Source organism: Alkalisalibacterium limincola (genome assembly GCF_008017755.1).
Lineage (GTDB): Bacteria > Pseudomonadota > Gammaproteobacteria > Xanthomonadales > Xanthomonadaceae > Alkalisalibacterium > Alkalisalibacterium limincola.
In genome coordinates this window covers 1-55626 of record NZ_VRTS01000008.1, presented here as the reverse complement: position 1 = coordinate 55626, position 55626 = coordinate 1, and the positions used below count along the sequence as shown (strand labels likewise).

The 55626-nt window shown below is 69.2% G+C and carries 54 protein-coding genes and 3 pseudogenes (1 of these 57 only partly in view); 23 read left to right on the top strand and 34 right to left on the bottom strand.

The genetic code is table 11. The features are described from left to right. The 6 genes from FU658_RS11295 to FU658_RS11270 all read right to left on the bottom strand — a co-directional run. On the bottom strand, positions 1–612 hold the 5' portion of the coding sequence (locus FU658_RS11295) for a DUF938 domain-containing protein (RefSeq protein ID WP_147892184.1). 18 nt of this gene lie to the left of the window's left edge; 612 of the gene's 630 nt are visible here — the first part of the coding sequence; it begins with the start codon at positions 610–612; its stop codon lies off the left edge, out of view. Next, positions 609–1571, bottom strand: a complete 963-nt coding sequence (egtD, locus tag FU658_RS11290; protein ID WP_255505565.1) for an L-histidine N(alpha)-methyltransferase — start codon at positions 1569–1571, stop codon at positions 609–611. The genes FU658_RS11295 and egtD overlap by 4 nt, the downstream gene beginning before the upstream one ends. Position 1572: 1 nt before the next feature. Further along, positions 1573–2847: an ergothioneine biosynthesis protein EgtB gene (gene egtB, locus FU658_RS11285; RefSeq protein ID WP_147892182.1), complete on the bottom strand. Its 1275-nt coding sequence runs from the start codon at positions 2845–2847 to the stop codon at positions 1573–1575. Between the two features lie 76 nt (positions 2848–2923). Beyond that, a complete protein-coding gene (gene folE / locus FU658_RS11280; RefSeq protein ID WP_147892181.1) occupies positions 2924–3511 on the bottom strand; it encodes a GTP cyclohydrolase I FolE in 588 nt (195 codons plus the stop codon). Between the two features lie 97 nt (positions 3512–3608). Further along, a complete protein-coding gene (locus FU658_RS11275) occupies positions 3609–4805 on the bottom strand; it encodes a class I SAM-dependent rRNA methyltransferase (protein ID WP_147892180.1) in 1197 nt (398 codons plus the stop codon). A gap of 10 nt (positions 4806–4815) precedes the next feature. Next, on the bottom strand, positions 4816–6039 hold the full coding sequence (locus FU658_RS11270) for a GGDEF domain-containing protein (protein ID WP_147892179.1): 1224 nt from the start codon (positions 6037–6039) through the stop codon (positions 4816–4818). A 115-nt stretch (positions 6040–6154) separates the two neighbouring features. On the opposite strand from FU658_RS11270, the pseudogene FU658_RS11265 reads away from it, so the two are divergent. After that, positions 6155–6933 (top strand): annotated as a pseudogene (locus FU658_RS11265) (rhomboid family intramembrane serine protease). Here FU658_RS11265 and FU658_RS11260 read toward each other — a convergent pair. Continuing rightward, positions 6870–7580, bottom strand: a complete 711-nt coding sequence (locus FU658_RS11260; protein WP_147892178.1) for a hypothetical protein — start codon at positions 7578–7580, stop codon at positions 6870–6872. The pseudogene FU658_RS11265 and the gene FU658_RS11260 overlap by 64 nt on opposite strands. Before the next feature lie 144 nt (positions 7581–7724). Between FU658_RS11260 and FU658_RS15420 the strand changes: the two genes are divergently transcribed. After that, a complete protein-coding gene (locus tag FU658_RS15420; RefSeq protein WP_147892177.1) occupies positions 7725–8867 on the top strand; it encodes a sensor histidine kinase in 1143 nt (380 codons plus the stop codon). Continuing rightward, on the top strand, positions 8864–9499 hold the full coding sequence (locus FU658_RS11250) for a response regulator (RefSeq protein WP_255505564.1): 636 nt from the start codon (positions 8864–8866) through the stop codon (positions 9497–9499). Before FU658_RS15420 ends, FU658_RS11250 begins: the two co-directional genes overlap by 4 nt. On the opposite strand, the gene FU658_RS11245 is transcribed toward FU658_RS11250, so the two are convergent. Genes FU658_RS11245 through FU658_RS11235 form a run of 3 tightly spaced genes read right to left on the bottom strand, consistent with a single transcriptional unit; the run spans position 9492 to position 12948 of the window. Beyond that, the gene (locus FU658_RS11245) at positions 9492–9902 is read right to left on the bottom strand and encodes a GtrA family protein (RefSeq protein ID WP_187266075.1); all 411 of its coding nucleotides are present in this window, start codon (positions 9900–9902) and stop codon (positions 9492–9494) included. The two genes, FU658_RS11250 and FU658_RS11245, sit on opposite strands and share 8 nt — an antisense overlap. Before the next feature lie 29 nt (positions 9903–9931). Further along, positions 9932–10966, bottom strand: a complete 1035-nt coding sequence (locus tag FU658_RS11240; protein WP_321167742.1) for a glycosyltransferase family 2 protein — start codon at positions 10964–10966, stop codon at positions 9932–9934. Next, complete coding sequence (locus tag FU658_RS11235) at positions 10963–12948, bottom strand: DUF2142 domain-containing protein (protein WP_187266074.1); 1986 nt, start codon at positions 12946–12948, stop codon at positions 10963–10965. Before FU658_RS11235 ends, FU658_RS11240 begins: the two co-directional genes overlap by 4 nt. A 110-nt stretch (positions 12949–13058) precedes the next feature. On the opposite strand from FU658_RS11235, the gene FU658_RS11230 reads away from it, so the two are divergent. From FU658_RS11230 to FU658_RS11220, 3 genes are all read left to right on the top strand, one after another. After that, the gene (locus tag FU658_RS11230) at positions 13059–14486 is read left to right on the top strand and encodes an NfeD family protein (RefSeq protein WP_255505563.1); all 1428 of its coding nucleotides are present in this window, start codon (positions 13059–13061) and stop codon (positions 14484–14486) included. Positions 14487–14519: 33 nt separating this feature from the next. After that, positions 14520–15284: a slipin family protein gene (locus FU658_RS11225; RefSeq protein WP_147892173.1), complete on the top strand. Its 765-nt coding sequence runs from the start codon at positions 14520–14522 to the stop codon at positions 15282–15284. A 148-nt stretch (positions 15285–15432) separates the two neighbouring features. Further along, entirely contained in the window at positions 15433–16926 is a 1494-nt protein-coding gene (locus tag FU658_RS11220; RefSeq protein ID WP_187266073.1) for a M28 family metallopeptidase, read from the top strand. A gap of 125 nt (positions 16927–17051) precedes the next feature. On the opposite strand, the gene FU658_RS11215 is transcribed toward FU658_RS11220, so the two are convergent. After that, complete coding sequence (locus FU658_RS11215) at positions 17052–17519, bottom strand: Lrp/AsnC family transcriptional regulator (protein ID WP_147892171.1); 468 nt, start codon at positions 17517–17519, stop codon at positions 17052–17054. 124 nt (positions 17520–17643) lie between these two features. Between FU658_RS11215 and phhA the strand changes: the two genes are divergently transcribed. Continuing rightward, positions 17644–18531, top strand: a complete 888-nt coding sequence (phhA, locus tag FU658_RS11210) for a phenylalanine 4-monooxygenase (RefSeq protein ID WP_147892170.1) — start codon at positions 17644–17646, stop codon at positions 18529–18531. Positions 18532–18581: 50 nt separating this feature from the next. Here the strand turns inward: phhA and FU658_RS11205 are convergent, their stop codons facing one another. Next, positions 18582–19037, bottom strand: a complete 456-nt coding sequence (locus FU658_RS11205) for a hypothetical protein (RefSeq protein ID WP_147892169.1) — start codon at positions 19035–19037, stop codon at positions 18582–18584. 119 nt (positions 19038–19156) lie between these two features. On the opposite strand from FU658_RS11205, the gene FU658_RS11200 reads away from it, so the two are divergent. Then, positions 19157–20176 (top strand): class 1 fructose-bisphosphatase, encoded by a 1020-nt coding sequence (locus FU658_RS11200; protein ID WP_147892168.1) that lies wholly within the window; start codon positions 19157–19159, stop codon positions 20174–20176. Further along, complete coding sequence (locus FU658_RS11195; protein WP_147892167.1) at positions 20176–20877, top strand: 2OG-Fe(II) oxygenase; 702 nt, start codon at positions 20176–20178, stop codon at positions 20875–20877. The genes FU658_RS11200 and FU658_RS11195 overlap by 1 nt, the downstream gene beginning before the upstream one ends. Before the next feature lie 10 nt (positions 20878–20887). On the opposite strand, the gene FU658_RS11190 is transcribed toward FU658_RS11195, so the two are convergent. After that, positions 20888–21067: a SoxR reducing system RseC family protein gene (locus FU658_RS11190; protein WP_147892166.1), complete on the bottom strand. Its 180-nt coding sequence runs from the start codon at positions 21065–21067 to the stop codon at positions 20888–20890. Positions 21068–21172: 105 nt separating this feature from the next. Between FU658_RS11190 and cls the strand changes: the two genes are divergently transcribed. The 3 genes from cls to FU658_RS11175 are packed head-to-tail and all read left to right on the top strand — an operon-like array spanning position 21173 to position 23731. Beyond that, positions 21173–22594 (top strand): cardiolipin synthase, encoded by a 1422-nt coding sequence (gene cls / locus FU658_RS11185; protein ID WP_147892165.1) that lies wholly within the window; start codon positions 21173–21175, stop codon positions 22592–22594. 59 nt (positions 22595–22653) lie between these two features. After that, a complete protein-coding gene (locus FU658_RS11180; protein WP_147892164.1) occupies positions 22654–22917 on the top strand; it encodes a hypothetical protein in 264 nt (87 codons plus the stop codon). Between the two features lie 49 nt (positions 22918–22966). Continuing rightward, on the top strand, positions 22967–23731 hold the full coding sequence (locus FU658_RS11175) for a pyridoxine 5'-phosphate synthase (protein ID WP_147892163.1): 765 nt from the start codon (positions 22967–22969) through the stop codon (positions 23729–23731). A gap of 92 nt (positions 23732–23823) precedes the next feature. On the opposite strand, the gene FU658_RS11170 is transcribed toward FU658_RS11175, so the two are convergent. The 12 genes and pseudogenes from FU658_RS11170 to dnaA form a co-directional block, all read right to left on the bottom strand. Continuing rightward, on the bottom strand, positions 23824–24237 hold the full coding sequence (locus FU658_RS11170) for an ExbD/TolR family protein (RefSeq protein ID WP_147892162.1): 414 nt from the start codon (positions 24235–24237) through the stop codon (positions 23824–23826). 18 nt (positions 24238–24255) lie between these two features. After that, the gene (locus FU658_RS11165) at positions 24256–24669 is read right to left on the bottom strand and encodes an ExbD/TolR family protein (protein WP_147892161.1); all 414 of its coding nucleotides are present in this window, start codon (positions 24667–24669) and stop codon (positions 24256–24258) included. A 12-nt stretch (positions 24670–24681) separates the two neighbouring features. After that, on the bottom strand, positions 24682–25395 hold the full coding sequence (locus FU658_RS11160; protein WP_425477612.1) for a MotA/TolQ/ExbB proton channel family protein: 714 nt from the start codon (positions 25393–25395) through the stop codon (positions 24682–24684). Between the two features lie 154 nt (positions 25396–25549). Beyond that, positions 25550–26209, bottom strand: a complete 660-nt coding sequence (locus FU658_RS11155; RefSeq protein ID WP_147892159.1) for an energy transducer TonB — start codon at positions 26207–26209, stop codon at positions 25550–25552. A 152-nt stretch (positions 26210–26361) separates the two neighbouring features. Beyond that, on the bottom strand, positions 26362–27582 hold the full coding sequence (locus FU658_RS11150) for a tetratricopeptide repeat protein (RefSeq protein WP_187266072.1): 1221 nt from the start codon (positions 27580–27582) through the stop codon (positions 26362–26364). A 127-nt stretch (positions 27583–27709) separates the two neighbouring features. Beyond that, complete coding sequence (locus FU658_RS15415) at positions 27710–28525, bottom strand: M48 family metallopeptidase (RefSeq protein WP_147892157.1); 816 nt, start codon at positions 28523–28525, stop codon at positions 27710–27712. Between the two features lie 264 nt (positions 28526–28789). Then, a pseudogene (locus FU658_RS15410) lies at positions 28790–29602 on the bottom strand (alpha-L-glutamate ligase-like protein); the annotation flags it as partial. Positions 29603–29613: 11 nt separating this feature from the next. Further along, positions 29614–31218, bottom strand: a complete 1605-nt coding sequence (locus tag FU658_RS11135; protein WP_147892156.1) for an inactive transglutaminase family protein — start codon at positions 31216–31218, stop codon at positions 29614–29616. 103 nt (positions 31219–31321) lie between these two features. After that, positions 31322–33745 (bottom strand): DNA topoisomerase (ATP-hydrolyzing) subunit B, encoded by a 2424-nt coding sequence (gene gyrB / locus FU658_RS11130; protein ID WP_147892155.1) that lies wholly within the window; start codon positions 33743–33745, stop codon positions 31322–31324. A 188-nt stretch (positions 33746–33933) separates the two neighbouring features. Then, positions 33934–35016 (bottom strand): DNA replication/repair protein RecF, encoded by a 1083-nt coding sequence (gene recF / locus FU658_RS11125; RefSeq protein ID WP_147892154.1) that lies wholly within the window; start codon positions 35014–35016, stop codon positions 33934–33936. Positions 35017–35092: 76 nt separating this feature from the next. Further along, positions 35093–36193: a DNA polymerase III subunit beta gene (gene dnaN, locus FU658_RS11120; protein WP_147892153.1), complete on the bottom strand. Its 1101-nt coding sequence runs from the start codon at positions 36191–36193 to the stop codon at positions 35093–35095. Between the two features lie 223 nt (positions 36194–36416). After that, positions 36417–37763 carry a chromosomal replication initiator protein DnaA gene (dnaA, locus tag FU658_RS11115; protein WP_147892152.1) on the bottom strand — a complete coding sequence of 449 codons (1347 nt, stop codon included), beginning with the start codon at positions 37761–37763 and terminating at the stop codon, positions 36417–36419. Between the two features lie 177 nt (positions 37764–37940). Between dnaA and rpmH the strand changes: the two genes are divergently transcribed. The 6 genes from rpmH (at position 37941) to mnmE (ending at position 41941) form a co-directional block, all read left to right on the top strand. Beyond that, positions 37941–38081, top strand: coding sequence for a 50S ribosomal protein L34 (rpmH, locus tag FU658_RS11110; protein ID WP_147892151.1), 141 nt, complete (start codon positions 37941–37943; stop codon positions 38079–38081). 145 nt (positions 38082–38226) lie between these two features. Then, positions 38227–38688, top strand: a complete 462-nt coding sequence (gene rnpA, locus FU658_RS11105) for a ribonuclease P protein component (protein WP_187266071.1) — start codon at positions 38227–38229, stop codon at positions 38686–38688. A 42-nt stretch (positions 38689–38730) separates the two neighbouring features. After that, complete coding sequence (gene yidC / locus FU658_RS15405; RefSeq protein WP_255505561.1) at positions 38731–39768, top strand: membrane protein insertase YidC; 1038 nt, start codon at positions 38731–38733, stop codon at positions 39766–39768. Further along, positions 39701–40177 (top strand): membrane protein insertase YidC, encoded by a 477-nt coding sequence (gene yidC / locus FU658_RS15400; protein WP_255505560.1) that lies wholly within the window; start codon positions 39701–39703, stop codon positions 40175–40177. Before yidC (FU658_RS15405) ends, yidC (FU658_RS15400) begins: the two co-directional genes overlap by 68 nt. Beyond that, entirely contained in the window at positions 40174–40458 is a 285-nt protein-coding gene (locus FU658_RS15395) for a YidC/Oxa1 family membrane protein insertase (RefSeq protein WP_255505559.1), read from the top strand. Before yidC (FU658_RS15400) ends, FU658_RS15395 begins: the two co-directional genes overlap by 4 nt. 109 nt (positions 40459–40567) lie before the next feature. Beyond that, positions 40568–41941 carry a tRNA uridine-5-carboxymethylaminomethyl(34) synthesis GTPase MnmE gene (mnmE, locus tag FU658_RS11095; protein ID WP_147892149.1) on the top strand — a complete coding sequence of 458 codons (1374 nt, stop codon included), beginning with the start codon at positions 40568–40570 and terminating at the stop codon, positions 41939–41941. Positions 41942–42005: 64 nt separating this feature from the next. Here mnmE and FU658_RS11090 read toward each other — a convergent pair whose 3' ends face one another. The 5 genes from FU658_RS11090 to FU658_RS11070 all read right to left on the bottom strand — a co-directional run bounded on the left by FU658_RS11090 (position 42006) and on the right by FU658_RS11070 (position 46229). Then, positions 42006–43175 (bottom strand): ABC transporter permease, encoded by a 1170-nt coding sequence (locus FU658_RS11090; RefSeq protein ID WP_147892148.1) that lies wholly within the window; start codon positions 43173–43175, stop codon positions 42006–42008. Further along, positions 43172–43918 carry an ABC transporter ATP-binding protein gene (locus FU658_RS11085; RefSeq protein ID WP_147892147.1) on the bottom strand — a complete coding sequence of 249 codons (747 nt, stop codon included), beginning with the start codon at positions 43916–43918 and terminating at the stop codon, positions 43172–43174. The genes FU658_RS11090 and FU658_RS11085 overlap by 4 nt, the downstream gene beginning before the upstream one ends. Before the next feature lies 1 nt (position 43919). Further along, complete coding sequence (locus FU658_RS11080) at positions 43920–44606, bottom strand: alpha/beta hydrolase (protein ID WP_147892146.1); 687 nt, start codon at positions 44604–44606, stop codon at positions 43920–43922. Then, positions 44510–45379 (bottom strand): alpha/beta fold hydrolase, encoded by an 870-nt coding sequence (locus FU658_RS11075; RefSeq protein ID WP_147892145.1) that lies wholly within the window; start codon positions 45377–45379, stop codon positions 44510–44512. The genes FU658_RS11080 and FU658_RS11075 overlap by 97 nt, the downstream gene beginning before the upstream one ends. Positions 45380–45479: 100 nt before the next feature. Next, the gene (locus FU658_RS11070) at positions 45480–46229 is read right to left on the bottom strand and encodes a ferredoxin--NADP reductase (RefSeq protein WP_147892144.1); all 750 of its coding nucleotides are present in this window, start codon (positions 46227–46229) and stop codon (positions 45480–45482) included. A gap of 163 nt (positions 46230–46392) precedes the next feature. Here FU658_RS11070 and FU658_RS11065 point away from each other — a divergent pair, with 163 nt between their 5' ends. The 3 genes from FU658_RS11065 (at position 46393) to FU658_RS11055 (ending at position 49372) form a co-directional block, all read left to right on the top strand. Further along, positions 46393–47346: an ABC transporter ATP-binding protein gene (locus FU658_RS11065; protein ID WP_255505558.1), complete on the top strand. Its 954-nt coding sequence runs from the start codon at positions 46393–46395 to the stop codon at positions 47344–47346. Next, on the top strand, positions 47343–48122 hold the full coding sequence (locus FU658_RS11060; RefSeq protein WP_147892142.1) for an ABC transporter permease: 780 nt from the start codon (positions 47343–47345) through the stop codon (positions 48120–48122). Before FU658_RS11065 ends, FU658_RS11060 begins: the two co-directional genes overlap by 4 nt. 185 nt (positions 48123–48307) lie before the next feature. Continuing rightward, the gene (locus tag FU658_RS11055) at positions 48308–49372 is read left to right on the top strand and encodes an OmpA family protein (protein ID WP_147892141.1); all 1065 of its coding nucleotides are present in this window, start codon (positions 48308–48310) and stop codon (positions 49370–49372) included. Here FU658_RS11055 and FU658_RS11050 read toward each other — a convergent pair. After that, positions 49362–50174 (bottom strand): TatD family hydrolase, encoded by an 813-nt coding sequence (locus FU658_RS11050; RefSeq protein ID WP_147892140.1) that lies wholly within the window; start codon positions 50172–50174, stop codon positions 49362–49364. The genes FU658_RS11055 and FU658_RS11050 overlap by 11 nt on opposite strands. Positions 50175–50266: 92 nt before the next feature. Between FU658_RS11050 and hrpB the strand changes: the two genes are divergently transcribed. Together hrpB and FU658_RS14495 are read left to right on the top strand one after the other, a co-directional pair. Then, on the top strand, positions 50267–52768 hold the full coding sequence (hrpB, locus tag FU658_RS11045) for an ATP-dependent helicase HrpB (RefSeq protein ID WP_147892139.1): 2502 nt from the start codon (positions 50267–50269) through the stop codon (positions 52766–52768). Between the two features lie 125 nt (positions 52769–52893). Next, positions 52894–53382: a hypothetical protein gene (locus FU658_RS14495; RefSeq protein WP_187266070.1), complete on the top strand. Its 489-nt coding sequence runs from the start codon at positions 52894–52896 to the stop codon at positions 53380–53382. A gap of 65 nt (positions 53383–53447) precedes the next feature. On the opposite strand, the gene FU658_RS11035 is transcribed toward FU658_RS14495, so the two are convergent. The 3 genes and pseudogenes from FU658_RS11035 to FU658_RS11025 all read right to left on the bottom strand — a co-directional run. Beyond that, positions 53448–54203 (bottom strand): class I SAM-dependent methyltransferase, encoded by a 756-nt coding sequence (locus FU658_RS11035; protein WP_222708431.1) that lies wholly within the window; start codon positions 54201–54203, stop codon positions 53448–53450. Continuing rightward, positions 54200–54759: pseudogene (locus FU658_RS11030) on the bottom strand (pseudouridine synthase). The gene FU658_RS11035 and the pseudogene FU658_RS11030 overlap by 4 nt, the downstream one beginning before the upstream one ends. An 84-nt stretch (positions 54760–54843) precedes the next feature. Beyond that, a partial coding sequence (locus FU658_RS11025; RefSeq protein WP_147892137.1) for a class I SAM-dependent methyltransferase occupies positions 54844–55626 on the bottom strand: 783 nt, incomplete at its 5' end.

Here is a 55626-nt window from a genome sequence, read left to right as displayed (position 1 = left end):
CTGTTTCCGGTGCCGGTGCCACACCACGCACAGGTTGTTGGCCGGCATGTCCACGACCGCATGCAGGTGCAGCCCGATCCCGGCCGCCAGGCCATCGACGTCTTCCAGCGCGCGCACGCCCATGCGCGGATCGCGCTCGCGCAGCGATGCATCGAAGGCCTCGTTCGAGGCCGCCGTGTGGGCCCCGTTGCGCATGAACGGCCCGTACACGACCAGCGTCGCGCCGGCATCGAGCACGTCGTCGAGGCCGGCGAACATCGCCTCCACCTCGTCCCACCCCATGATGTGCAGCGTGTTGGCGCTGAAGGCGGCATCGAAGCGGCGCCTCGGCCACGGGCTGCGTGCGACGTCGAGCTCGATCGGCTCCGGCGTGTTGGCCAGGCCGGCGTCGGCCAGCCAGGCCCGCACCCCGGGCAGGTATTCGCCGCGGTCGGAGCACTGCCAGACCAGGTGCGGCAGGCCCGCGGCGAAATGCACGGCGTGCTGGCCGGTACCGCTGCCGATCTCGAGCACCGTCGCGCGGTCGGCGAAATGCACCTGCAGCACCGCGAGGATCGGATCGCGATTGCGCTCGCAGGCCGGAGCATGCGGCTTGGGTTCGTGCGAGGTCACGCGTGGGCCAGCAGCTGCACGCTGAACCAGTCGGACGGATCGGTCCACGTGCGCTCGACGACCAGGCCGGCGCTCGCGGCCATGCGTTCCACGTCGGCCTGGTCGTACTTGCAGCTGTACTCGACCAGCATCGCCTCGCCTTCGCCGAACTCGACCCGCTGCCCGCCCACGCTCACCGACTGGGCGCAGCTGCTGGTGATGTGGGTCTCGATGCGGCCCTTCACGGCGTCGTAGCGAGCCTGGTGGCGGAACCTGGACAGGTCGAAGTCGGCATCGAGCTCCCGGTTCAGGCGCGCCAGCAGGTTCAGCGTGAACTCCGCGGTCACCCCCGCGGCATCGTTGTAGGCCGCCTCGATCATCGCCGGATCCTTCTTGCGGTCCAGGCCCACCAGCACCGCCCCGCCCGACCCGACGAGCGCGCGCATCTGCGCCAGCAGCTTCACCGCGACCGCGTTCTCGAAGTTGCCCAACGTCGACCCGGGGAAATAGACCACCGTGCGCCGTGGCGGACGCCCGGGCTCGGGCAGCGCCACGCGCTGGGTGAAGTCCGCGCACACCGGCAGCATCTCGATGCCCGGGAACTCCTCGGCCAGGCGGCCGACGCTGGCCAGCAATGCGCTGCGGGAGATCTCGACCGGCACGTAGGCCACCGGCGCCTGCAGGACCTTGAGCAGCTGGCGCGTCTTGAGCCCGGCGCCGGACCCGTACTCGACCAGGCGCACGCCCGGGCCGAGCGCCTGCGCCATGTCCTCGGCGTGGTCGCGCATGATCTCAAGCTCGGTGCGCGTGAGGTAGTACTCGGGTTGTTCGCAGATGCGCTCGAACAGCCGCGAGCCGACCGCATCGTAGAAATACTTCGACGGCAGGCGCTTGGGCGTCGCGGCCAATCCGGCGAGCACGTCGCCCAGCAGGTCGTCCTCGGCCGGCTCGAGGTCGAGGAGTTTGATCGAAGCATTCATCTCAGGCATCCCTGGCCAGGCGGATCCCGGTGAACTGCCAGCGGTCACCCGGATAGAAGAAATTGCGGTAGGTCGGGCGCAGGTGCCCGCGGGGGCTGGCGCACGAGCCGCCACGAAGGACGTACTGCCCGCACATGAACTTTCCGTTGTACTCGCCGAGCGCACCGGGCAGCGTGCGGAAGCCGGGGTAGTTCACGTAGGGGCTGCCGGTCCATTCCCAGACATCGCCGAACAACTGCAGGAGGGGCGCCCCGTCCTCGGACGCCGCCTGCGGGTGCAGCGGGCCATCGGCGTCCTGGAAGTTGCCCGCATGCGGATCCGAATCGACCGCGGCGGACTCCCATTCGGCTTCGGTCGGCAGCCGCAGGCCGGTCCAGCGCGCGTAGGCGTCGGCTTCGAAGAAGCTCACGTGGGTGACGGGCGCATCGGGATCGATCTCGCGTCGACCGCCCAGCGTGAACTCGGTCTCGCCGGCCTCGTCCCAGTACAGGGGCCCGCACCAGCCCTTGGTGTTGAGCGTCGACCAGCCCTCGCTCATCCACAGCGTGGAGGTGCGGTAACCGCCGTCGGCGATGAATTCCCGGAATTCGGCGTTGGTCACCGGCCGCCGCGCCACCGCGTGTGGCTGCAACAACTGGCGGTGGCGTGGCGTCTCGCAGTCGAAACCGAAGCCGTCGGCCGGTTCGTGTCCGATCGCGACGATGCCCTCGCGCCCGGCCACGAAACGCTGCGCCGCCGCGGGGCGGCGGGCGACGGCCAGGTCGCCGCGGTAGGCCGGCTGCAACGGGTTGCGCGACAGCACGTGCTTGATGTCGGTGAGCAGCAGTTCCTGGTGCTGCTGCTCGTGGTTCAGGCCCAGGGTCAGGACCGTGGCGAGGGAATCATCGATGCCGCGGTCGAGCCGCTCGCACACGCGCTCGTCGACCGCGCGCCGGTACTCCAGGACTTCATCCAGCGTGGGACGCGAGAGCAGCCCACGTTCGAGCCGGGCATGCATCGGCCCGACCGACTCGTAGTAGGAATTGAACAGGTAGAGCCATTCCTCGCGCCAGGGCCGGTAGCCGGGATCGGAGCCCAGCAGGAACTGCTCGAAGAACCAGGTGGTGTGCGCCAGGTGCCACTTGGTCGGGCTGACATCGGGCATCGACTGCACGACCGTGTCTTCCGGGGCCAGCGGTCCGACCAGTGCGACGCTGCGCCCGCGCACGCTGGAGAAGGCTTCGGCGAGCCGTGCGTGCGAAGCACCTGGAACCGGCGTCGGCGCGGTCTGGGGCATCCCCTGAACCTACCAGATCACCGCGTCGCCTGCCGACCGCAGCCGGCAGGAAAGGTCGGCCTGCCGCGGCGAGCGCTCAGCCACGCGACCCGATGAAGCGCAGGAACTCCGCCCGCGTGGACGGGTCTTCGCGGAAGCTGCCCAGCATCTGGCTGGTCACCATGCTCACGCCGGTCTTGTGCACGCCGCGGGTGGTCATGCACTGGTGGCTGGCCTCGATGACCACGCCCACGCCCCTCGGCTGCAACACCTCCTGGATGCAGCCGGCGACCTGGGCGGTCATCTTCTCCTGCACCTGGAAGCGCCGCGCATAGGCCTCGACCACGCGCGCGAGCTTGCTGATGCCCACCACCTTGTTGGTCGGCAGGTAGCCCACGTGGGCCACGCCGATGATCGGCGCCATGTGGTGCTCGCAATGGCTTTCGAAGCCGATGTCGCGAAGCACGACCATCTCGTCGTAGCCGGCCACTTCCTCGAAGGTGCGGCGCAGGTACTCCGAGGGATCGACCTGGTAGCCGCAAAACCAGTCGCTGTAGGCATCGACCACGCGTCGCGGCGTGTCCAGCAGGCCCTCACGGGCCGGATCGTCGCCCGACCAGCGCAGCAGCGTGCGCACGGCTTCTTCGGCGGCTTCGCGGGTTACGGCGGAGTCTGGTTTGCTCATGTGTGTTCACCAACGGGGCAGCGCACAGTGTAGTGGCGCGGGATATGCAGATGCAGTGACGACGCGTGGCGACCCACCCGCGTCGGGATGCCGGGTCTCACAGCACCCGGCAGAACACGGCCTTGAGGTAGCGGCTCTCCGGCGCATGGCCCATGAACGGATGGTCGCCACCGGCCCCGGCCACGCGCACCAGCTGGATCTGGCGGCCGGCGTAGAACGCGGCGCGCCGCAGCATGTCCAGGAACTGGTCCTCGCTGACCAGGCCGGTGCACGAGAACGTCGCGAACACGCCGCCGGGTGCGACCACCGACAGGGCCAGCTTGTTCATGTCGAGGTACTTCTTCAGCGCCGGGATCACCTGGTCGCGGTCGCGGGTCATCTTCGCCGGATCCAGCACCACCACGTCCCAGCTCTCCCCGCGGTCGGCGGCCTGGCGCAGCCAGGGGAAGACGTCGGCCTGGGTGAAGTCCACCTGCACCTGGTTGAGTCGCGCGTTCTGCGCGGCGATCTCCAGGATCTCCTCGTCGAGGTCGATGCCGGTGACGTGCGCGGCCTCGCCACGCGCGGCGGCGTAGATCGCGAAGCCACCGGAGTTGCAGCACAGGTCGAGCACGCGCGCGCCACGGGTGAAGCGCGAGAGGAACTCGCGGTTGTCGCGCTGGTCGGCGAAGAAGCCGGTCTTGTGGCCACTGCCGGGGCTGGCGCGGAACTTCACGCCATGCTCGGAAATCAGCGCCGGCTCCGGCGGCTCCGGTGCGCGGAAGTCGAAGCTCTCCTGCTTCTGCACGTGGCTCTCGGCGAAGCTGTAGAAGCGGCAGCCGGGAAACTCGTTCTCCAGCGCGGCGTAGATCCACTCGCGATGGCGGAACGCACCGGCGGAGAAGAATTCCACCACCAGCAGGTCGTCGTAGCGGTCCACGACCAGGCCGGAGATGCCGTCGCCCTCGGCGTGGAACACGCGCCAGCCGTTGGACACCTCGTCCAGGCGCAGCAGTTCGCGCCGCAGCTTCACCGCCTCGCTGATGCGCCGCTGGAAGAAGGCCTGGTCGATCGCCTCGTCGGGATCGCTGGTCAGGATCCGGACCGCGATGCGCGAATGCCCGTTGTAGAACCCGCGCCCGAACCAGGCGCCATCGCGGTCGACCAGGTCGACGACCTGGCCCGGACGCGGCTTGGGGTTGGGCCGCTCCACCATCTTCTGGAAGATCCACGGGTGCGCCGACCCGGGGCTCTCGCGGCGGCGGTCGCCCTTCAGGCGGACCGTGGGAACGGGGGGGGTTGGCGACGTCTGCATGGGGGGGTGTTCATCCGCCCATTGTAGCGTCGGCGGCATCCGCACCGCCGGATCGGCTGCCCTCGGTCGGACCCGGGGCGACCTGGACGCGATCACGCCCGGCGCGCTTGGCCGCGTACATCGCCGCGTCCGCCCGCTGCAGCAGCACCTCGATGTCGGCCTCGCCCTGCGCGCGACCGGCCACGCCGATCGAGACGCTGCTCGGGATCTCCTCGCCCGCGTACAGGCAATGGCGCCGGCCCACCGCCTCGCGGATGCGCTCGGCCACGGCGCGCGCCTCGGCGATGTCGGTGTCGGGCAGGATCGCGACGAACTCCTCGCCGCCGATGCGGCCGATCGCGTCCTCGGTGCGCAGCTGTTCGGCCATGTGCCGGGCCAGGCTGCGCAGCACGGCGTCGCCGGCGCGTGGGCCGTAGCTGTCGTTGACCACGCGGAAATGATCGATGTCGACCAGCAGCACGCTCAGGGGCCTGCGGTGGCGTCGCGCCTCGGCCATCGCACGGTTGCCGAACTCGGTGGCGGCACGACGGTTGAGGGTGCCGGTCAGCGCGTCGGTGCCGGCCAGCCGCACCAGTTCCTCGCTCGCGCGGCGCGCATGCATGAGCAGGAAGCCGATCGTTATGAACACCGGCATCAGCGGCACGTAGAGCAGTGTCAGCAGCTGGGTCGGACGCTGCTGCAGCGGACCCACGTGGGCATCGGGCATGAAGGGCAGTTCGACCACGCGCAGCATCATCACCAGCGCACCGCCCAGGAACACCGCGGCGGTGATCCGCTCGGCCATCTCGCCGGGCTGACGGAACGCACCCAGCAGCGGGGTGGCGGCCATGACCATCAGCAGCGAGAGGCTGGTGCCGATCACGGCGACGCGTCCGGCATAACTGGGTTCGGCAACGCCGAACCAGAGGTTTCCGGCCAGCGCCAACAGCACGATCGCACCAAGCCACACGTGGCGGGCGGGGGCGCGCTTGAAGCGCTGCACCGCCAGCGCGAACACGGCGAAGGAAAGCGTCAGCATCATGTTCGGCGGCACCAGCCCGAACAGCGGCGGCATCTGCCGCCCGTACCAGAACAGCGGCCAGTACAGGCCCTGCAGGGCGATCGCCAGCGTCCACAGCCCGAGGCTGCTGCGCAGCCCGGCCCGGTTGGTCCCCAGGGCCGGCAGCATGACCACGGCCAGCGCGATGGTCAGCACGCCGGCGACGAGCGTCAGGGTAAACGTATCGATCTGCATCGGGGCCCCTGTTCACGCCACGCCGACGGCATGGGCGCGATGCAAGGGTATCCGATCCACAGCGGCCGGCGCAGCGTGCCTTGCGTGCCGCCCCTTCACCCCCATCATTGACGACATGTCCTCACAGCGCACCCTCGAACGCCGGCGTCTGGTCCGTGCGGTACTGGCATCCGCGGCCCTCGTGGCGGTGCTGGCCTGGATCCACATGCTGCAGGCCTGGATGGGGCCGCTGCCGGCACTGGTCCTGCGTCCCGGCGAAGTCTCGGGCCTGCTGGGCGTGCTTACCGCGCCGCTGCTGCACGGTTCGCTGCAGCACCTGAGTGCGAACGCCGGCGCACTGCTGCTGCTCGGCACGCTGGCACTGTCGGTCTACCCCAGGGCCTCGTTGCGCGCGGTTCCCACGATCTGGCTGCTGTCGGGCCTGGGCGTGTGGTTCATCGGCGGGCCGCCCGGCCATATCGGCGCCAGCGGCATCACCCACGGCCTCATGTTCTTCGTCTTCTTCCTCGGCCTGATCAGCGCGACAAGGCGGCCATCGCCGCGGGCATGATCGCGTTCTTCCTCTATGGCGGCATGGTGATGACGGTGCTGCCCCGCGAGCCGGGCGTGAGCTGGGAGTACCACCTGTGCGGTGCGCTGGCCGGGGTGCTGTCGGCCGTGCTGTGGCGGCGCCTGGACCCGACCCCGCCGCGCAAGCGCTACAGCTGGGAGATCGAGGAGGAGGCGCTGGCCAACGCGCCGCCCGACGAGGCCAGCCAGTTCGAGCCGCCGCGGCCTGCCGATGTTCCGGTGCTGTGGAACCGTCCCGAACCGACGCCGCCGCGGCGTGGTCAGGTGGTCGAGTTCCGGCGGCCCGGCAACGGCGGCGATGACGCAGAAGACGGCCGGCCGTAGCGGCGGTCCAGCCACACGCCGGCCATCACCGCCACCGCCACCGGCAACAACCACGCCAGCAGCTGCTGGACCATCGGATCGATGCCGGGCAACGCCCCGCGCAGCCCGATGCCGAGGAAGGCGATGTGCGTGGCGACGCCGTTGCCGATCATCGCGCCGTAGTGCTCGCGCAGCCACCAGCGTGCGTCGCTGGGACCGCGCCAGGCCAGTCGCAGCGAGCCGATGCCGCCGACGACGCCCACCAGCCCGAACACGACGAAGATGACGCCGGCCCCGGTCATGCCGATCCACACCACCAGGCCACCGGCCAGCGCCACCGCCATGGCCTGTGCCCGGTACGCCGGACCGGCGTAGCGCACGAAATCGTGCTTGAGCCGCACCGCCTGGCGTGCGCTCCACATCGCGCTCGACACCAGCAGCAGCAGATAGGCGAGGAAGGTGGCGGTGCGCGGATGCCCGCCCTGCCACAGCGACCAGGCGAGCGGCGCCCCGGTGCCGACCACCACCAGCATCGCCAGCAGGAACCCCTGCCCCGCCGCGCGATGCCAGGGGCTGCCCTTGCGGGCCAGCGCAGCGGCCCAGTAGCACAGCAGGGCCAGTGCGCCTGCGGTGACGTGGAGGAACACGACGATCTGCTGGCTGCTCATGGGTGGGCTCCGTGACGGTTGCACACAGCCTCGCGCCGCACGCCCGGCGGATCAGGTGCGCGAGGTCACGGCCGCGGGGTGCTGGAAGTCACTTTCTGCGTCCAGGCGCTTGCCGCCGCGCCAGCGCTGCGCCAGCCTGCGTGCATGCCTGCCCTGCGACGCGCCTCCGATCTGGTTTCGCCCCTGGCCCTGGCCGCGTACGCCGGCTGGGGCGCGGTCTTCGTGCAGGCGGGCAACCACCTTGCATCGAGGGACCCGACGCTGGGCTGGGCCGCGCGCGGCGCGATGCTGGCCTACCTTGCCGGCTTCATGCACGCACTGCTGTTCGACGATGTCCCCGGCGTGCGCGGCGGCTGGGGCCTGGGGCTGATGCTCGCGTCGGCGCTGCTGGTGCTGGCGCTGGGCCCTGCCGCCACCTCACCGATCCTCATGGTGATCCTCGCCGCCGGCCTTGGTGCCCGGCTCGGCGACCGCGCGCTTGCGTTCGCGGTTGCCGGACTGGTCGCCGCCACGGGCGCGATGCTGCACCTGCGTTGGGGCATGGGCGGAAGCAACCTGTGGGTCCAGCTCGCCTCGTTTGCCAGCTTCATGGCCTTCGCCGCGGTCGTGCTGCGCCAGTACGCCCGTGCCGACGCGCTGGCGGCGCAGTTGCGAGAGACCAATGCCGGACTGCTGTCGACACGCTCGCTGCTGGGCGAGGCGGCGCGCGACTCCGAGCGCCTGCGCCTGTCGCGCGAGCTGCACGACGTCGCCGGGCACAAGCTCACCGCGCTCAAGCTCAACCTGGCCGTGCTGGCGCGGGAGCCGCAGCTGCGCGACCGACCGGAGATCGATGCCGCGCTGTTGCTGTCGGACGAGCTGCTGCAGGACCTCCGGGCGCTGGTCCAGCAATTGCGCCGCCACGATGGTATCGACCTGCACGCCGCGTTCGCGCGGCTGGCCGAGACCCTGCCGCAGCCGAAGGTGCACGTCGACGTCGCCGACGACGCGCGCGTGCCCGGCCCACGCCAGGCGGAGGCGCTTCTGCGCGTCGCCCAGGAAGGGCTGACCAACAGCGCCCGGCACGGCGGAGCGCGCCAGGCCTGGCTGTCGCTGCAGCTGGTCGGGGGTGTGCTGGCACTGTGCCTGGACGACGACGGCCACGCGCAATGGCCCCTGCGCGAGGGCAATGGGCTGACCGGCATGCGCGAGCGGGTCGAGGCCTTCCACGGTGCGCTGGACGTGTCGCGCTCCCCACGCGGTGGCGTGCGCCTGTGCGCGAACATGCCGCTGGAGCCACGGCCGTGAGCACGCCACTGCGCATCGCCCTGGTCGACGACCAGGCCCTGGTGCGGCACGGCCTGTCCGCCCTGCTGGGCGGGCTTGGCCTGGACATCGCGCTGGAGTGCGCCGACGGCCAGGCCCTGCTCGACGCGCTCGATGCCACGCCGGTGGACGTCGTCGTCTCCGACGTGCGCATGCCCGGCATGGACGGGATCACGATGACCCGTGCACTGCGCGATCGCGGTTCGCACACGCCGGTCATCCTGCTCACCACCTTCGACGACGCCGACACGCCGCTGCGCGCGGCGCAGGCCGGCGCCCAGGGATTCCTGCTCAAGGATGCCTCGCCCGAGGACCTGCGCGACGCGATCGAGCAGGCCGCCGCAGGGGCGGGCTGGCTGCAGCCGGTCAGCACCGACCCGGTGCGCGAGCGCTTCGCCTACCGCGACCAGGCCCCACCGCAGGAAACCTTCGGCGAACGCGAGATCGCGGTGCTGCGCCTGATGGCCGGCGGCTATTCCAACCGCGAGATCGCCGCGAGCCTGTTCCTCGCCGAGGGCACGGTGAAGAACTACGTCTCGGAGATCCTCGCCAAGCTCGACACCCGCGACCGCACCCGCGCGGTGCTCAAGGCGATCACGCTGCGCATCATCTGAAGCGGCGGGCGAACACGAAGTACTTCAGCGACATGAAGCCGAGCACGGCGAGGAAGGCCTCGACCATCGGCTTGGCCAGCCAGGTGGCGGTCAGGCCGAACACCTGGTCGACCTGCACCAGCAACAACCCGCCCAGGGTGGTCAGCACCGCCCAGGTGATGACGAAGCGCAGCAGGGCCCCCGGGTCCAGGCCGTGGCCATCGGCCGAGGCGAAGGTCACACGGCCATTGACCAGGAAGCCGAGGCAGGCACCGGCGAGTCGGCTGGCGACGTTCGCGGCGAACACCGGCACGCCCAGCGCACCCAGCGCGATGAACACCAGGGTGTCGAGCACGACCTGCAGGCCACCGACCAGGAGGAAGGCGACGATCTCGAAGCGCAGGCGGCCGCGATGACGCCCCACGCCTTCGCAAAGCCGTTGCCAGTGCCTCCTCATTCCAGCGAAAGGTGCTGCTTGCGCAGGCGGAAGCGCTGCAGGGGCCGGCGCGGCACCGCGCGCATGTCCCAGGACAGGAATGCCAGCACCAGCTGCAGGCCCATCAACAGCGAAAGCGCCGTCACCACCACCGTGCCCACCGGGTTCGCAATGCCGGTGCGAAGCCCGTCGATCCAGTGACCCAGGCCGTGCACCAGTCCAAAGGCGAGTAGCGCCAGCCCGAAGAACAGTTCCACCGAGGCGATCGAGAAGTCCCGCAGCACATAGCGGTAGAACAGGCGCTTGGCGAAGTTGCGCGTGTGCCCGGCGAGGAAGGGAACCAGGATCCGGCGGATGTGGAGGTTGCTGGTTTCATCCGCGTAGCGCGCGTGCATCGGCACGTCCTCGACCACCGCGCCGATGGTGCCGAGGCGGAACAGCATGTCGGTTTCGAAGAAATACCGGCGCGAGAGCTTGTCCAGCGGAAGGCGCGCCAGCGCCTCGGCGTGGATCGCGGTGTAGCCGTTGGTCGGGTCGAAGACGTCCCAGTAGCCACTGGACACCTTCGCCATGAACGAAAGCACGGCATTGCCGAACAGCCGGACCCGCGGCATCTGGGCCAGGGCCTCCAGGTCGTGGAAACGGTTCCCCTTGGCATAGTCCGCCTCGCCCGAGAGCAGGGGCGCCACGAACATCGGGATCAACGCCGGATCCATCTGTCCGTCGCCGTCGACCTTCACCACGATATCGAAGCCATCGGCCAGCGCCTGCCGGTAGCCGGTGACCACCGCGCCACCGACCCCCTGGTTGGTTTCGTGGAACAGCACCCGCAGCCTGGGATCGCCCACCGAGGCCTGCAGCGTCTTCCCGGAATGATCCGGACAGGCATCGTCGACCGCATAGATCCGCTCGACGCACTCGGGCATCGCAGCGACCACGTCGGCGGCGTGCCCGCCCACGCGGAAACAGGGAATGACGACCGCGATGCGCTGCGCCGCCGCGGGCACGGGTGCGGAACTGCGGTCGGGGTGCGTCAATGCCGAACTGCTCAATGCCTTCTCCCGGTGATGTAGTAGGCCTCCAGCATCTGGTCCACGGCCACGATGTTGAGTACCACGAGCGCCGCCAGCACGCCCAGGCCCAGCAGCAGCCGGTGCGGCGCGGGCGCACGCAGCGACAGTGCGGCGAGCAGCAGGGCCAGCGTCGGCAGGAAGTAGCGGCCCTGCAGTCCCTCCACGTAGGGGCTCGCCGGTGACGTCCAGTACACGAACAGGGGCAGCGCGATGATCGCCAGGGAACCCAGGACGAGCGCGAGCGACCACGCCCGCGCGATCAGCACCTCGCCCGGCGAGTGCGGCGTGGCCTCGCCGCGCAGCGCCAGCGTCGCCACCAGCATCCAGATGCCCAGCACATAGGCCCACCCGGGCAACGGAATGTCCAGCCAGCCGAGCCGGCCGATGGCCTGCTCGACGAGGACCAGGACGTAGGGCGAGAAGAACGTGTTCCACCACTGTCCGAGGAAGACGCCCGGCTGGCTCAACAGCAATTCAGCGTTGCCCTGGGCGTGGTCGCGGACGATGCTTTCGGCGGTGCCCGTCGCCAGCACGGTCCACGCCACGTGCACGACGAGAGGCAATGCGACCAGGAAGCCAAGCCACTTCCAGCAATTCAGTCCCTGCTCCCGGCACCGGGGCAGGGCCAGCACGGCCAGGCCCAGGACCCACGGTATCCCGGGCTTGGCGAGCGCCAGTGCCAGTGCCAGCGCCAGCAGCCAGGGAAACATCGAGCGCAGGGGACGGGAGCCGGCGGCGGCACCGAGGAGCCCGCCGACGGCGGCCAGGGAAAGGGATATCGTCAGCGCATCGGCGGATACCGACGCGAACTGCGCGATGGTCATCGGCAGGGCCGCGACCACGGCGATCGGCCAGCGCGCCGGGCCGGCCACGCGCACCGCCCAGAACACCAGCAGCGCCGCCAGCAGCAGGTTCAGCGCACGCGCGGCATCGAGGAAGTTGCCAAAGCTCCAGCCCAGGCCACAGCCCAGCGCGTACGTGGCCGCCGTGGGCGCATACACGTGGGGGAAATAGGGCGTCGCACTCGTGGGCAGTTCGATGTCCTCGCGAACGCAGGCCAGCGGTGCATCACGCAAGCGTTCGACCTCGACCGGATCGAGCGCGTCCTTGTGATGCAGCAGGCGGCCCAGGCTGCCGTACATGTCGCGAACCGGCAGCAGCTTCTCGCCTTCGGCATTCGAGAAGGGGTGGCCTGAAACGATGCGCGAGACCTTCGAGAGGTGGGCGACCTCATCCGGCGCGTAATTGGGTGGCGAACGCCATGCATGTTGGCTGCCGGCCACCAGGACCAGCCCGAGCACGATCCACGGCAGCGCCGCCTCCAGGCGCGACAGCCCACCCTCCATGGTCCCGCGCAGCGGCGCCCGGGCGGGCATCGCCACGACCAGGGCTCGCCAGCCGGCAAGCACCAGCAAGCCCATGCCGATGAACTGCAGCCAGCGCATGTTCCTGGCGGCGCTGCGGGACGGCCAGTCCAGGTCCGGCCGGGCTTCCAGGACGACGAACGGATCGGGCGTGCCCGGCTCGGCCTCGACGACGAGGCAACCCGCGTCGTCCCAGCGCGCCGACAGCAGTTGCCGTTCCAGGCGGATGACATAGTCGGCGGAGAACTCCAGCGACTGGCGATCCACGCGCAGCCGGATGGGGCAAAGGCGCGCCGCCGTGCCGCCGGCGGAAAGGTCGAACCTCAGCCACCGCCCCTCCGAGGCGGGGAAGCGCACCAGGACGCGGCGCTGGCCGTCGGGGTCCAGCGCATGCCAACTCGAACGCTGTTCGCGGAACGCGCCGTTGCGATCGTGGAAGACCTGCAGCCACGGGTTGGCGCTGGCCTCCACCTCCAGCTCGAGGCTTGCCAGGCTCGACGTCGAACCCGCATACACGGCCGCCCCGCCCAGAAGCGCGAGCACCACGACGAGCCAGGACCGGGCCAGACGATGCGCCACCCGCAAGCTTCCAATCATCGGTCGTCCACATCGTCCCTGCCCGGAGCGTGGCATTCTAGCAGCGCAGGGCGGTCCACCCGCGTCGCGGAGGGTTGCCGTGCATCGAGCAATTCGCGAGGTAGGACAACGTGATCCGATGGCTTCTTGCAATGGGCTTGCTTGCGCTGATGGCAAGCCTCGCCTGGGCGGCGGTCGACGACGCGCCACCGGCGCGCCACGTCCTCGTCATCGATGTCGACGGGGGGATCGGCCCGGCCACCACCGACTACGTGCGCCGGGGCCTGGAGCGCGCCGATGCGGACCGGGCCTCCGCCCTGATCCTGCGCATCAACACGCCCGGCGGCCTGGACGCGGCCACCCGCGACATCAACCGCGCGATCCTGGCATCTCCCGTCCCGGTGATCGCCTACGTCGCGCCCGAAGGCGCACGCGCGGCCAGCGCCGGGACCTACATCCTCTATGCCAGCCACCTCGCGGCGATGGCCCCGGCCACTGCGCTGGGTGCGGCATCGCCGGTGTCGATCGGTGGCGGCGAGGCCGATGGCCCGGCCCGGCCCGGCCGGCCTTCGCCCTCGCCGGAGCGCGCTCCGGCCGAAGACGGGTCATCCGACGACGGCACGGCGGAAGAATCCGGGGATGCCGGCTCCGGCCGCAGCGGCAACGGTTCGGAGTCGACCTCGGCGAGGAAGGCGATGAACGACGCCGTGGCCTACCTCAAGGGCCTGGCCGAGCGGCATGGCCGCGACCCGGTGTTCGCCGAGGAGGCGGTGCGCGACGCGGCCACGCTGACCTCGCGCGAGGCGCTCGAGCGCGGCGTCATCGAGATCATCGCCACCGACCTCGACGCGCTGCTGGCCCAGGCGCACGGGCGCGAGGTGCGCATGGCGCATGGCAGTGAAACCCTCGAGCTCGAGGGCGCACAGGTCATCGTCGTGGCACCGGACTGGCGCAACCGCATCCTCTCGGTCATCACCGACCCCTCGGTCGCCTACCTGCTGATCCTGGTCGGTCTCTATGGCCTGCTGCTGGAGGGCTACAACCCGGGGGCGATCGTGCCCGGCGTGGTCGGTGCGATCGCGCTGCTCATCGCGCTCTACGCATTGCAGATCCTGCCGGTGAACTACGCCGGCCTGGCGCTGATCGCCCTGGGGGTGGCGCTGATCGCCGCCGAAGCCTTCGTTCCCAGTTTCGGCGCCCTCGGACTGGGCGGGGTGGTCGCGTTGATGTTCGGATCACTGATGCTGTTCGACAGCGAGATCCCCGGCTACGGCATTTCCACCGGCGTCGTGTGGGGCGTCGGCCTGAGCAGCGCGATGGCCGCGGTGGGCCTGGCCATCATGGTCGGGCGCAGCCGGCGTCGCCGGGTCGCCACCGGTGATGCCGCGCTGGTGGGCGAGGTTGGCCGTGCCTTGCGCGCCTTCGACGGCCCCGGTCGCGTGCACGTGCATGGCGAGGACTGGCAAGCGACCAGCACCCGACCGGTCGCTGCCGGACAGGCGATCCGGGTCGTGGGCCGGGAGGGCCTGCGCCTGCAGGTGGAGCCCATCGACCCCTGACCCCCATCCCTTCAACACCACCAGGAGAGACACATGCCCATCGCCCTTACCGTCGGCCTGTTGCTGGCCGGCCTCATCATCAGCTCCGTGCGGATCCTTCGCGAGTACGAACGTGGCGTGGTGTTCCAGCTGGGCCGCTTCTGGAAAGTGAAGGGCCCGGGCCTGATCATCATCATTCCCGGCCTGCAGACGATGGAGCGCATCGACCTGCGCACCAAGGTCATGGACGTGCCCTCGCAGGACCTGATCTCCAAGGACAACGTCTCGGTCAAGGTCAATGCGGTGGTGTACTTCCGCGTCGTCGACCCGGAGAAGGCGATCATCAACGTCGAGCAGTTCTACGAGGCCACCAGCCAGCTCTCGCAGACCACGCTGCGCAGTGTGCTGGGCCAGCACGATCTCGACGAGATGCTGTCCGAGCGCGACAAGCTCAACGAGCAGATCCAGGAGATCCTCGACAGCCAGACCGACGCCTGGGGCGTGAAGGTGGCCAACGTCGAGATCAAGCACGTCGACATCGACGCGACGATGGTGCGGGCGATGGCGCGGCAGGCCGAGGCCGAGCGCCAGCGGCGCGCCAAGGTCATCCACGCCGAGGGTGAGAAGCAGGCGGCGGAGAAGCTGGTCGAGGCGGCCAAGGAACTGGGCCAGGACCCGCGCGCGATCCAGCTGCGCTACCTGTCCACCCTGACCGAGATCGCCGGCGACAAGAGCTCCACGATCGTCTTCCCGCTGCCGATCGACCTGATCGACAGCCTGGCCGGACGCGGCCTGGCCAAGCCACAGGCGCGGGACTGACGGGATCGATCCCGACGCGTCCACGGACATGGCAGTATTCGCGCTTCTCCAGCCCGGAACTGCCATGCCCATCCCCACGCGATCGATACGGTCGGCTGCACTCCTCCTCGCTGCGTGCGCGTTGTTCGCGGGATGCGGCGTCCAGCCGTTGTCGGCGTCGCCGGGTTCCACCCATGACGACGCGGACGCCGCGCGACGCATCGAGGCCGACCTTCGCTTCCTGGCCGACGACCTGCTGGAGGGCCGGCAGGCGGGAACGCGCGGCTACGACCTGGCCGCCCGTTATGTCGAGGCACGCTTCCGCGCGATGGGGCTTGAACCCGGCGGGGACGCGGGCAGCTACCTGCGGGCCGTGCCGATGGTCCAGGGGCTGCGCATCCCGGATGGTGCCGAACTGGTCCTCGAGCACGACGGCCAGCGACTGGAGTTCGCGTTCGAGCGCGACTTCCTTCCGGCGATCGGCTTCGATGTGCAACGCAGCAGGGTCAGCGCACCGGTCGTCTTCGTCGGTTACGGCGTGCACGCGCCCGAGTTCGGCTACGACGACTTCGCCGGCATCGAGGTCGAGGGAAAGATCGCGTTGATGTTCAACGGCGCACCGGCGCGATTCCCCAACGATCCGCGTGCGTTCCATTCCTCCGGCCGGGAGAAACTCGCGGCACTGGCCGCACGCGGCGCCGTCGGCGCGGTGATGCTGTCCGATCCGGAGCGCGAGGAGCGCGCGCCGTGGGCGCGTGGCGCACGCAACTGGCTGACCCCGGGAATGCGGCTGCTGGATGAGGAGGGTCGCCCGATCGACACGTTCCCGGAACTCCAGGTCACCGCCGCGGCCAGCCTCGAGACAGCGCGGGCGCTGCTGGCCCAGGCGCCCGGGGGCGCTGCCGCCGTGTTCAAGGACCTCGAAGCAGGCACGCTGCAGCCCTTCGAGCTGCCCGGCACGCTGACGCTGGCGCAGCGAAGCGTGCTCGAGCCGGTCACCAGCCACAACGTCGTCGCGATGCTGCCGGGCACCGACCCGGAGCTTCGGCTCGAGCACGTGGTGTTCAGCGCCCACCTCGACCACGTCGGCATCGGTGCGCCGGTCGATGGCGACCGCATCTACAACGGGGCATACGACAACGCGTTGGGCACGGCGATCATGCTGGAGGCCGCGCGCATGTCCCGCGACACCGCCAGGCCCCGGCGGACGCTGGTGTTCGTCGCGCTCACTGCCGAGGAGAAGGGGCTGCTCGGGGCGCATCACTTCGCCCGCCAGCCCGGGCTGGAAGGCCGGCTGGTGGCCAACCTCAACATGGACATGCCGCTGATGTTCAGCGCACAGGACGATGTCGTGCCCTACGGCATCGAGCACAGCAGCCTGCGCGGTCCCACCGAACGCGCCGCCGCCCGCCTCGGCGTGCAGCTCTCGCCCGACCCGATGCCCGAGGAAGTGGTCTTCGTGCGCAGCGACCAGTACGCGTTCGTGCGCCAGGGCATCCCGGCGCTGTACCTGGACGCCGGCATCCAGGCGTCCGAGCCGGCGTCGACGCCCAGGCCCAGGCCCGCGAGTTCCTGCGCAACCACTACCACCAGCCGTCCGACCAGGCCGACCTGCCGATCCACTACCCCACCGCGGTGCGGCTGGCGCGGCTCAACCAGTTGATCGGCAGCGACGTGGCCGAAGCCGACGACCCCCCGGAGTGGAACGAAGGCAACTTCTTCGGCGAGCGCTTCGCCCGCCCGTGAGCACCCCAGGCCCGGGCTGCACCGGCCTGGGCGGACCGCCGCTCACTGCACCGGCAGCACGCGCGAATCCTTGACCGTTCGCAACACGAAACTGGTGTTCACGTCGGCGACACCGGTGGCATTGAGCAGCCGGTCGAGCAGGAAGCGCGAGAAGTGGTCGAGGTCGGCCACCACCACCTGCAACAGGTAGTCCATCTCCCCGGTCAGGGCGTGGCAGGCGGTGACCTCGTCCCAGGCCTGCACGCGGTCGACGAAGGCCTGGACGGCTTCGGCGTCATGACTGCTGAGCTGCACGCGCACGAAGGCCGAAAGACCCAGGCCGAGCTGGCGCGGCTCCAGCCGCGCGCCATAGCCGCTGATGACGCCTTCGGACTCCAGTCGCTGCACCCGGCGCAGGCAGGCCGAGGCCGACAGGTTCACCCGCTGGGCGAGCTCCGCATTGGTGATGCGACCCTCGCGCTGGAGCAGGTCGAGCAGCAACACGTCGATTCGATCCAGATCAGCGCTCATTTATTGCGTTTTTCTTTCGTTTTAGCTCATTTAATTGCATTACTAGCGTAACGACGCGCAACAACGCAAGTCCCTTGCGCGAACGAGGGGATATAATGGGAGGCCGAACTCGAGGGTCCCGGCCATGGGCGAAGCCAAGCGCGTCGAACACCAGCTCACCGACAAGGGCTATGTCCCCGTCTATACGACGGCGGTCATCGAACAGCCGTGGGAGACCTACACCCCGACCGACCACGAGGTCTGGAAGACGCTGTTCCATCGCCAGCGCGAGATCCTGCCCAAGCGGGCCTGCCGCGAGTTCCTCGAGGCCCAGGACGCGATGGGCATGGGTGCGGAGCAGATCCCGAAGTTCAGCGAGCTCAACGAAGTGCTCAAGGCGACCACGGGCTGGACGCTGATCGGCGTGGAAGGACTGCTGCCGGAACTGGACTTCTTCGACCACCTGGCCAACCGCCGCTTCCCCGTCACCTGGTGGATCCGCAAGCCCGAGCAGCTCGACTACCTGTCCGAGCCGGACCTGTTCCACGACCTGTTCGGCCACGTGCCGCTGCTGATGAACCCGGTCTTCGCCGACTACATGGAGGCCTATGGCCGCGGTGGCGTGAAGGCCCACGGTTTCGGCGAGCACGCGCTGGCCGCATTGACGCGGCTGTACTGGTACACGGTCGAGTTCGGCCTGATCCAGGGCGAGGACGGGCTGCGCATCTACGGTGCCGGCATCCTCAGCTCCAAGGGCGAGTCGATCCACTGCCTGGAGAGCGATGCGCCAAACCGCATCGGCTTCGACCTCGAGCGGATCATGCGTACCCGCTACCGCATCGACACCTACCAGAAGACCTATTTCGTCATCGAGGATTTCGAACAATTGTTCGAGGCGACGCGTCCGGACTTCGCACCGATTTACGCACGCCTGGCCGATGCGGAATCGATCCCGGCCGGCACCGTGCTCGACGGCGACCGCGTGTTCAATCGCGGCACCGGCGAAGGCTGGCTCAAGGACGGCGACGTCTAGGCGCGATCGCGCGGGCGTTGCCTGCCGGCTGCAGTTCCAGCCGCGCCGGCTCAGCGCGAGGGATGCTCCGGCCACTCGGGCCGCACGTTGTTGAAGTCCAGCACGTCGATCGCCGGCACGCGGGAATCCGCCACCACCTCGACCTCCAGCAGCGCGCCATCGGAGCAGTCCACGCCGCCGTCGCGCAGGCAGGTGGTGCTGGCGGTGTGCGCGCCCACGGCGCCATCCGGGCCGTAGGCGAGCACGTGGTAACGGCCCGCCGGCAGGACGAGCGTGTAGACCGGGGCTTCGACCCCGCTGCACGTGCCCTCGCCGGTATCGACCTGGAAGCCGCACACCTGCCAGCCCGTGCCGGCGGCATCCGCGCCGATGCGGCCCTGGACTTCGCCCTGCGCGGCCGTTGGCGCGGGCGGCAACGGCAGTTCCTCCGGCGCCTCCCCGTCCGGTCCGGGGCAGGCGGTCAGCAGCAGGATCAGCGGGACCAGCAGAACGCTTCGATTCTTCATGGCAGGGTCGGCGCGGTGGGGACCAGCGCCGATTCTGACATGAGCCGGGCCAGGCGTGCTTGCAATGCCGGCCCATGCCCGGACAATCCACGCTTTGCCTTTGCCGGATCGTGATGCCGATGTCCAACCCCGTCTCGCTGACCCGTTTCCTGATCGAGCAGCAGCATGCCGGTCATATCAGTGCCGACCTGCGCCTGCTGATCGAAGTGGTGGCGCGCTCGTGCAAGCGCATTTCGATCGCGGTCGGAAAGGGGGCGCTGGGCGGCGTGCTGGGCGATGCCGGCACCGGCAACGTGCAGGGCGAGGCGCAGAAGAAGCTCGACGTGATCTCCAACGAGATCCTGCTGGAGGCCAACGAATGGGGCGGCCACCTGGCCGCCTGCGCGTCGGAGGAGATGGACCACCCGGTGCCGGTGCCCAATGCCTACCCGAAGGGCAACTACCTGCTGCTGTTCGATCCGCTCGACGGCAGTTCCAACATCGACGTGAACGTGTCGGTCGGGACGATCTTCTCGGTACTGCGCTGTCCCGACGGTGTCAGCGGCGCCGACGATGCGCACTTCCTGCAGTGCGGCGCCACGCAGGTGGCCGCCGGCTACGCGATCTACGGGCCGAGCACCGAACTGGTCCTCACCGTCGGAAACGGCAGCCACGCCTTCACGATGGACCGCGAGATCGGCGGCTTCCTGTTGACCCGCAAGGACATCCAGGTGCCGCGCGCCACGGCCGAGTTCGCGATCAACATGTCCAACCAGCGCCACTGGGACACCCCGATGCAGCGCTACATCGACGAGCTGCTGGCCGGCAAGGACGGACCGCGCGGAAAGAACTTCAACATGCGCTGGATCGCCAGCATGGTCGCCGACGTGCATCGCATCATGAACCGGGGTGGCATCTTCATCTATCCCTGGGATCGCAAGGATCCGTCCAAGGCCGGCAAGCTCAGGCTGATGTACGAGGCCAATCCGATGGCGATGCTGATCGAACAGGCCGGCGGCGCGGCCACCGACGGCCGCAGGCGGATCCTCGACATCCAGCCCGAAGCGCTGCACCAGCGCATCCCGGTGTTCCTGGGGTCGGCCGAGGAAGTGGAGGTCGCCACGGCCTATCACCTCGAAGCCGACCGCAAGGCCGGCTGATGACCCAGCCCGATTTCATCGAGGTCTACGAGGAGGCGCTGGCCCCGGCACGATGCCGTGCGCTGATCGAGCGCTTCGAAGCCAGCGGACAGGCAACGCCGGGAAAGGTGGGCAGCGGGGTGATGCCCGAGCTCAAGGACAGCAGCGACATCACCATCAGTGGCGATCCCGCTTGGGCCGAGCTGGAAGGCGAACTCAACCAGGCCGTGTTCCAGGGGCTCAAGCGCTACCTGCGCACCTTTCCCTACACGCTGATCGCGCCATTGATGCTGCAGATCCCCGATCCGGTCACCGGCACGCCGCGACGCCTGATGGCCGAGGACTTCGCCACACTGCCCGAGGACCGCATCGACGGCATCGCCCAGGCGATCTTCCGGCCCGGCGGCATCAACATCCAGCGCTATCGCGCCGACCAGGGCGGTTACCCGTACTGGCACTGTGAACATTATCCGCGCGACGCCGGCTGCGAGTCCCTGCACCGCACGCTGCTGTGGACGATCTACCTCAACGACGGGTTCGGCGCCGGCGAGACGGAGTTCCTCTACCAGGAGCGCTGCATCCGACCGCGCACCGGCAGCCTGCTGATCGCACCCGCTGCGTTCACCCACACCCATCGCGGCAACCGCCCCGAAGGCGGCGACAAGTACATCGCCACCAGCTGGGTGCTGTTCAAGCGCAGCGAGCAGCTGTTCGCCGGCTGAGCCCCCGGGCTCAGCCCTCCGGCGGGTCCTTCTGGCGGGTCCGGGTCGCGGCCGTGAGCAGGCCGGCGCCGGCGACGATGATCGCGCCGACGATGATCCAGGTGGTCGGTGCCCCTGCGAGATGGGCGCCATAGACCAGTCCGCCGATCAGCACGACCAGGCCCACCATGTAGATTGCGAACGCACTCATCGCCGACTCCTTGTGCAATTGTGGAGCCATGATCCTATCCGCGGCCGATGAGCGCCAGCACAACGGACCGGTCTTTGTCACAATCAGCCCGGACAGGAGAAGGGTATGGAAGCACTCACCGACCACCTGGCCTCGCCCTGGGCGTGGCTGACGATCCTGTGGACGGTGCACATCGTCATCCTGGCGGTATGGATCGTGCTGCAGAAGCGCGAGCCCGTCGCGACGCTGAGCTGGGTGCTGTCGCTGGCCCTGCTGCCGGTGCTGGGCTTCATCATCTACCACTTCCTGGGGCCGCAGCGACTTCGCAGGCAGCGGCTCAAGCGCATGCGCAGCCGCGCCGCACTGGCCGACACCCGCAAGCGCATCGTCGAGACGCCGGAGAACATCGACCGCACCCAGCTGGGCCTGCTGGCCAGCCAATCGACCGGCTACGATCCGACCACCTGCACGGAAGTGAAGGCCCTGCTCGGGGGCGAACAGGCCTTCGAGGCCCTGCTCGAGGGGGTGCGCGAGGCGAAGCTCCATGTGCACCTGGAGTACTACATCTTCGAGCCCGACGAGACCGGCACGACGCTGCGTGACGCCCTGGTCGAGCGCGCCCGGGCCGGGGTGCGGGTGCGGCTGCTGGTCGACGCGGTCGGCTCGGGGAAGCTGGGGCGCCGCTTCCTCGCGCCCCTGCTCGAGGCGGGTGGCGAGGTGGCCTGGTTCCACCCCTTGCGCCTGTCCCGCCTGTGGCGTCCACGCTGGAACCTGCGCACGCATCGCAAGCTGGTCGTCATCGACGGCCGCCTGGGTTATGCCGGGGGAATCAACATCACCGACCAGCAGGACCGCCGGCGCTCCGCGGCCGCCTATGCCGACCTGCACCTGCGACTGCACGGCGAGATCGTCCGTTGGCTGCAGCTGGCCTTCCTGGAGGACTGGCACTATGCGAGCGGCGTGGCGCTGTCGGACGACAGCCTGTGGCCGGAGCTGCCGGTCGGTCCGATCCAGGCACAGGTCGTGCCGTCGGGCCCCGACAACCGCTGGGAGCCGATCCACCGGCTGCAGGTCGAGGCGATCCACCGCGCCGATCGCGCGGTGTGGCTGGCGACCCCGTACTTCGTCCCCGGTGAAGCCGGATTGATGGCGCTGTGCTCGGCGGCGATGCGCGGCCTGGACGTGCGCCTGCTGGTGCCCAAGGAGCCGGACTCCCGCCTGGTGGGCGCCGCGGCCCGCTCCTATTACGACGAGCTGCTGTCGGCCGGCGTGCGGATCTTCGAATACCAGCCGCGGATGATGCACGCCAAGGCCCTGCTGGTGGATGCCGACTTGTGCGTGGTCGGCAGCGCGAACTTCGACCATCGCAGCTTCCGGCTCAATTTCGAGCTTTCGGTGATGTTCCACGGCAGGGAAGTCGGCAGCGAGCTGGAGCGCATCTTCCGGGAAGTGCTCAACGACTCGCGGGAACTGCACGCACCGCGCCGCATCTCCCGGACCCAGGCCCTGGCCGAGGCGCTCGCCCGCCTGGCCTCGCCGATGCTCTAGTGCCCGGCGGGTGCCGGCTCGGCTAGACTGAGGGCTGACCACGGAGAAGGATCGGAGCGATGCACTGGCTGTTCCTGCTGTTGGCCCTTGCGGCGCTGGTACTGGCCCTGACGACGACCTCGGTCGCGTTGGCGCTGCTCTCGCTGCTGGCTGCCGGTGTGCTGGCGGTGGTCTGGCTGTTGCAGATGCTCTCGGCGCGAGTCGGCGGGGCAGCGCGCGATGAGATCCAGATCCTCAGCCCGGAGGAGTTGCGGCGCCTGAGCGAGCGCACCCGCGGGACGGACCAGGGCCGCGGCACGGACACGCCGCCGCGCGAGTCCTGATGCTCGAGTGGACCTGCCGGGACGCGGCGCGGTCGGCTATCCTTCGCCGATGACTCGAACCTGCCTGAGCGTCAACGTCAACAAGGTGGCGGTGATCCGCAACTCGCGCGGTGGGCTGGAGCCCGACGTCGTGCGTGCCGCCGCGACGGTGATCGATGCCGGGGCCGACGGGATCACCGTGCATCCGCGTCCGGACGCCCGCCACATCCGGCCCGATGACGTGCGTGCGCTGGCGCGCCTGTGCTCGGGTCGGGTGGAGTTCAATGTCGAAGGCAACCCCTTCGCCCCACCCCGTGGCGACTACCCCGGGCTGGTGGCGCTGTGCGAGCAGGTGCGTCCCGAGCAGGTCACGCTGGTACCCGATGGCGACGGCCAGATCACGTCCGACCACGGATTCGACCTGGACCGTGATGCGGACCGGCTGGCGCCGTTGGTCGCAGCCCTTCGCGAGCTGGGTTGCCGGGTCAGCCTGTTCATCGACGCCGGCACCAGCGACCTGTCGCGGGCATCGGCGATCGGTGCCCAGCGCATCGAGATCTATACCGGCCCCTATGCCCATGCCCATGCGCAGGGCGCGGTCGATGCCGCGCTCGCAGACTGCCGGGCCACTGCACGCGCCGCGGAGGCTGCCGGGCTGGGGGTGAACGCCGGCCACGACCTGAACCAGGAGAACCTGGCCGCCTTCCTGCTGGAGGTAGGCGGCGTCGCCGAAGTCTCCATCGGCCATGCGCTGGTCAGCGAGGCGCTGTATGACGGGCTGGAGCATACGGTGAAGCGATACCTGCAGATCATCGCCGGGGCGGGTGGCGGCTGAGCGGACGGCCATCCGGCACAAGACGTCGGTCTGCAACGAAAAACGCCGCCCCTGGGGGCGGCGTTTTTCTTTCTGCTTGAACGTGGGTCCGATCAGCGATCGTCGACGAAGCCGATCTTCTCCAGGCCCGCGTTCCTTGCCGTCGCCAGGACCGAAGCCAGCACCTGGTACTGCGCGTCCGGGCTGGTCTGGATCTCCAGCGTGGGCTGGATCTCGCGGGCCGCCTCGAGCTGCATCTGCGGCATCAGGGCGGCACGGGGAATCGGCGTGTTGTCCCAGAACAGCTGGCCACCACCATCGATGCGAAGACGGATCGGCGGCGGCGGAGTGGTCGTCGGCGGCGGGCTACGGGTGGCCTGCGGCAGGTCGACCTGGATCTGGTACGACACGGCCGGCACCGTGACCATGAAGATGATCAGCAACACCAGCAGCACGTCGATGAGCGGCACGACGTTCATGTCGCACTTGTTGGCCATTCCCGCGCCAGCATTTGCACTAAAAGCCATTTGCAATGTCTCCCTTGATCAGCGCTCGACCGTGGCGACGAAATTCACGGTACGCATGCCGACCTGCTGGGCGGTCTTCACGACCTCCTGGATGACCTGGTAGCGGGTGGTGTCGTCGGCCCGGATGTCCAGCTGGGGCTGGGGCGTCTTCTGCGCCTCCACGGCCAGCTGGGTCTCCAACATGTCCCTGGTGATCGGCTGGTCGTTCCAGTACAGCTCACCCGTCTGCTGCACGGACAGGGTGATGATCTGGGAGGAACGCTCAGGCGGTACCAGGAGGGTGGCCTCCGGGAGTTCGACCTGCACCTGGTGGTTCATCAGTGGTGCCGTGACCATGAAGATGATCAGCAGCACCAGCATGACGTCCACCAGGGGCACGACGTTGGGTTCGGTGAACCCGCCGTCGCCGCCCTCGTTGGCGCTGAATGCCATGGCTGGACTCCCTTAGGCCTGCGGAGCCGGCTTCGTCTTCACCGGGGCCGGGGCGGCTTCGCCCACGCGCGCGCCGATGGCGAAGAAGTCGTGCAGGTCATGCGCGAAGGTATCGAACTTGTTGTTGATCGTACGGTTCTGGCGGTTGAACGCGTTGTACGCGATCACGGCCGGAATCGCGACGGCCAGGCCGACGGCGGTCATGATCAGCGCGGCACCGACGGGGCCGGCAACGGCGTCGATCGAGGCCGAACCGGTCGCACCGATACCGATCAGCGCGTGGTAGATCTTCCACACGGTGCCGAGCAGGCCGATGAACGGCGCGGTCGAACCGACGGTGGCGAGCAGGGTCAGGCCGTTCTCCAGGCGCGAGCTCTCGCGGATCACGGCCTGGCGCAGGGCGCGGTCGATGAACTCGGAGCGGTTCAGGGCCTCGACCAGGCGCGAGCCCTCGTGGCGCTGGTGGTGGGCAGCGGCCTCGGCGGCGTCGAGCGCGATCTTCGAGAACGGCTCGTCCTTCGGCTGCTCTTCCATGTAGCGGATCGCTTCCTGCGCATTGGTGGTCTGCCAGAAGGTGGAGACGACCTTGTCGGCACGCGAGCTGATGCGCGCGTTGCGCACCCAGTTGACGATCGTGTAGTACCACGCCGCCAGCGACTGGGCGATCAGGATCAGGAAGATGATGCCGGCAACGGTCTCGTTGCCCGCCAGCATTTCCCGGACCATATGGTCAAAGCCAAACGCCTCGGCGCCGCTGACGCCGCTCTCGAGGCCCTGAACCGGGGCGGCTGCCGGCGCGGCGGCCGGGGAAGTGGTGGTGTCCTGCAACATAACGCTTACCTTTTGGGTTGAATTTCCGGGAAGGGAAAAGGAAAGGGAATCAGTTCATCGAGAAGTTGATGGGCACCAGGACTTCGCCCTGGGCCGGTTCACCATTCACGCGACGCGGGTTGAACATCCAGCGGCGAACCGCGTCGATGGCCGCGCGATCCAGGTCGCGGTTGCGGCTCGAACGGTGCACCTGGACGTCGATCGGCGAACCATCCACACCAACGGTGACGCGCAGGACCACTTCGCCCTCGATGCCACGACGGGCGGCGGCGGGCGGGTAGCGCGGCGGATTGTTGCGGCGGTAGGACGGGTTTTCGCTGGCCGCGTAGTCGCTCGGCGGAGCCGGGGGCGACGGCGGGGCCGGCGGCGGGGCCTCGATCGCCATCGGGGCCGGGTCGTCGAAGATGACCGGCGGTTCCGGCGGCGGCGGGGTCGGCGTCGGGCGCGGCTGCTGCTCGATGACGCGCGGCGGCGGCACACGAGGCGGCTCCGGCGGCGGCGGCGGCGGCGGCGGCGGCGGCGGGGGCTCGATGAAGGTCACCTGGACCGTGTCGGCCTCTTCCTTGCGCTCTTCCGACGCCTTCATCGGCACCAGCAGGAACAGGATCGCCGTGACGTGGATCAGGATCGCGAACGCGATGCCCGACACACGTGCCCAGCTGAAGGAATCCGGCTCATCGTCGTAGTCAAACGGGGATCTGGTCGTCATGTTTCTTCACATCGGTTGCTGTCGCCACCCGGTGGAACTACCGGGACGGCCACGGTTTCGACAGCGGAATGGTCAAGGGTAACCGAATCATTCCGTCGTCGCTAGCGTGTTCCGGGCCCCGATCCCTGGGGCCCGGATCCATGACGCGCGCCCTATCGGCTCATTTCAAGTTCGACATTGCGGATCAGGTTGCGGGCGGTTTCCTCGTTGCTCACGCCCTTGCTGATCGCCTCGTTTGCATAGCGTCGGGCCTCCGCCCAGTTGCCCTCGTCGTAGTGGACGCGGGCGAGGTTCAACGCGGCCTCGCCGTTGGGCGCGGTCTTCGCCGCCTCGGTCCAGGCGCGGATGGCCCCGTCGTACTGGTCGGAGAAGTAGTAGGCCTGCCCCAGCATGAAGTACGTGTCGAAGTCGCCCTCGACCATGCCCTTGTCGAGGCCTTCCTGCAGCACGCTCGCGGCCTGGGCCTCCTGGTTGTCCGTGTTGAGCAGGATGCTGGCCAGGTGGCGGTAGTCCTGCCCGGAGTCGAACAGCCCACGGCGACGCGCGTCCTGCAGGACTTCGGCGGCCTGTTCGTAGTTGTCGGCCTGCAGGTGCGCCGACGCCAGGTTCATCACCAGCTGCTTGTTGTCCGGGCTCGCAGCGGCAAGCTCGGTGGCCACGCGGACCGCCTGGTCGCTCTGCCCCATCTCGGCGTAGCTGGCCATCAGGATCTGGTTCCACTGCGGGTTGGGCGAGTCCGAGACCGCGATGGCGCGGTTGATGTACTCGACCGCCTCCGGGAAGCGCTCGGCCTGGTAGTACACGTTGCCCATCAGTGCCAGGTGCTCGGGGCGCTCGGAGCGGCTTTCCTCGAAGAAGCGCGCCAGCCAGGCCAGGCCTTGCTCGGTCCGCTCCTCGATGACCAGGGTCTGGCCGAGGCGCAGCATGGTCTGGTAGTGGTTGTCGTTGGAGAAACCGTCCTCCTGCAGTGCGCGCTCGAGCGAGGCGAAGGAGTTGTCCCAGTCGCCCAGCTCTTCGTAGGCGTCGGCCATGCGCACGTACGCGATCGACTTCACGTACGCATTCGCGTTGCGGTCGTTGATCAGGCGCTGCGCTTCGGCGACGACCTCCTGCGCGTTCTCCGGCCCCTCGAGCATGTCGTCGAGCCGCTGGACGCGCGGCGCCATGCGCTGGCTCACCGTGGCCGTCGGCGACTGCCGCGTGGCGTTCGGGAACAAGGTCTCGGTCTGGCGGGTTCCTCTATCCTCGCGGGCTTCGCGCGCCGCCTGCCGCTCAGCGGTGCTGCGCTGCGCGTCGGCTGGCGAAGGAATCGCCGTCAGGGCCAGCCCGAGAGCGGCGGCGAGTGCGGTCTTGATGATCAGTGGGTGGTTCATGGGCATAGCCTCTTTCTTTGCAGCATCGACCGTTTCGTGGCAACGGACGGTGGCCAAAGTGGAACGCTCAAGCGTACCTGTTAACGGGAATCACGCTCAAGGGCGGGCGTTCCCCGGAATTGTGTGCTCAGCCGCAGGCGGGTCGTTTGCCCTGGGCGCGAGCGGCTTCGTATTGGGGCCGGAGCGCGGGGGCGCGCTGTTCCAGTGCGCTGGCCCGGGCCTGCGGGTCGGGGTGGGTGGAAAGCACCTGCACGGCACCGGCGCTTCGGCCGCTGGCGGCAATCATGTTCTGCCAAAGGCGCGAGGCCTCGGCGGGGTCGAACCCGGCTTTCGCCATCAGGTCCTGTCCATAGACATCAACTTCGCGCTCTTGTTCCCGGGAAAACGGCAACATCACGCCGAGTTGGGCGCCGGCGCCGAGCAATCCGGCCACGGTACGCGCGGTTTCGGGGCTGGTCCGCGTGCCCGCCAGGGCGCCGCCGGCCTGCACGCCGGCACCCACCAGGGCGGAGCGCGACATGCGCTCGTTGGCGTGGCGGAAGATGACGTGCCCGATCTCGTGGCCGATGACCGCGGCGAGCTGGTCTTGGTTCTGGGCGAGGTTGATCATGCCGGCGTTGACGCCGACCTTGCCTCCCGGCAGGGCGAACGCATTGGGCGACTCGTCGGCGAACACCTGCACTTCCCAGGCCTGGGAGCGCCATTCCTGCGGCAGTTCGGCCACCAGCGCGTTCACCACGCAACCCACGTAACGCTGGTGGGCGGCGTTCCTCGACAGCGGCTGCTCGGCCTTGAGCTGCTCGAACGACTGTGCGCCGAGCTGGTTGAGTTCGCTGTCGGAAAGCATCAGCAGTTGTTGGCGGCCACTCGGAGCGGTCGTGCACGCGGCGGTGAGCGCTGCGCCCACGACCACACATGCGGTCAGGGTCTTGAGTCGATTCATGTCCGCATCCTGGCGTTGGGGTTGTTCAGGTTCTAACCCCGGTAACCTTAATTTGCTGGGAACAGCGTTAGCCCGGGGTGAGGTCGCCGAATGTCGCGGCGTGTCAGCCCACGGTCGCGAAGTGCTCGCGGGCGAATGCCACGCGCTCCAGCGGGTCGCTCGACAGGGTCTTGTTGCGCTCCAGCGCCTGCACCTTGTCCAGGCGCTGGAACAACCCGTTGCGGTTCGCGATCTGGATCGCCAGGCCCGGCCGGCGTTGAGCTCGAGGATCAGTGGGCCACGGGTGCGGTCGAGGACGAAGTCCACGCCGACGTAACCCAGCCCGGACAGCTCGTAGCAGCGCGAGGCCATCTCCAGCAGGGTGCTCCAGCTGGGAATCTCCAGGTCGACGATGCTGCGCTCGGTGTCGGGATGCTCGCCGATGATCTCGGTGCCCCACACGCCGCGGCGGGTACGCCCGGTGGGGATGTCGATGCCGACGCCGATCGCGCCCTGGTGCAGGTTGGCCTTGCCATCGGACATGCGCGTGGGCAGCCGGATCATGGCCATGACCGGATAACCCAGGAAGACGATGATGCGCACGTCCGGCACGCCCTTGAAGCTGACCTGGTCGAAGATCGGGTCGAACTGGACGCAGTACTCCACGATCATGTGGTCGGGCTGGCCGCCGAGCGAGAACAGGCCGGACAGGCCGTTGGACACATGGTGCTCTAGGTCGTCATGGGTCATCAGCTGGCCGCTGGATCGCCGGTAGCGATCGCCGCGACGGCCGGTGATCACAAGGATGCCGTCACCCCCGGAGCCGTGCGCGGGCTTGATGACGAACTGCTCGCGCGTGGCGAGCTTCGCGTGCAGGTCGTGGATCTCGTGTTCCTCGCGCACGACCGCGTACAGGTCGGGCACCGGCAGCCCGGCCTTGATCGCCAGCTTCTTGGTCAGCAGCTTGTCGTCCACGCGCGGGTAGAAGCGGCGCGGGTTGTACATCAGGATGAAATCCGCGTTGCGCTGGTTCAGCCCCATCAGGCCGATGCGGCCGAGCTTGCGGGCAATGCCGAAGGGATTGAACAGGGAGGCCACGGCGCCGGTCCTCAGCCCGCCGTCCGCGGGCTGCCGTCCGCCCGGTCGGCCTCGCTGCGCGCCACCGGAGGCGTGATCGGGTCATCGGCTGCCTCCCGGGCGAGGTTGCGGAAACGCAGCAGCTCCGACAGGCGGTAGCCCGAATAGCGCCCCAGCACCAGGGAGGCCGCGAACAGCAGCAGCAGGAACTCCGGATAGACGAAGACAAGGTGCACCAGCGCCGGCCAGCTCATCGCGAAGTAGGCCAGCACGGCCACGACCATGGAACCCACGCCCTCGGTGATCGCGGCGGAGGCGCCACGCTCCTCCCAGGTCACCGACATGCGCTCGATCGTCATCGCCATGATCACCATCGGGAACAGCGCCACGGAAAGTCCGACCTCGATGTTGAGCTGGTTCGCCAGCACGCTCACGCCGGCCATCAGCAGCACGACCACGATCAGCACCGCGGTCAGGCGTGGCACCAGCAGCAATCGCAGGCGCTCCAGGTAGAAGCGGATCAGCAGGCCGATGCTGACCACCAGCGTGAACAGCACCACGCCGGCCACCAGGCCGGTGTCGCGGAACGAGATCGCGATGAGCACCGGCATGAACGTGCCGAAGGTCTTCACGCCGATGATGTTGCGCAACAGGAGCATGATGAAGGCGCCCACCGGGACCATCAGCAGCACCCTGTAGGTCGACTGCGACTGCAGCGGCAGGCTGAGCAGCGAGTAGCGCACCAGGTTCGCGTCCTGCACCTCGAGCCGGCGCTCGGCCAGGGCCAGCGCGTCGGCCAGGTTGCGACCCACCGTGAACTGCACGGTGGCATTGGGATTGCCGTCGATGACCAGCAGCGGGCGATCGCTCGCATTCCACAGGAACAGGTCCTCGGGGAAGCCGGTGGCGCCGGAGCGCGGGTCGATCATCGTCCACTGCGCCCCGTTGTGGACGATCAGCCACGGCCGCAGCTCGGTGGCACCCTGCCCTTCCCCCAGCGTTGTGCCCATGACCACGCGCGCCGGGATGTTGCGGATCGCCAGCAGCTGGGCCACGAAGTGCGCGCGGCGCTGCTCATCGGCCAGGCCATCGGCCAGCAGCGAAACCTCCTGCGAGGCGGGCGTCTCGTTGAAGCGCCGCACCAGTTCACGCGCGTAGGTGACGATGTCGGCGGACTGGTCGCGCACCTGGTCGAGCAGCGTCGCCGCGGCGGTGGCCTCGGGCTCCTGCAGCAGCGGCGGGTCGGCCAGGGTGGGCTCGTAGGGCAGGCGCTGCTGTTCACGCACCGGGTCGCGCACGACCGTGGCGCGGTAATACAGGGCCTGGGCGCCCGTGGCCCGACGGATCGCCCACTGCACCTCGCGGCCGTCGCCGTGCTGCTCCTCGAGCTTGGAGTAGTTGCGCGCAACGAAACGTTCCTCGAGCACCTGGTAGCCCGGCGTGTGTGCCGGCAGCTGCAGCGTGACCGTGTTGGGTCCGCGGCGCGGCTGGTACTCGATCCGGGCCTGCAGGGTCCACACCTCGACGCTGGCGTCGGGCGTCAGGGGGAACTTCAGGACCTGCGATTTGTAGACGATGGCTGCAGTGGCCAGCGCCGCGATGACCAGGGCGAGCAGGTAGAGGTGGGCTTTCTTCATTCGGTCGGTCTGGTCCCGTCAACGGCCGGCCGCCGGTGCGACCCCGCGCCAGTATACGGGAGGCACCGCGTCGCGCCGCTCCCGGCGGCGGCCGGCGAACGAGTCAGATGTCGAGGTTGCTGACCTTCAGCGCGTTGTCCTCGATGAAGGCCCGGCGCGGATCGACCACGTCGCCCATCAGCGTGGAGAAGATCTGGTCGGCAGCGACCGCGTCCTCGATGCGCACCTTCAACAGGCGACGCGACTCCGGATTGACCGTGGTCTCCCAAAGCTGCTCCGGATTCATCTCACCCAGGCCCTTGAAGCGCTGGATCGTGCGGCCCCGCTTGGCCTCGTCGAGCAACCACGCCTGGGCCTGGCCGAAGCGGGTGATCGCCTGGCTGCGGCTTCCACGGGTCACGATCGCGCCGGGCTGGATCAGTCCGTCGAGTTCAGCGGCGAGCTTGGCGACAGGGCGCAATTCGCCGACGGTGAAGGCGTTTGCCGGCAGCACCTGGGCGTGGGTCAGGCCGTGGTGGCGCTTCTCCAGAACCAGTGCCCCGGGCTGCTCGGCGTCGCCAAGGTCGATGCGGAGCGAATAGCGAGCCCGGCCCAGCCCGGTCGCGTTCAGGCGCGACTGCAGCGCCTCGACCCAGGCATTGGCGCGACCGGCGTCGGCGAACAGCGCCTCGTCCAGGGGCGGCAGGTCCAGCATCTCCTCGAGCACCTGCGCATCGAAGCGATGGGCGTGACGCTGGATGGTCTCGTGGGCCTGCGTGTAGCGCAGCATCAACGCTTCGAGCGCCGCGCCACTCACGGGCGGCGCCGAGTCCGACACCCGCAGCTCGGCGTTCTCGATCGCGTTGTTGACCAGGTAGGCGTTGAGCGCCTGGTCGTCCTTGATGTAGAGCTCGTTCTTGCCCTGCTTGATCTTGTACAGCGGCGGCAGGCCGATGTAGATGTGGCCACGCTCGATGAGCTCCGGCATCTGCCGGTAGAAGAACGTCAACAGCAGGGTGCGGATGTGGCTGCCGTCCACGTCGGCATCGGTCATGATGATGATGCGGTGGTAGCGCAGCTTGTCCGGGTTGTACTCGTCCTTGCCGATGCCGGTGCCCAGCGCGGTGATCAGCGTACCGACCTCGGCCGAGGCCAGCATGCGGTCGAAGCGCGCGCGCTCGACGTTGAGGATCTTGCCCTTCAGCGGCAGGATCGCCTGGGTCTTGCGGTTGCGGCCCTGCTTGGCCGAGCCGCCGGCGGAGTCGCCCTCGACGATGAACAGTTCCGACAGCGCCGGGTCCTTCTCCTGGCAATCGGCCAGCTTGCCCGGCAGGCCGGCGATGTCCAGCGCGCCCTTGCGGCGGGTCAGCTCGCGGGCCTTGCGCGCGGCCTCGCGGGCGCGGCCGGCGTCGACCACCTTTTCCGCGATGACCTTGGCCTCGTTCGGGTGCTCCTCAAGGAACTCCTGCAAACGTGTCGACAAAATGCTCTCAACTACCGGCTTCACCTCCGAACTGACCAATTTCTCCTTGGTCTGGGAGGAGAAGCTCGGGTCCGGCACCTTGACCGACAGGACCGCGATGAGGCCTTCACGCATGTCGTCGCCGGAGAGGCTGATCTTGGCCTGCTTGGCAATGCCGCTGCCATCGATGTAGTTGTTGAGCGTGCGCGTGAGCGCGGCGCGGAAGCCGGCCAGGTGCGTGCCGCCGTCCTTCTGCGGGATGTTGTTGGTGAAGCAGAACATCGTCTCCTGGTAGGAGTCGGTCCACTGCAGCGCCACTTCGGCGGTGATGCCGTTGGCCTCGCCCATGATCGAAATGACGTGCGGGTGCAGCGGGGTCTTGAGCTGGGCCAGGTGCTCGACGAAGCTGCGGATGCCGCCTTCGTACTCGAACACGTCGTGCTTGCCCTCGCCGCGCTCGTCGACCAGCTCGATGCGCACGCCCGAATTCAGGAAGGACAGCTCACGCAGCCGCTTCGACAGGATGTCGTAGTGGAACTCGACGTCGCTGAAGATCTCGGCGCTGGGCAGGAAGCGCAACTGGGTGCCGCGGCGCGTGGCCGGACCAAGCTCCTTGAGCGGGTACATCGGCACGCCGAGCTCGTACTCCTGCCGGTAGTGGGTGTTTTCGCGCCAGATGTCCAGCCACAGGTGCGAGGACAGCGCATTGACCACCGAGACGCCCACGCCGTGCAGGCCGCCGGACACCTTGTAGCTGTTCTCGTCGAACTTACCGCCGGCGTGCAGCACGGTCATGATGACCTCGGCCGCCGAACGGCCCTCCTCCTTGTGGATGTCGACCGGGATGCCGCGGCCGTTGTCCTGCACCGAGCAGGAACCATCCGAATGCAGCGTCACGATGACCTTGTCGCAGTGACCGGCCAGCGCCTCGTCGATCGCGTTGTCGACCACCTCGAACACCATGTGATGCAGGCCGGTGCCGTCATGCACGTCACCGATGTACATGCCCGGACGCTTGCGAACCGCGTCGAGTCCGCGCAGGACGGTGATGTTGCTGGAGTCGTAGCTGGTCTTGTCGTCGGTCATACAACCTCTATGCTGCGATGGAGCTGGCCGGAGCGGCCGCAGGCCCGGAGGCCGCCATTGCCGGAGCCGGCGGCTGGGTTGCCAGGAAGGATCGCCCGATTATAGCGCTTCGCGGGGGTCGGCGGGCTGCCTTGCGGACACGCGCGACACCCCGTCCGCGCTCCTGTCGGGACGGCCTGGTGGCCGGCTCAGGCGGGGCCCACCCGGCCATGTTCCACGTGGAACACCGCCGGCGAGATGCCGGCCGCCTCCAGTCCGGTGGGCGCCTCGGTGCCGGTCATGAGCAGCTGGGCGCCCGTGGCGGCCAGGCGCGAAAGGACCCTCGCCTGGTGCTCGCGGTCGAGCTCCGAACCCAGGTCGTCGAGCGCGATGATCGGCCACTCGTCGCGCCCCCCGGCGAACTGTGCCGCCTGCGAAAGGGTCGCGGCCAGCGCCAGGAGCTTGGTCTGGCCGCGCGACAATCCGTCCCGCCCGGGCAAGCCTTCGAACTCGACCCGCCAGTCGGCGCGGTGCGGGCCACTCGCCGTGTAGCCGAGCGCCAGGTCCCGCTCCCGCCCCGCCGCCAACGAAACCCGCAGGCTGCGTTCCTGGCGACGCCAACCCGGGATGAAGACGAGACGCGGCGGACCGAGCTCGGGCAGGCTGGACGCGAGTTCGGCGAACAACAGCGGCTCCCACTGCGCTACCTGCTGCTCGCGCAATGCGTTCAGGCGTTCGCCCGCCTCGGCCAGCTCATCGTCCCAGGCGTCGAGCTGCCGCTCCTGGGGCTGCGTCTTCAGAAGAGCGTTGCGCTGGCGCAGGCTGCGGGAGAAGCGACGCCACGTCTCGAGAAAATCGGGTTCCACGTGGAACAAGGTCCAGTCCAGGAAGCGTCGCCTGTGCTCGGCCCCGCCGCTGATCAGTTCGTGGCTGCCCGGATCGAAACTGACGATCGCCAGGGCGGCGCACAGCTCGGCGAGCGTGGCGACCGACTCCCCATCAAGGCGTGCCTCCCAGCTGGACCCGCTGTGCCGCATGCCGGCGCGATGCGCCCGCTGCTGCCCGTCGAACCATTCGGCGTATACCTCGAGGGACGGGCTGCCGTGCCGAACCAGGCCGTCGCGGACTCGGCCCCGGAAGCTGCGGCCATGGCCCAGCAGATGCACCGCCTCGAGCAGGCTGGTCTTCCCTGCCCCGTTCTCACCAAGGACCAGGTTGAACCCCGGCCCGGGCCGCCACTCGGCCTGCTCGAAGCCACGGAACCGGTCCAGCCGCAACCGGGTCAGCTGCATCGCTGCCCCCGACCCTGAAACGGCAACGCCCGGCAGGAGCCGGGCGATGTCGGTGCGCGTTGATTGCCCACGCCGATCACAGCCTCAGCGGCATGACCACGTGGCGGCTGCGCGCATTGCTCTGCTCGCGGATCAGGGCCGAGGAGTTGGCGTCGCGCAGGTTGATGACGACCTTCTCCTCACGCAGCGCGGAGAGCGCCTCGAGCATGTAGGTCACGTTGAAGCCGATCGACAGGCCGTCGACGGTGGTTTCCGCCTCCACCTCCTCCTGCGCCTCTTCCTGCTCGGGGTTGTGCGCGACGATGCGCAGCTGGCCCGGGCTGAGCTCCAGCTTGACCCCGCGGTACTTCTCGTTCGACAGGATCGCGGCGCGCTGCAATGCGGCCCGCAGAACCTCGCGGTCGATGGTCAGCTCCTTGTCGGCGCCGATCGGAATCACCGCGTCGTAGTCGGGGAACCGACCATCGATCAGCTTCGAGGTGAAGGTGACATCCTCGTGGCGGACCCGCAGGTGGTTCCGGCCCACTTCGAGCTCCAGCGTGCGGTCGCCCGCCTCCAGCAGCCGCTGCAGTTCCAGCACGCCCTTGCGTGGCAGGATGATCTGCTTGCGGGTCTGGGCGCCGGCTTCCAGGTCCAGTTCGCACAGGGCCAGGCGGTGGCCATCGGTGGCCACGCAGCGCAGGGCGTCCTCGCGCAGGTCCAGCAGCAGGCCGTTGAGGTAATAGCGGACATCCTGCTGCGCCATGGCGAAGGCGGTGCGCTCGATCAGCTCCTTCATCCCCGCTTCGGGCACGCGGATGCGCTCTACCAGGTCGAGGTCTTCGACCGAGGGGAACTCGTTCGCGCTCAGCGTGGCCAGCGTGAACCGGCTGCGGCCGGCCTTGACCGTGACCTTCTCGCCTTCCTGGGCGACCGACACCCGGCTGCCGTCGGGAAGTGCCCGGACGATCTCGAACAGCTTCCGGGCGGGAATCGTGGTTTCACCGTCGGTGGAATCCTCGACGCTGGCCCTGGCGATCATCTCCACTTCCAGGTCGGTGCCGGTCAACGACACGCGGCCGTCGGCGACGCTGACCAGAAGATTGGAAAGCACCGGCAGGGTCTGCCGTCGCTCGACCACGTTCACGACCTGCTGCAGCGGCTTGAGCAGGACTTCGCGCTGAAGGCTGAAACGCATGCGTATCCCCTAGTCCAAATGTTGAATAACTTATCTGATGGTGGTGGTGGTAGGGCGCAAAACCATCGGATAAGCACTCTAACCGGTTGAATCAAAACGCTTTTTCTTGCTTGCTAACTCGGTTGGTGGCGGCCCCTGGTCCGGTGGACAGTCTGTGGATAGTTTCGGGCCCTCCAAAACATCCCCATGTTGTCCACAGCCTGTGCGCTCCCCCGTCCCCCGTCTATTCGGTCAGCTTCCTGATCAGCTTGTCCCAGTCCTCGTGCATCTTCCCGTCGGTGGTCAGCAGCTCGCGGATCACCCGGTTCGCATGCAGCACGGTGGTGTGGTCGCGCCCCCCGAACGCGTCGCCGATCTCCGGCAGGCTGTGCTCGGTGAGTTCCTTGGCCAGGGCCATCGCCATCTGCCGCGGACGCGCCAGCGAGCGGGTCCGCCGCTTCGACAGCAGGTCCGCCACGCGCAGCTGGTAGTAGTCTGCCACGGTCTTCTGGATGTTTGAGATGTTGATCGCCTGCTGCTGGGCGCGCAGCAGGTCGCGCAGCGTTTCCTGGGCGAACTCCACGGTGATCGTGCGCCCGGTGAAGTTGGCGCGCGCCGCCAGCGTGTTGAGCGCGCCCTCGAGGTCGCGCACGTTCGAGCGCATGCGCTTGGCCAGCAGGTAGGCCACCTCCTCGGGCATCACGATGCCGCGCTCGTGCGCCTTCGCCAGCACGATCGCGGCGCGTGTCTCGAAGTCCGGCGGGTCGATCGCCACGCTCAGGCCCCAGGCCAGGCGCGACTTCAGGCGTGGCTCCAGGTTCTCGACCTCGCGCGGGTAGCGGTCGCAGGTCAGGATGATCTGCTGCTTGCCGTCGAAGAGCGCATTGAAGGTGTGGAAGAACTCCTCCTGGGTGCGGTCCTTGCCGGCGAAGAACTGGATGTCATCGATCAGCAGCGCGTCCACCGACTGGAACTGGCGCTTGAACTGGTCCATCGACTTTTCCTGCAACGCCTTCATCATCGCCGAGAAGAACTGCTCCGAGCGCAGGTAGGCCACGCGCATGCCGGGGTTGTCCTGGCGCATCTGGTTGCCGGCCGCGAACATCAGGTGGGTCTTGCCCAGGCCGGTGCCCCCGTAGAGCAGCAGGGGGTTGTGGGCTCGGTCGCCGGGCTTTTGCGAGGCCTGCCAGGCGGCGGCGCGGGCCATCTGGTTGGAGCGGCCCTCGACGAAGTTGGCGAAGTTGTAGTGCGGGTCCAGCGTGCCGACGAAGGCCGACTCGACCACCGGCCGGCGCGGCGCGCTGGGCGCCGGGGCGCTGTCCTGGCGCAGCGCGACGGCTTCCACGGCGCGCTTGAGGCTGCCGACCTCGACCGCCACCATGCCCGCCTGCGGGGCGAAATGGTCCACCAGTTCCTGGATCCGCGGCAGGTAGCGCTCGCGCACTTCATCGACCACGAACGCGTTCGGGGCCAGAAGCGCGAAACCTTCGCCGCGCGGCTGGACCTGCAGCGGCTTGAGCCAGGTGTGCACCTCTTCGGCCGGCAGTTCGGCCTCCAGGCGTTCAAGGCACAAGGGCCAAGGGGAAGTCATCAACGTACGGTGCTCCAGGCGACGCGCCAAGGCGTCGCACGACAGGCATTGGATCGGGAACCCAGCAGTCTACGCGGCACCCCGATGGACTGCCAACGGGAATCGACTTGACCGGGGCTCGTGCCGACAGCTATATTTGTCGGTCTTTCCGTCCGCATTTATATCCGGAGGGCCGACATGGCCACCAAGCGCACCTACCAGCCCAGCAATCTCAAGCGCAAGCGCGACCATGGTTTCCGGTCCCGCATGAGCACCGCCGATGGCCGCAAGATCCTTGCCCGCCGTCGCGCCAAGGGTCGCAAGCGCCTCGCGGTCTGACGCGCCTGTCGCTTCGGTCGCCCCTTCCGGCGCCCGGAGCAGCCCCGGGCCGGTCCTGTTCCGGATCGCCCGACCGCCAGGGAACGCACACTGCGCAGAGCAGCGTCGCGATCCCCGGCGAACCCCGACAAGGCCCACGGCGTCGATGAACCGCACGCCCGACTCCCCGCCCGGCCACGGCTTCCCGCCCAGCGCCCGGCTGCATTCACCGCCCGAGTACCAGCAGGCCTTCAGCGAGGGCCGGCGTCACCATGGGCAGCTTTTCCGCATGCACTTCCGCGCCGACCCCGACGGTCCGGTGCGCCTTGGCGTGTCCGTCTCCAAACGCGTGGACAAGCGCGCGGTGGTGCGCAACCGGGTCAAGCGCGTGTGCCGCGATGCCTTTCGCGTCGCCGCGGCCGATCTCCCGCGTGGCGATGTCGTGCTGGTGGCGCGCCCGGAAGCGGCGAAAGCCGACAACACCGCCATCCGCGACGACCTCGAAAGGCTGTTCGCGAAGCTGGTGTCGTTGAAGCCCACTGCCGCGCCCGGCACAATGACCGACTTCGCGTCCTCCGCCGCGCCCCCGACCGGGGCCGACGGGGTCGACCCATCCGCCGATTCCTGACGCCGTGGCGCCGACCGCGCCCTGGCGAGAGCCTGACGCCCCATGACCCAGACCCGCACCTTCCTGATCTTCGCCTGGATTTTCGTCGCCTTCCTGCTGTGGCAGGCCTGGGACAACCACTTCCGCGCCGATGCACCGGTGGTGGCCGACAGCCCGACGATGACCCAGGCCGATCCCTCGGTGCTGGCCCAGGCGGATTCGACCGTGCCGAGCGCCGAAGGCCTGGCCGCCCCGGCCGCGCCCGATGCCGCCGGGGTGCCTGCGGCACCGGGTGACGTGGCGGCTCCGGCTGCAGCGGCCCCGACCGGTCAACCGGTCGACGTGTTCACCGACGTCCTGCACCTGCAGATCGATCCGCGCGGCGGCACCATCCTGCGTGCGGAACTGCTGGGCTACGGGCTGACCGCCGACGCCGACGCACCACCGGTGGCGCTGCTCGACACCCAGCCGGCCACCTATTTCGTGGCGCAGTTCGGCCTGACCAGCGCCAGCGACGTGCGCCCCAGCCACGAAGAGGCGTTCCGCACCGAGGATGGCAGCCAGAGCTTCCGCCTGGCCGAAGGGCAGGACGCGCTCGAGGTGCCGTTCGTGTGGACCCACGAATCCGGCCTCAGCGTGCGCCGCGTGTTCCGCCTGGAGCGCGACAGCTACGTGCTGCAGGTGCGCGAGGAAGTGCGCAACGACGGCGACAGCGCGTGGATCGGTGCGCCGTACTGCCAGCTGCAGCGCGTGGAGCCGGTCAGCGCCGGCTCGGGCTTCACCAACCCGCAGGCCTACGCCTTCACCGGTGGTGCGTTCTACACGCCCAGCGAGCGTTACACGAAGGTGCGCTTCGACAACTTCGCCCGCGAAGGCGCCAGGTTGCCGCAGAACGAGACCGGCTGGATCGCGATGCTGCAGCACCACTTCACCGCGGCCTGCATCGCCGACACCCCCGTCGGCGCTGTCGATGCGCGTGGGCCGTGCGCCCAGCGGCGCGCCGGCCTACATCGCCGGCAAGCTCGGCGGCGGGGTGCAGGTCGCTCCGGGGACAAGCGAGGTCATCACCACCCGCGCCTGGATCGGTCCGAAGCTGCATGACCGCCTCGCCGAGACGGCCCCCTCGCTCGAGCGCGCGGTCGACTTCGGCCGCCTGACCATCCTCGCCAGCCCGCTGTTCTGGGTGCTGTCGAACCTCTACTGGCTGTTCGGCAACTGGGGCTGGGCGATCGTCGGCCTGGTCGTGCTGATCAAGCTGGTGTTCTTCAAGCTTTCGGAAATGCAGTACAAGAGCTTCGCCAAGATGCGCGCCGTGCAGCCGCGCATCGAGCAGCTCAAGGAGCGCTACGGCGACGACAAGCAGAAGTTCCAGATGGCGATGATGGAGCTGTACAAGAAGGAGAAGATCAATCCGATGGGCGGCTGCCTGCCCATCCTGGTCCAGATCCCGGTGTTCATCGCGCTTTACTGGGTGCTGCTGGAATCCGTGGAGATCCGCCACGCACCATGATCCTGTGGATCCAGAGCCTGACCGACCGCGACCCGTACTTCATCCTGCCGATCATCAACATGGTGGCGATGTGGGCGACCCAGAAGCTCACCCCGACGCCGGGCATGGATCCGTTCCAGAAGAAGCTGATGATGATGATGCCGCTGGCCTTCGGCGTGCTGTTCGCGTTCTTCCCGGCCGGCCTGGTGCTGTACTGGACCACCAACGGCCTGCTCGGCCTGGCGCAGCAGTACTACATGATCCGCCGCCACGGCGGCCCCGCCGCGACGACGGCGTGGTGAAGAAGGACTGACCGGCACGACCGGCTCGAACCCACAGGGCCCGCTCATGCGGGCCCTGTGCATTTCGCCTCCCCGTGCACCGGTGGATCCGGCGATACTCCCCGAGACCATGGCTTCCAACCACACAGGCCCCCGGCCCGCCGGGGCGAACGACACGATCGCCGCGATCGCCACCGCCCCCGGGCAGGGCGGTGTCGGCATCGTGCGCCTTTCCGGACCCGCGGCCCGGACGATCGCCGAAGCCGTGGCGGGGATGGACCCGCGACCGCGCCACGCCCATTACGCCCGCTTCCGCGAGGTTGCCGGCGAGGTCATCGACGACGGCCTGCTGCTGTATTTCCCCGCCCCCCACTCCTACACCGGCGAGGACGTGGTGGAGCTCCAGGCGCACGGCGGACCATTGCTGCTCGATGCCCTGCTGCGGCGCTGCCACGCGCTGGGCAGCAGGCCGGCACGCCCCGGCGAGTTCACCGAGCGCGCGTTCATCAACGGCAAGCTCGACCTGGCCCAGGCCGAAGCGGTGGCCGACCTGATCGCCGCGGGCTCCGAGGCCGCGGCGCGCGCCGCGCGGCGATCGCTCGACGGTGTGTTCTCGCAACGGGTGCAGGCGCTGCTCGAGGCATTGACCGGCCTGCGGGTGTGGATCGAGGCGGCGATCGACTTTCCCGAGGAGGAGATCGACTTCCTCGCCGATGCCGCGCTGCTGGAGCGGCTCGAGGCCACCCAGCGCACCCACCGGCAGCTGATGGCCGAGGCCGAACGCGGCCAGCGCCTGCGCGACGGCCTGCACGTGGTCATCCTGGGTCCGCCCAATGCCGGCAAGAGTTCATTGCTCAACGCGCTGGCCGGCAGCGACCGGGCGATCGTCACCGACATCGCCGGAACGACCCGCGACGTGCTGCGCGAAACCGTGCGCATCGACGGCATCGAGCTGACCCTGGTGGACACCGCCGGCCTGCGCGAGGGCGCCGACGTGGTCGAGGCCGAGGGCATCCGTCGCGCCCGCGCCGAACTCGGTGCCGCCGACCTGGTGCTGGCGGTGCTGGACGAGCGCGACCCGGCCGCCGGCGTCGCCAGCGTGGCCGCCGACCTGCCCGCCGGCGTCGCGGTGCTGTGGCTGCACAACAAGTCCGACCTGGTCGCGATGCCGGCGCGAGAGCTCCAGCGCCCCGACGGCCGGCACCTGTGGCTTTCGGCCCACACCGGGGAGGGCCTGGACGCCTTGCGCGCACGGCTGCGCGAGGCGGCCGGCCACACCGGCGAAGGCGGCGGCAGCTTCAGCGCCCGTGCGCGCCACGTCGACGCATTGGCGCGCACCGGAGCGCACCTCGACACCGCCCTTGCCCAACTTCGCGCCGGCGCCGGCGAGCTGGCCGCCGAGGAACTGCGCCTGGCGCAGGAAGCGCTGGGCGAGATCACCGGCCGCATGCTGGCCGACGACCTGCTCGGGCGCATCTTCTCGAGCTTCTGCATCGGCAAGTAGGCGCCAGGCGAAAGGGCCGGGCGTCGCCGCCCGGCCCTTTGCGTGCATCCTCGCGCCGGCCGGTTCAGGCCGAGATGGCGAGCTTCTCCCTGTGGTACAGGCGCGCGGCCAGCAGCCACAGCGCCAGCCCCAGCCCGAAGCCCGCGGCGAGGTAGATCGACCACTGCACCGGGCCGATATGGTCGCCGCGCAGCACGTTGGTGATCATCTGGTTCTGGGCCAGGAACGGGACCGCGTACATCCAGTCCTGGGTGCGTACCGGCGAGATCAGCAGGTACATCGTCGGGATGATCGGCACGAACATCAGGATGCTCATGTAGCTCTGCGCCTCCTTGACCGACTTCACGCTCGACGCGATCAAGGTCAGCAGCGTCGTGCCGATCAGCAGCATCGGCAGCAGGATCACGAGGATCCTGGCGATCGCCAGCACGGACACGTCGGCCCGGTCGCGCATGCCCGGTGCGATCTGGAACCCGATCTTGAACGCGACCAGGATCAGCAGCAGGCTGACCAGGCCGACCACGCAGGCCGCCGCGATCTTCCCGCTCATGATCGCCTCGCGCGCGGCCGGTGTCGCCAGCAGCGGCTCCAGCGACTGCCGCTCGCGCTCGCCGGCGGTGATGTCGATGACCAGGTAGGCACCGCCAAGGAAGGCGCTGAGGATCAGGAAGTAGGGCAGGAACGACATCAGTTGCCCGGCGCGCGCCTCCGGCGTGGACAGGTCGACACGCGACACCAGCACCGGTTGCCCGACCGCCGGGCTGATGCCCCGGGCCAGCAGGCGCAGTGCCCCCACCGTCTGCGAATAGCCCTGCAGCAGCCCCGACAACCGTTCGACCGGGATGCGGCTGTCCTGCCGGGTCGCATCGTGGAGGATCTCCACCATCGCGGGCTCGCCCGCGCGCCAGCGCTCGGCGTAGCCGGCCTGGATGCGCAGCACCAGCGGCTCGAGCTGCTGGCGGATCGCCTCCTCGGGGTCCGCGGGCCCCGCGCTGACCTCGACGTTCTGGCCTTCCAGCCAGGCGATCAGGTTCGGCGCGTGCTCGGCGCCGATCACCGGCAGCGCCAGCGGCTTCTCCAGCTGCTGGGTGAACTTCCTGTCGACGATCGTGCTCAGGCCCACGATCAGCACCGGGATGACCAGCGGACCCAGCAGCAGGGCCATGAACATCGTGCGGCGGTCGCGGGTGAAGTCGCGGATCTCCTTGAGCATCACGGTCACGATCGCATTCATGCGCCCATGCCCTCCTCGGATCCAATCAGTTGCACGAAGGCATCCTCGAGATTCGGCCGGCCGCTGCGCTCGCGCAGCTCGTCGGGCGTGCCCTGGGCCACCACCCGGCCCTGGGCGATGACCACGATGCGGTCACACAGGGCGGCCACCTCCTGCATGATGTGGCTGGAAAAGATCACGCAGCGGCCCTCGCCGCGCAGCCGCAGCAGGAATTCGCGCAGCCCGCGCGTGGTCATCACGTCCAGTCCGTTGGTCGGCTCGTCGAGGATGACGTTGCGCGGGTCGTGGATCAGCGCCCGCGCGATCGCGGTCTTGGTGCGCTGCCCCTGCGAGAAGCCCTCGGTCTGGCGGTCCATGAAGTCCTGCATGCCCAGCGCTTCGGACAAGGCGTCCAGGCGCTGGCGCATCGTCGCGTCGTCGAGGCCATGCAGTCGGCCGAAGTACTCGATGTTCTCGCGTGCGCTGAGCCGCTTGTACACGCCGCGCGCGTCCGGCAGCACGCCCAGGCGTCGGCGCACCTGCTCGGCCTCGGCGAACGCATCCATGCCGTCCACGCGCACGTGGCCCTGGTCGGGCCGCATCAGCGTGTAGAGCATGCGCAGCGTGGTCGTCTTGCCGGCGCCGTTGGGCCCCAGCAGGCCGGTGATCTCGCCGTCGTGCGCGGTGAAGCTCACCCCGTCGACGGCCTTCACCGTCCCGGTCTTGGCCTTGAAGGCCTTGTGCAGGTCATGGACCTCGATCATGTCAGGGCTCCCATCCGTAGAAGCCGGAGAACGGTGGCATCGCGCGCAGGCCCTCCAGGCAGGTCGCGTCGAGTTCGGCCGCGTCGAGCGTGTCGATGAAGCGGGCGGTCAGCTTCGGCATGCAGCCGATGCCGATGGTCGTGTGGCCCTGTCCGGGCAGCACCAGGTGCCGGCCGCGCGGCAGGTGCGCGACGATCTCGTCGCCATAGCGCGGCGGCGTCACCGGATCGAGTTCCCCGGACAGCACCAGCACCGGAAGGTCACCGCGCAAGGGCTCACGGAAATCCGCGGGTCGTTCGCCACGCGGCCATACCGCGCACTGGGCGAGGCTCATCGAGATCAACTCGTTGCCCAGCACCGTGTCGGCATCCTCCTCGCGCGCCTGCATCTCGTCGGCGTCCTCGGTGCACATCACCGACAATTGCATCCCGTGGTGGATCTGCTGGTCGAGCGAGGACACCAGCATGCGTGCCTGGGCCAGCAGCGGTTCGGGCCGACCCGCGGCCGCCTCGGCCAGGGTCAGCGGCAGCAGCGCGGCGGTCATCGGCGAATAGGCGTACATGCGCACCACGGCGGCCACGTGGCCGCGGCTCAGCCGCTCCTCGTGCACCTCCCCGGTGCTGGCGTCGCGGTAGGCCGTGACGGGGGCGTCCCCGGCGTCGGCCAGCGCCAGTACCCGGTCGAGCACCGCGCGCGGGTCGCCCAACGCGTCATGGCAGGCCGGCTGCCGCGGCAGGCCTGGAAGTGGGCATCCAGCGTGGATTCCAGGTTGCGCGCATGCTCGGCCCCCAGCACCAGCGCGTTCGGCACGATGCCGTCGATGACCAGACTGCGGGTGTGCCGCGGATAGCGCTTGGCGTACTGTTGCGCGACCCGTGTGCCGTAGGAGATGCCGACCAGGTTGATCGATTCGGCACCGATGCGCTGGCGCACCAGGTCGAGATCCTGGATCGCATCGGTGGTGGTGAAGTAGCGCGGATCGACGTCGTCGCCGAGGTCGTCCAGGCACTCCTGCGCAGCGTCGCGCATCGCCGCCTCGCTGGCATCGGCTTCGGCCTCGAACAGGTCCTGCAGGCTGCACACCAGCGGCGTGGAGGCACCGGTGCCGCGCTGGTCGAGCAGCAGCACGTCGCGCTGGCGGCGAATGTCGGCGAACGCGGCCGCCACCCCGGGGTAGCTGTCGCGGGCCGATTGCCCGGGGCCACCGGCGATCATGAAGACCGGATCCGGCGTCGCACTGTCGCGCGCCGGCACCCAGGCCAGCGCGAGTTCGATCTGCCGTCCGCCGGGCTCGGCGTGGTTCTCCGGCACCTGCAACGTGGTGCAGTACGCCTCCACCGAGGCGCTCGACCCCAGCGTGGCAAGCGTGCAGGCTTGGAAATCCAGCCCGCCCAGCGAACGGGCCTGGGCGTGAAGGGGCAGCAGGGCCAGCAGGGCCAGGCCGGTGATCAGCATGCGCATCGGGTTCTCCTTGGCGAATCGCCTGTGTCTACCCTGCCAGACGCACGCTGCGCCCGCGCGTGACGAAAGTGGGTCCACTGCACCCTCGGCGGCCCCGTCCTCACCGGCTGCTGACGTACTTCTCGCGACGGATGTGCGGCACCGGGTAGCCGTGCTCCTTGAGCGCCTCGAAGCACGCGTCGACCATGTTCGGGTTGCCGCACAGGTAGGCGATGTCGCCCTCGGCGTCCGGGCGCAGCAGTGGCAGGGCCTCCTGCACGTAACCCTTGAAGTCGTCCGGCCCGGGCTCGGCGGGGAGTTCGCGGCTGAAACAGGGGATGAAACGGAAGCCCGGGTTGGCCGCCGCGAACGCGCGGAACTCATCGCCATACAGCAGTTCGGCGGGCGTGCGTGCGCCGAAAAGCAGCACCACATCGACGCCGCGGCTGTCCATGAGTCGCTTTAGCTCCGGCAGCATCGAGCGGTAGGGCGTCACGCCGGTGCCGGTGGCGATGAGCACGTAACGGCGATTGGCATCCTTGGGCATCAGGCAGAAACGCCCGAACGGCCCGCTGGCCTCGATCGTGTCGCCCTCGGCCAGGTGCTCGAAGATGTTGGTCGCCGCGCCACCGGGCACGTAGCTCACCGCCATCTCGACCAGGTCGCCGGCGTGCGGCTCGCCTTCGCGCACGCTGGCGATCGAATAGCTTCGCTTGGTCGCCGTGCCGTCCTCGTAGGTGAAGTGCACCTGGACGAACTGGCCGGGGATGAAGGCCAGCGCCTCGCCATCGTCGCGGGTGAAGGCGAAGTGGCGGATGGTCGGGGCCAGCATGCGGCTGGAGACCAGCTTGAGGGGGAAATGGACGGGCACGGGGACTCCTGGGGCGACGGTGGCCGGGCGTCCTGGCGCGGTGCCGCGGGCGGCATGCAACGCACTGTCCCGCGGACGAACGGGGCGAGGCCCGGCGGCCCGATATACTACCGGGCTTGCGCCGCCCCCGCTCGGCGGCCCCTCCCCGCGAACCGGAACGACCGTGACCCAGACCCCCGCGCTGGAGGTCCGAGACCTCCGCAAGATCTATGACAACGGCACCGAGGCGCTCAAGGGCGTCTCGCTGTCGGTGGCCCCCGGCGACTTCTTCGCGCTGCTGGGGCCCAACGGTGCCGGCAAGTCGACCCTGATCGGCATCGTCAGCTCGCTGGTCAACGCCAGCAGCGGCGAGGTGCGCATCTTCGGCGTCGACCGGCTGGCGCAGCGCGAGGACGCGATGCGCCTGATCGGCCTGGTGCCGCAGGAGCTCAACTTCAACATGTTCGAGAAGCCCTTCGACGTGCTGGTGAACTACGCCGGCTTCTACGGCATCCCGCGCGCCCAGGCCCTGGTGCGCGCCGAGGAGGAGCTCAAGCGCGCCCAGCTGTGGCCGAAGGCGTTCACGATGGGCCGCACGCTGTCGGGCGGCATGAAGCGGCGACTGATGATCGCGCGCGCGTTGATGACCCGGCCCCGTCTGCTGATCCTCGACGAGCCGACCGCCGGCGTGGACATCGAGATCCGCCGGGGCATGTGGGACCTGCTCTCCGACATCAACGCCGCCGGCACCACGGTGATCCTTACCACGCACTACCTCGAGGAAGCCGAGAGCCTGTGCCGCAACCTGGCGATCATCGACCATGGCCGCATCGTCGAGCACGGACCGATGAAGCAGGTGCTGGCCAAGCTCGACGTCGAGGCCTTCGTGCTCGACCTCGAGACGCCGCTCGCGCATGGCCTGCCGCAGGTCGAAGGCGCGGTGTTCTCGACCCGCGACGACCATACGCTGGAAGTGGAGATGCCGCGCTCGATGGACCTCAACCGCATCTTCGCCGCACTCAGCGAGGCCGGCATCCGCGTGCGCTCGATGCGCACCAAGTCCAACCGGCTCGAGGAACTGTTCATGCGCATGACCCAGGCCGGACGCGACGCGGTGGCCAAGGAGGCGGAAGCATGAGCGGCCACGCCCGCGAGAACCTGACCGCGCTGTACACGATCGTGCGCCGGGAAGTCACGCGCATCCTGCGCATCTGGGGCCAGACCCTGGTGCCGCCGGTCATCACGATGTCGCTGTACTTCCTGATCTTCGGCACGCTGATCGGCCGCCGCATCGGCGACATGGGCGGCTTCGACTACATGGACTTCATCGTGCCCGGCCTGGTCATGATGAGCGTGATCCAGAACAGCTACGGCAACATCAGCTCCAGCTTCTTCGGCGCCAAGTTCGGTCGGCACATCGAAGAACTGCTGGTAGCCCCGGTGCCCTCCTGGGTCATCCTCACCGGCTATGTGCTTGGCGCGGTGATGCGCGGCCTGCTGGTGGGCGCGGTGGTCCTGCTGGTGGCGATGTTCTTCACCACCGTGCGCGTGCCCCATCCGCTCATCGCGGTATCCACCGTCGTGCTGGGAGCGGTGATCTTCTCGCTGGCCGGCTTCGTCAACGCGGTGTACGCGAAGAAGTTCGACGACATCGCGATCGTCCCGACCTTCATCCTGACGCCGCTGACCTACCTGGGCGGCGTGTTCTATTCGGTCACGCTGCTGCCGGGCTGGGCGCAGACGGCCAGCCACTTCAACCCGGTCCTGCACATGGTCAACGCGTTCCGCTACGGGCTGCTGGGCGTGAGCGACGTGCCCCTGTGGACGGCCTACGCGGTCATGGTCAGCTTCGTCGTGGGACTGGGCTGGCTCGGATTGTTCCTGTTGCACCGCGGCGTGGGCATGCGCGGCTGACGTCGGGTGGCGCGCCGTGGCGCAACCGAGTGCGCCACGGTGTCCCTGCACACGCGCTTGCTGCGTATTACCCTTTCCGACGGCGCTGCCATGACCACGGGGGTCGCTGCAGCACGGACACAAGGGAGTGGGTCGACATGCGCACGGGTGAGAAGTCCATCACGTGGGGGATTTGCGGTGTATTGATGTTGGCGTTCGCGTTTCCCGCGTACGCACAGAATTTCGGTGACCGGCTGCGGCGGACGGTCGAGCGGGCCGCCGAGAGCGAAGTCCAGCGACGGGCCGACCAGGAAACGCGGCGGGTCACGCGCTGCGCGCTGGGCGACCAGCGCTGCATCGACCAGGCGCGCCGCGACGGCAACGAGGTCGAGATCGTCGACAGCCGTGGCAGTCCGGTCCAGGGCAACGGCGATACCGAGCGCGACCATCCGCTGATCACCCCCTACGCCGGCTCGGTGCTGCGCCAACGCCAGGCCGAGGCGTTCAACGAATACGCCCGCATCATCGGGCACGACGTCCCCGGCCGCAGCGTGGTGACCGAACGCCTGGAGGGCAGGCTCACGCGCCTGCGCTACGACAACCCCGAGGGCCGTTCCACGCTCGAGATATCGCGCAATTATCGCGGTGCGCTGGAGGCGCAGGGATTCCGCGTCGACTACGAGTGCAGTGGTCGCGATGAATGCGGGTCGATCCGCAATCCCGGTTTCAACCGCATCAACGGAATGAACCTCGGCGTTGCCCGCGATGTCCGCTACTTCACCGGGAAGCTGCGCTGGAACGACGTCGACGCCTATGTGTCGATCGCCATCAATCCCGACGTGACCTTCGTCCACGTGCTCGAGGCCACGCCGATGGAGACCGGCATGGTGGGCGTCGACGCCGCCGCAATGGCGGCCGGGCTGGAGCGCGACGGCCGGATCGAACTGCAGGGCATCTACTTCGACACCGGGCGTGCGACGCTGACCGCCGAGTCGACGCCGGCGCTGGAGCAGGTGGCCGCGCTTCTGCGCAACCAGCCCGGGCTGCAGCTGCGCGTGGTCGGACACACCGACAGCCAGGGCGACTTCCAGGACAACGTGAAGCTGTCGCAGGACCGGGCCGAGGCGGTGCGCCTGGCCTTGATGGGCCGCTACGGCATCGACGCCGAGCGGCTCACGGCCCAGGGCGTCGGGCCCTCGGTGCCCGTGGCCAGCAACGACACCGAGGAGGGTCGCGCGCGCAACCGGCGGGTGGAGCTGGTCAAGCCCTGATCGGCGCCGCGCCTTCGGGCAGGCCGAAGAACCGGCAGGCGTTGGCGGTGGTGGTCGCGGCGGTGTCCGCGACCGCCTCGCCGCGATCGCGCGCCAATTCCTCGACGATGTGCGCCAGGTACATCGGCTCGTTGCGCCGGTGCGTGGGCCTGGGCCGGATCGTGCGCGGCATCAGGTAGGGGCTGTCGGTCTCGACCAGCAGGCGCTGCGCGGGGATGTGGCGCACCAGCTCGCGCAGGTGTTCGCCACGGCGCTCGTCGCACAGCCAGCCGGTGATGCCGATGTGCCAGTCCTGGTCGAGGTAGTCGAACAGCGCCTCGCGGGTGTCGGTGAAGCAGTGCACCACCACCGGGCCCAGCCGGTCGCGGAAGCCGCGCATGACCGCCATGAAGTCCGCATGCGCATCGCGCTGGTGCAGGAACAGCGGCTTGCCGGTGTCCACGCCGATCTGCAGCTGGCGCTCGAACGCGCGCTGCTGGGCGTGCCGCGGCGAGAAGTCGCGGAAGTAGTCCAGTCCGCATTCGCCTACCGCGACCATCTCGGGGTGCGAGTGCAGCGCACGCAGTTCCGCGTCGGCCTCCTCCGTGTACTCGACCGCGTGGTGCGGGTGGACGCCGGCGGTGGCGAACAGGCGGCCCGGGTGCGCCCGGGCCAGTGCCAGCGCCTTGTGCGAGCCCTCGCGGCTGGCCCCGGTCACGACCATTCGGCCCACGCCGTGTTCCGCCGCGCGCGCCAGCACCGCATCGAGGTCGTGGTCGAAGCTTTCGTGGCCCAGGTTGGCGCCGATGTCGATGAGTTCCATCGTGGGGGTCTGCTGCGCAATCACGGCGGCGGAGTGTATCAACCCGCCGGCGGGGCCGCAGTCGCGGCCCACGCGCGATTACACTGGCCGGCGTGAACTCCCCCGGTTTCCCGATCACCGCCCTGCTGCCCGACATCCTGGCATCGCTGCAGGGGCATCCGCGCCTGGTGCTGGAAGCGCCGCCCGGTGCCGGCAAGACCACGCAGGTGCCGCTGGCCCTGCTGGGCGCCGACTGGCTGCAGGGCCGCCGCATCCTGATGCTCGAGCCGCGCCGGGTCGCCGCACGCGCCGCAGCCGGCTTCATGGCGGCGCAGTGCGGCGACGCGGTCGGCGACACGGTGGGCTACCGGATCCGCTTCGAGAACCGTATCGGGCCGGGCACCCGTGTCGAGGTGGTCACCGAGGGCATCCTGGCGCGCATGGTGCAGGACGACCCGACCCTGGAGGGCATCGGGGCGGTCGTCTTCGACGAGTTCCACGAACGCCACCTCGCCGCCGACCTCGGCCTGGCGCTGGTGCTCGACGTGCAGGGACAGCTGCGCGAGGACCTGCGCGTGGTGGTCATGTCGGCGACGCTGGATGGCGAGAAGCTGGCCAGCTTCCTCGACGCGCCGCGGCTGGTGTCGCGCGGGCGCAGCCATCCGGTCGACGTCACCCACTTCGCCGCGCGCCGGGACGAGGCCTCGGGCGCCCAGCTGCGTCGCTGCGTCGAACACGCCCTGGCCAGCCATCCCGGCGACATCCTGGTGTTCCTGCCGGGCCAACGCGAGATCGGCCAGGCCCAGCGCGTGCTGGAAGCGGCCCTGCCCGCGGCTGGTGCGCCCGGGGAGGCCGCGGTGCTGGCCCTGCACGGTGAACTGCCGGTGCAGCAGCAGTCCGAGGCGCTGGCGCCCGACCCGCAAGGGCGCCGCCGGATCGTGCTGGCCACCAATGTCGCCGAATCCTCCGTGACCCTGCCCGGCGTGCGCGTGGTCATCGACAGTGGCCTGGCGCGCGAGCCCCGCTACGACCCCAACTCGGGCTTCTCGCGCCTGCAGCCGGTGGCGATCTCGCAGGCGTCCGCCGACCAGCGTGCCGGTCGTGCCGGGCGCGTGGCCCCGGGCTGGTGCTATCGCCTGTGGCCGCAGTCGCAGCGGCTGGAGCCGATGCGCCGCGCCGAGATCCACCAGGTGGAACTGGCCGGGCTGTGCCTGGAGCTGGCCACCTGGGGACAGGCCGAGCTTCGCTTCGTCGACCCGCCTCCCGCCGGGCCGATGGCCGCCGCCAACGACCTGCTGCTTGGCCTCGGCGCGATCCACGACGGCCGGCCCACGGCGAAGGGTCGGCGCATGCTGTCGCTGGGTACGCATCCGCGCCTGGCGGCCATGCTGCTTGCGGCGACGGACCCGCTGGAGCAAGCGATAGCCTGCGACCTCGCTGCGCTGGTGGAGGCACGCGACCCGCTACGCAGCGGGCGGCGCGATGACTGGGCCAGCCGCTGGCAGGCACTGGCGGCGTTCCGCCAGCGGCGCGTGCCTGCCGATGCCCATCGCGGTGCCCTGGCGGCGATCGACCAGGCCGCAGCCGCCTGGCGCCGGCGGCTGCGGATCACCGTGCAACCGCCGCACACCCTGCCCGCCCACGGGCTGGGCGACCTGCTGGCCCACGCCTTTCCGGACCGGATCGCGCGGCAGCATCCCGACGACCCGCGCCGCTACCAGATGGCCAACGGCCGCAGCCTGCGCGTGTTCGACGACTCCGCCCTGTTCGGCGAACCCTGGCTGGTGGCCAGCGAGCTTCGCTTCGAGGAGCGCGACAGCCTGTTGCTTCGGGGTGCGCCGGTGGACGAGGCGCACCTGCGTCGGGTGTTCAGGGAACGCTTCCGCGAAGAGGAGCGGGTGGTGTGGGACAACCCGCGTCGGCGCATTGCCGCGGTGCGCGAGCGGCGCTTCGACCGCATCATCCTGGAATCCAGGCCGCTGGCCACGCCGGACCGGTCGCGCTTCGCCGAAGCGCTGGTGGACGCAGTGCGCCAGCTCGGACTCGACGTGCTGCCGTGGACCGATGCGCTGCGGCAGTGGCGCGAGCGCGTTCGTTGCCTGCACGACTGGCAGCCCGGGGCCGGCTGGCCCGACCTGTCCGACGAGGCGCTGCTCGCCGGACTCCACGACTGGCTCGAGCCGGCCCTGGCCGGCTTGACCCGGCTCGACGGCCTGTCCGAGGGCGACTTCGCCCATGCGCTCAAGTCGCTGCTGCCCTGGGACCGCCAGCGCCAGGTCGACGTGCTGGCACCGGTGCGCATGGCCGTGCCCTCCGGCCAGCAACGCCCCATCCAATACCAGCACGGCACCGAGCCGGTGCTGGCGGTCAAGCTGCAGGAACTCTTCGGCCTGGCCCGGACTCCGGCCATCGTCGAGGGCGCGGTGCCGCTCACCTTGCACCTGCTCTCACCGGCCGGTCGGCCACTGCAGGTCACGCGTGACCTGGAGGGCTTCTGGGCGCGCACCTATCCCGAGGTGCGCAAGGAGATGAAGGGCCGCTACCCGCGCCACCCGTGGCCCGAGGATCCCTGGAGCGCGACAGCGACCCATCGCGCGAAACCACGCGGCACCTGAGGCCGGGCTCGTCCGCCCCGCGAGCGGACCCGCGTTGTACTTGGGGCGAAGCCCTGAGAGTGGACGTTGTGTTCAGTTAACCGGTGCTAGCGTCGGTGAAACGCTAACCAGCCCTTGGAGACGTCATGGACAAGACAATTTTGAACAGCGCCGTGGGAACGGCCCTGGTTCGCGCGGGCGAAACCGGCACCGCGCTGGGCCGCCGTGTTGCGGACGGCGTGGGTTCGGTCAACTGGAGCCAGCTGGTTCCCGAGGCGCGCAACTTCCTCAGCGTCGGCGCGAAGCTCGCGCTGGCCCGCCAGGGCGTGCGCGCGGTGACGCAGACCACGCGGCGCCATCCGGTGGCTGCCGCGGCGACGGCCGCCGCCATCGCCGGCCTCGGTGTGGCGATCTGGCTGACCCGCCGCCGCCGCGAGGCCGTCATCGAGGCCGAGGCGGTGAGGAAGCCGGCGCGCAAGCGCAGCAGCGCGAAGAAGTCGCCGGCGAGCAAGTCCAGCGCCAAATCCACGGCGAAGAAGTCGACCGCGAAGAAGTCCAGCACGCGCAAGTCGCCCGCCCGGAAGTCCGCGTCGAAGACGACCAACAGTTCCGCCCAGCCGAGCGCCAGCGCCTGACCCGACCGGTCGGCTCGGGCCGAGTGATTGCCGGCCCGGCCGCCGGCGCCTGACCGTGTGCCGCACTAAGCCGTGCGACGGCCCGCGCGCACGGCCAGCGGCCATGCGACGCAGCGCCTGGTTTCCGGTGGACCCCATGCCGCCGCCAGGGCCGGCGCGAATTCGGCGACGGCATCGCGGCCGGTCTCGCGCAGGCAGCGCGCACTGGCCGACCAGCTGCGCAGGTACTCCAGGAACTGCGTGAGCGTCCAGTCCAGTTCGATCGACAGCTCCGGCAGCGGCTCCAGGGGCTGCAGCGGCAGGTCGATATCCCTGTATCCGCTCTCCACCAGCTGTCGCTCCGGTGGCCACCAGGGTCCCAGCCGATCGCGATAGAGCCGGTCGAACACGGCATCGACCGCCGGGTCCACGCGACAGGTCTCATAGGTCCAGGCGACCAGCACGCCGCCAGGCTTGAGCACCCGCAGCAGCGTGGTGAAGAAGCGCGGCAGGTCGAACCAGTGCAGGGCCTGGGCGACGCAGGCCACGTCGACACTGGATGCCGGCAGGCTGCAGTCCTCGGCAGCCTCCACGCGGTAGTCGACGCGCGGGTGGGCGGGCGCCTGCGCGATCTGTTCGGCGCTCGGGTCGCTGGCCACCACCGCCTCGAAGCGCTCCGCCAGCGCCAGTGCGGCCTGGCCGTTGCCGCAACCTGCGTCCCAGGCCAAAGCATGCTGCCCGACCAGGCCCGCGATCCAGTCGAACAAGGCCGGCGGGTAGCCGGGCCGGGCCGTCGCGTAGTTCCGCGCATGGCCGGAGAAGTGGTCCTTGAACGTGCTCACCGGGCCGCTGCCGACGCGTCGAGTTCGCACCACTGGCCCGGGGACAGCGTGCCCAGGGTCCACGGGCCGATGGCGACGCGCACCAGGCGCAGCGTCGGCAGGCCGACCGCCGCGGTCATCCGGCGAACCTGCCGGTTGCGCCCTTCGCGCAGCACCAGCTCGAGCCATGCATCCGGAACGCTCTTTCGAAACCGCACCGGTGGGTCGCGCGGCCACAGGTCCACCGGCTCGCCGGGAAGCTGCCGGGCTCCGGCGGCCCGCGTGGGCCCGTCCTTCAACACCACGCCGTCGCGGAGCGCCTGCAACTGGCCTGCCGCGGGCTCGCCCTCGACCTGCACCCAGTAGGTCTTGGGCAGCTTGTGGCGCGGGTCGGTGATGCGATGGGCCAGGCCGCCATCGTCACTGAGCAGCAGCAGTCCCTCGGAATCATGGTCGAGCCGCCGGCCGGATACACGCCGCCGGGCAGGCCGAACCCGGCCAGGGTCGGCCGCGGCGGCACCTCGCGACAGGTGAACTGGCACAGCACGCCGAACGGCTTGTTCAGGGCAATCAGCATCCGGGGCGGGTCCGCTCGCGAAAAGGCCCCCGCCTTGGCGGGGGCCTTGCAAGGATCGCATGCACGCGCGTGGCGTGCGACGGCTTACTGGTGCGGCTTGCGGAATCGCAGCGTCATCCGGTCGGACTCTCCGATCTCCGCATAACGCTCGGCATCGGCCTCGTCGTGGCGGTTGGAGGGCGGCAGCGTCCACACGCCATTGGGATGGTCGCGCGTGTCGGCCGGGTTGGCGTTGATCTCGCTGGCCTCCTCAAGCACGAAGCCCGCGGCAGCGGCCAGCGCCACCACCTGCTCCTGACCGACGTAGCCGCTGCGGTCGTCATCGGGCACGGCGCCCTCGGCCCGGTGTTCGACCACGCCCAGCACGCCGCCGGGGGCCAGGACATCGTAGAAGCCACGGAACATGGCCTCGGCGTTGCCGCCCATGCGCCAGTTGTGGACGTTGCGGAAGGTCACGACGGCATCGGCCGAGCCCGGCTCGCCGAAGACAGGGTCTGCCGGGTCGTAGGGATGCACGGTGGCCGGACCATAGACCTCGGGATGCGCCGCCAGCTTCTCGCGCAGCTGGGCGTTCTGGCGCGTGGCGTAATCGCGTGCCGAATCGCTGGTCGCGCGTTCGGGGTCGACCACGGCGGCGACATAGCTTCCGTCCTCGCGCACCAGCGGGGCCAGGATCTCGGTGTACCAGCCACCCCCCGGGGTGATCTCCACAAGCGTGTGCGATGGCTGGATGCCGAAGAAGGCCAACGTCTGCGCCGGGCGACGGTACTGGTCGCGCTCGCGGAAGTCGGCATTGCGCCACTCGCCAGCCACGGCCGCGTCGATGGCGCCGCTGTCGGCGCGCTCGGCACGCTCGGCGGGGGCGGG

What these genes read in the sequence shown, in the direction of transcription:
- egtD (WP_255505565.1), bottom strand. Translation starts at nt 1,571, where the DNA reads ATGAATGCTTCGATCAAACTCCTCGACCTCGAGCCGGCCGAGGACGAC.
- egtB (WP_147892182.1), bottom strand. Translation starts at nt 2,847, where the DNA reads ATGCCCCAGACCGCGCCGACGCCGGTTCCAGGTGCTTCGCACGCACGG.
- folE (WP_147892181.1), bottom strand. Translation starts at nt 3,511, where the DNA reads ATGAGCAAACCAGACTCCGCCGTAACCCGCGAAGCCGCCGAAGAAGCC.
- FU658_RS11275 (WP_147892180.1), bottom strand. Translation starts at nt 4,805, where the DNA reads ATGCAGACGTCGCCAACCCCCCCCGTTCCCACGGTCCGCCTGAAGGGC.
- FU658_RS11270 (WP_147892179.1), bottom strand. Translation starts at nt 6,039, where the DNA reads ATGCAGATCGATACGTTTACCCTGACGCTCGTCGCCGGCGTGCTGACC.
- FU658_RS11260 (WP_147892178.1), bottom strand. Translation starts at nt 7,580, where the DNA reads ATGAGCAGCCAGCAGATCGTCGTGTTCCTCCACGTCACCGCAGGCGCA.
- FU658_RS15420 (WP_147892177.1), top strand. Translation starts at nt 7,725, where the DNA reads ATGCCTGCCCTGCGACGCGCCTCCGATCTGGTTTCGCCCCTGGCCCTG.
- FU658_RS11235 (WP_187266074.1), bottom strand. Translation starts at nt 12,948, where the DNA reads ATGATTGGAAGCTTGCGGGTGGCGCATCGTCTGGCCCGGTCCTGGCTC.
- FU658_RS11225 (WP_147892173.1), top strand. Translation starts at nt 14,520, where the DNA reads ATGCCCATCGCCCTTACCGTCGGCCTGTTGCTGGCCGGCCTCATCATC.
- FU658_RS11215 (WP_147892171.1), bottom strand. Translation starts at nt 17,519, where the DNA reads ATGAGCGCTGATCTGGATCGAATCGACGTGTTGCTGCTCGACCTGCTC.
- phhA (WP_147892170.1), top strand. Translation starts at nt 17,644, where the DNA reads ATGGGCGAAGCCAAGCGCGTCGAACACCAGCTCACCGACAAGGGCTAT.
- FU658_RS11205 (WP_147892169.1), bottom strand. Translation starts at nt 19,037, where the DNA reads ATGAAGAATCGAAGCGTTCTGCTGGTCCCGCTGATCCTGCTGCTGACC.
- FU658_RS11200 (WP_147892168.1), top strand. Translation starts at nt 19,157, where the DNA reads ATGTCCAACCCCGTCTCGCTGACCCGTTTCCTGATCGAGCAGCAGCAT.
- FU658_RS11195 (WP_147892167.1), top strand. Translation starts at nt 20,176, where the DNA reads ATGACCCAGCCCGATTTCATCGAGGTCTACGAGGAGGCGCTGGCCCCG.
- FU658_RS11190 (WP_147892166.1), bottom strand. Translation starts at nt 21,067, where the DNA reads ATGAGTGCGTTCGCAATCTACATGGTGGGCCTGGTCGTGCTGATCGGC.
- cls (WP_147892165.1), top strand. Translation starts at nt 21,173, where the DNA reads ATGGAAGCACTCACCGACCACCTGGCCTCGCCCTGGGCGTGGCTGACG.
- FU658_RS11180 (WP_147892164.1), top strand. Translation starts at nt 22,654, where the DNA reads ATGCACTGGCTGTTCCTGCTGTTGGCCCTTGCGGCGCTGGTACTGGCC.
- FU658_RS11175 (WP_147892163.1), top strand. Translation starts at nt 22,967, where the DNA reads ATGACTCGAACCTGCCTGAGCGTCAACGTCAACAAGGTGGCGGTGATC.
- FU658_RS11170 (WP_147892162.1), bottom strand. Translation starts at nt 24,237, where the DNA reads ATGGCTTTTAGTGCAAATGCTGGCGCGGGAATGGCCAACAAGTGCGAC.
- FU658_RS11165 (WP_147892161.1), bottom strand. Translation starts at nt 24,669, where the DNA reads ATGGCATTCAGCGCCAACGAGGGCGGCGACGGCGGGTTCACCGAACCC.
- FU658_RS11160 (WP_425477612.1), bottom strand. Translation starts at nt 25,395, where the DNA reads ATGGTCCGGGAAATGCTGGCGGGCAACGAGACCGTTGCCGGCATCATC.
- FU658_RS11155 (WP_147892159.1), bottom strand. Translation starts at nt 26,209, where the DNA reads ATGACGACCAGATCCCCGTTTGACTACGACGATGAGCCGGATTCCTTC.
- FU658_RS11150 (WP_187266072.1), bottom strand. Translation starts at nt 27,582, where the DNA reads ATGAACCACCCACTGATCATCAAGACCGCACTCGCCGCCGCTCTCGGG.
- FU658_RS15415 (WP_147892157.1), bottom strand. Translation starts at nt 28,525, where the DNA reads ATGAATCGACTCAAGACCCTGACCGCATGTGTGGTCGTGGGCGCAGCG.
- FU658_RS11135 (WP_147892156.1), bottom strand. Translation starts at nt 31,218, where the DNA reads ATGAAGAAAGCCCACCTCTACCTGCTCGCCCTGGTCATCGCGGCGCTG.
- gyrB (WP_147892155.1), bottom strand. Translation starts at nt 33,745, where the DNA reads ATGACCGACGACAAGACCAGCTACGACTCCAGCAACATCACCGTCCTG.
- recF (WP_147892154.1), bottom strand. Translation starts at nt 35,016, where the DNA reads ATGCAGCTGACCCGGTTGCGGCTGGACCGGTTCCGTGGCTTCGAGCAG.
- dnaN (WP_147892153.1), bottom strand. Translation starts at nt 36,193, where the DNA reads ATGCGTTTCAGCCTTCAGCGCGAAGTCCTGCTCAAGCCGCTGCAGCAG.
- dnaA (WP_147892152.1), bottom strand. Translation starts at nt 37,763, where the DNA reads ATGACTTCCCCTTGGCCCTTGTGCCTTGAACGCCTGGAGGCCGAACTG.
- rpmH (WP_147892151.1), top strand. Translation starts at nt 37,941, where the DNA reads ATGGCCACCAAGCGCACCTACCAGCCCAGCAATCTCAAGCGCAAGCGC.
- rnpA (WP_187266071.1), top strand. Translation starts at nt 38,227, where the DNA reads ATGAACCGCACGCCCGACTCCCCGCCCGGCCACGGCTTCCCGCCCAGC.
- yidC (WP_255505561.1), top strand. Translation starts at nt 38,731, where the DNA reads ATGACCCAGACCCGCACCTTCCTGATCTTCGCCTGGATTTTCGTCGCC.
- FU658_RS15395 (WP_255505559.1), top strand. Translation starts at nt 40,174, where the DNA reads ATGATCCTGTGGATCCAGAGCCTGACCGACCGCGACCCGTACTTCATC.
- mnmE (WP_147892149.1), top strand. Translation starts at nt 40,568, where the DNA reads ATGGCTTCCAACCACACAGGCCCCCGGCCCGCCGGGGCGAACGACACG.
- FU658_RS11090 (WP_147892148.1), bottom strand. Translation starts at nt 43,175, where the DNA reads ATGAATGCGATCGTGACCGTGATGCTCAAGGAGATCCGCGACTTCACC.
- FU658_RS11085 (WP_147892147.1), bottom strand. Translation starts at nt 43,918, where the DNA reads ATGATCGAGGTCCATGACCTGCACAAGGCCTTCAAGGCCAAGACCGGG.
- FU658_RS11075 (WP_147892145.1), bottom strand. Translation starts at nt 45,379, where the DNA reads ATGCGCATGCTGATCACCGGCCTGGCCCTGCTGGCCCTGCTGCCCCTT.
- FU658_RS11060 (WP_147892142.1), top strand. Translation starts at nt 47,343, where the DNA reads ATGAGCGGCCACGCCCGCGAGAACCTGACCGCGCTGTACACGATCGTG.
- FU658_RS11055 (WP_147892141.1), top strand. Translation starts at nt 48,308, where the DNA reads ATGTTGGCGTTCGCGTTTCCCGCGTACGCACAGAATTTCGGTGACCGG.
- FU658_RS11050 (WP_147892140.1), bottom strand. Translation starts at nt 50,174, where the DNA reads ATGGAACTCATCGACATCGGCGCCAACCTGGGCCACGAAAGCTTCGAC.
- FU658_RS14495 (WP_187266070.1), top strand. Translation starts at nt 52,894, where the DNA reads ATGGACAAGACAATTTTGAACAGCGCCGTGGGAACGGCCCTGGTTCGC.